General features: G+C 48.0%; 48 protein-coding genes and 1 pseudogene (1 of these 49 running past the window's edge). 31 read left to right on the plus strand and 18 right to left on the minus strand.

All coding sequences use genetic code 11. From position 1 onward, the window contains the following. Nucleotides 1-63: 63 nt before the first annotated feature. The 5 genes from NC796_RS17985 to NC796_RS18005 all read right to left on the minus strand — a co-directional run bounded on the left by NC796_RS17985 (nucleotide 64) and on the right by NC796_RS18005 (nucleotide 4,264). A complete protein-coding gene (locus NC796_RS17985; protein WP_310686413.1) occupies nucleotides 64-1,500 on the minus strand; it encodes a sigma-54 dependent transcriptional regulator in 1,437 nt (478 codons plus the stop codon). Between the two features lie 247 nt (nucleotides 1,501-1,747). Further along, nucleotides 1,748-2,101 (minus strand): hypothetical protein, encoded by a 354-nt coding sequence (locus tag NC796_RS17990; protein ID WP_310686415.1) that lies wholly within the window; start codon nucleotides 2,099-2,101, stop codon nucleotides 1,748-1,750. 21 nt (nucleotides 2,102-2,122) lie between these two features. Next, nucleotides 2,123-2,500, minus strand: coding sequence for a hypothetical protein (locus tag NC796_RS17995; protein WP_310686417.1), 378 nt, complete (start codon nucleotides 2,498-2,500; stop codon nucleotides 2,123-2,125). A 3-nt stretch (nucleotides 2,501-2,503) separates the two neighbouring features. Then, entirely contained in the window at nucleotides 2,504-3,907 is a 1,404-nt protein-coding gene (fliD, locus tag NC796_RS18000; protein WP_310686420.1) for a flagellar filament capping protein FliD, read from the minus strand. A gap of 27 nt (nucleotides 3,908-3,934) precedes the next feature. Continuing rightward, nucleotides 3,935-4,264 (minus strand): flagellar export chaperone FliS, encoded by a 330-nt coding sequence (locus NC796_RS18005; protein WP_310686422.1) that lies wholly within the window; start codon nucleotides 4,262-4,264, stop codon nucleotides 3,935-3,937. Nucleotides 4,265-4,521: 257 nt separating this feature from the next. On the opposite strand from NC796_RS18005, the gene NC796_RS18010 reads away from it, so the two are divergent. From NC796_RS18010 to NC796_RS18090, 17 genes and pseudogenes are all read left to right on the plus strand, one after another. Beyond that, entirely contained in the window at nucleotides 4,522-4,668 is a 147-nt protein-coding gene (locus tag NC796_RS18010) for a hypothetical protein (protein ID WP_310686424.1), read from the plus strand. 145 nt (nucleotides 4,669-4,813) lie between these two features. After that, nucleotides 4,814-9,775 carry an FkbM family methyltransferase gene (locus NC796_RS18015; protein ID WP_310686426.1) on the plus strand — a complete coding sequence of 1,654 codons (4,962 nt, stop codon included), beginning with the start codon at nucleotides 4,814-4,816 and terminating at the stop codon, nucleotides 9,773-9,775. A gap of 2 nt (nucleotides 9,776-9,777) precedes the next feature. Beyond that, the gene (gene rfbA / locus NC796_RS18020) at nucleotides 9,778-10,662 is read left to right on the plus strand and encodes a glucose-1-phosphate thymidylyltransferase RfbA (protein WP_310686428.1); all 885 of its coding nucleotides are present in this window, start codon (nucleotides 9,778-9,780) and stop codon (nucleotides 10,660-10,662) included. Continuing rightward, nucleotides 10,655-11,060: pseudogene (locus NC796_RS18025) on the plus strand (sugar 3,4-ketoisomerase). Before rfbA ends, NC796_RS18025 begins: the two are co-directional and overlap by 8 nt. After that, nucleotides 11,050-11,499, plus strand: a complete 450-nt coding sequence (locus NC796_RS18030; protein WP_310686429.1) for an FdtA/QdtA family cupin domain-containing protein — start codon at nucleotides 11,050-11,052, stop codon at nucleotides 11,497-11,499. Before NC796_RS18025 ends, NC796_RS18030 begins: the two are co-directional and overlap by 11 nt. Continuing rightward, nucleotides 11,468-12,016 carry an acyltransferase gene (locus tag NC796_RS18035; protein WP_310686431.1) on the plus strand — a complete coding sequence of 183 codons (549 nt, stop codon included), beginning with the start codon at nucleotides 11,468-11,470 and terminating at the stop codon, nucleotides 12,014-12,016. Before NC796_RS18030 ends, NC796_RS18035 begins: the two co-directional genes overlap by 32 nt. Beyond that, nucleotides 12,013-13,134, plus strand: a complete 1,122-nt coding sequence (locus tag NC796_RS18040; protein ID WP_310686433.1) for a DegT/DnrJ/EryC1/StrS family aminotransferase — start codon at nucleotides 12,013-12,015, stop codon at nucleotides 13,132-13,134. Before NC796_RS18035 ends, NC796_RS18040 begins: the two co-directional genes overlap by 4 nt. 17 nt (nucleotides 13,135-13,151) lie before the next feature. Next, a complete protein-coding gene (locus tag NC796_RS18045; RefSeq protein ID WP_310686435.1) occupies nucleotides 13,152-14,426 on the plus strand; it encodes a CDP-glycerol glycerophosphotransferase family protein in 1,275 nt (424 codons plus the stop codon). Nucleotides 14,427-14,437: 11 nt separating this feature from the next. After that, nucleotides 14,438-14,740 (plus strand): hypothetical protein, encoded by a 303-nt coding sequence (locus tag NC796_RS18050; protein WP_310686437.1) that lies wholly within the window; start codon nucleotides 14,438-14,440, stop codon nucleotides 14,738-14,740. Further along, the gene (locus NC796_RS18055) at nucleotides 14,733-15,545 is read left to right on the plus strand and encodes a formyltransferase family protein (protein ID WP_310686439.1); all 813 of its coding nucleotides are present in this window, start codon (nucleotides 14,733-14,735) and stop codon (nucleotides 15,543-15,545) included. Before NC796_RS18050 ends, NC796_RS18055 begins: the two co-directional genes overlap by 8 nt. A 1-nt stretch (nucleotide 15,546) precedes the next feature. After that, entirely contained in the window at nucleotides 15,547-18,666 is a 3,120-nt protein-coding gene (locus NC796_RS18060) for a PEP-utilizing enzyme (protein ID WP_310686441.1), read from the plus strand. Then, entirely contained in the window at nucleotides 18,663-19,343 is a 681-nt protein-coding gene (locus NC796_RS18065; RefSeq protein WP_310686443.1) for a gamma-glutamyl-gamma-aminobutyrate hydrolase family protein, read from the plus strand. The genes NC796_RS18060 and NC796_RS18065 overlap by 4 nt, the downstream gene beginning before the upstream one ends. Continuing rightward, nucleotides 19,340-20,137 carry a phosphocholine cytidylyltransferase family protein gene (locus NC796_RS18070; protein ID WP_310686445.1) on the plus strand — a complete coding sequence of 266 codons (798 nt, stop codon included), beginning with the start codon at nucleotides 19,340-19,342 and terminating at the stop codon, nucleotides 20,135-20,137. Before NC796_RS18065 ends, NC796_RS18070 begins: the two co-directional genes overlap by 4 nt. 75 nt (nucleotides 20,138-20,212) lie before the next feature. Beyond that, complete coding sequence (locus NC796_RS18075) at nucleotides 20,213-21,211, plus strand: hypothetical protein (protein WP_310686447.1); 999 nt, start codon at nucleotides 20,213-20,215, stop codon at nucleotides 21,209-21,211. Between the two features lie 326 nt (nucleotides 21,212-21,537). Then, nucleotides 21,538-22,512, plus strand: a complete 975-nt coding sequence (locus tag NC796_RS18080) for a flagellin (RefSeq protein WP_310686449.1) — start codon at nucleotides 21,538-21,540, stop codon at nucleotides 22,510-22,512. Between the two features lie 44 nt (nucleotides 22,513-22,556). Then, nucleotides 22,557-23,507, plus strand: a complete 951-nt coding sequence (locus NC796_RS18085) for a flagellin (RefSeq protein WP_310686451.1) — start codon at nucleotides 22,557-22,559, stop codon at nucleotides 23,505-23,507. A 729-nt stretch (nucleotides 23,508-24,236) separates the two neighbouring features. After that, nucleotides 24,237-24,446, plus strand: coding sequence for a hypothetical protein (locus NC796_RS18090; protein ID WP_310686453.1), 210 nt, complete (start codon nucleotides 24,237-24,239; stop codon nucleotides 24,444-24,446). Between the two features lie 65 nt (nucleotides 24,447-24,511). Here NC796_RS18090 and NC796_RS18095 read toward each other — a convergent pair whose 3' ends face one another. From NC796_RS18095 to NC796_RS18120, 6 genes are all read right to left on the minus strand, one after another. Beyond that, entirely contained in the window at nucleotides 24,512-24,943 is a 432-nt protein-coding gene (locus tag NC796_RS18095) for a DoxX family protein (RefSeq protein ID WP_310686454.1), read from the minus strand. Between the two features lie 20 nt (nucleotides 24,944-24,963). Then, the gene (locus tag NC796_RS18100) at nucleotides 24,964-26,103 is read right to left on the minus strand and encodes a PQQ-dependent sugar dehydrogenase (RefSeq protein ID WP_310686455.1); all 1,140 of its coding nucleotides are present in this window, start codon (nucleotides 26,101-26,103) and stop codon (nucleotides 24,964-24,966) included. Nucleotides 26,104-26,258: 155 nt separating this feature from the next. Further along, nucleotides 26,259-26,717, minus strand: a complete 459-nt coding sequence (locus NC796_RS18105; protein WP_310686457.1) for an NUDIX domain-containing protein — start codon at nucleotides 26,715-26,717, stop codon at nucleotides 26,259-26,261. Nucleotides 26,718-26,870: 153 nt separating this feature from the next. Further along, nucleotides 26,871-27,590, minus strand: a complete 720-nt coding sequence (locus NC796_RS18110) for an SDR family NAD(P)-dependent oxidoreductase (protein WP_310686459.1) — start codon at nucleotides 27,588-27,590, stop codon at nucleotides 26,871-26,873. Beyond that, nucleotides 27,587-28,504: a cobalamin-binding protein gene (locus tag NC796_RS18115; protein ID WP_310686460.1), complete on the minus strand. Its 918-nt coding sequence runs from the start codon at nucleotides 28,502-28,504 to the stop codon at nucleotides 27,587-27,589. The genes NC796_RS18110 and NC796_RS18115 overlap by 4 nt, the downstream gene beginning before the upstream one ends. 147 nt (nucleotides 28,505-28,651) lie before the next feature. Then, complete coding sequence (locus NC796_RS18120; protein ID WP_310686462.1) at nucleotides 28,652-29,281, minus strand: YceI family protein; 630 nt, start codon at nucleotides 29,279-29,281, stop codon at nucleotides 28,652-28,654. Between the two features lie 288 nt (nucleotides 29,282-29,569). Between NC796_RS18120 and NC796_RS18125 the strand changes: the two genes are divergently transcribed. Further along, nucleotides 29,570-29,971 carry a DUF4168 domain-containing protein gene (locus NC796_RS18125; protein WP_310686464.1) on the plus strand — a complete coding sequence of 134 codons (402 nt, stop codon included), beginning with the start codon at nucleotides 29,570-29,572 and terminating at the stop codon, nucleotides 29,969-29,971. A 71-nt stretch (nucleotides 29,972-30,042) separates the two neighbouring features. On the opposite strand, the gene NC796_RS18130 is transcribed toward NC796_RS18125, so the two are convergent. Further along, entirely contained in the window at nucleotides 30,043-30,645 is a 603-nt protein-coding gene (locus tag NC796_RS18130; protein WP_310686465.1) for a DNA-3-methyladenine glycosylase, read from the minus strand. Between the two features lie 3 nt (nucleotides 30,646-30,648). Beyond that, a complete protein-coding gene (locus NC796_RS18135; protein WP_310686467.1) occupies nucleotides 30,649-31,566 on the minus strand; it encodes a YihY/virulence factor BrkB family protein in 918 nt (305 codons plus the stop codon). A gap of 178 nt (nucleotides 31,567-31,744) precedes the next feature. Between NC796_RS18135 and mutS the strand changes: the two genes are divergently transcribed. Together mutS and NC796_RS18145 are read left to right on the plus strand one after the other, a co-directional pair. Further along, complete coding sequence (gene mutS / locus NC796_RS18140) at nucleotides 31,745-34,426, plus strand: DNA mismatch repair protein MutS (RefSeq protein WP_310686468.1); 2,682 nt, start codon at nucleotides 31,745-31,747, stop codon at nucleotides 34,424-34,426. A gap of 77 nt (nucleotides 34,427-34,503) precedes the next feature. Beyond that, nucleotides 34,504-35,397, plus strand: coding sequence for a GntR family transcriptional regulator (locus NC796_RS18145; protein ID WP_310686470.1), 894 nt, complete (start codon nucleotides 34,504-34,506; stop codon nucleotides 35,395-35,397). Nucleotides 35,398-35,675: 278 nt separating this feature from the next. Here the strand turns inward: NC796_RS18145 and mnmD are convergent, their stop codons facing one another. After that, nucleotides 35,676-36,458 (minus strand): tRNA (5-methylaminomethyl-2-thiouridine)(34)-methyltransferase MnmD, encoded by a 783-nt coding sequence (gene mnmD, locus NC796_RS18150; protein WP_310686471.1) that lies wholly within the window; start codon nucleotides 36,456-36,458, stop codon nucleotides 35,676-35,678. Beyond that, nucleotides 36,451-37,761 carry a DUF4097 family beta strand repeat-containing protein gene (locus tag NC796_RS18155; protein ID WP_310686472.1) on the minus strand — a complete coding sequence of 437 codons (1,311 nt, stop codon included), beginning with the start codon at nucleotides 37,759-37,761 and terminating at the stop codon, nucleotides 36,451-36,453. Before NC796_RS18155 ends, mnmD begins: the two co-directional genes overlap by 8 nt. Before the next feature lie 158 nt (nucleotides 37,762-37,919). On the opposite strand from NC796_RS18155, the gene NC796_RS18160 reads away from it, so the two are divergent. Both NC796_RS18160 and NC796_RS18165 read left to right on the plus strand, forming a co-directional pair. Further along, nucleotides 37,920-39,122 (plus strand): amidohydrolase, encoded by a 1,203-nt coding sequence (locus tag NC796_RS18160; RefSeq protein WP_310686473.1) that lies wholly within the window; start codon nucleotides 37,920-37,922, stop codon nucleotides 39,120-39,122. Nucleotides 39,123-39,309: 187 nt separating this feature from the next. Beyond that, nucleotides 39,310-40,413 (plus strand): FAD-dependent oxidoreductase, encoded by a 1,104-nt coding sequence (locus NC796_RS18165; RefSeq protein ID WP_310686475.1) that lies wholly within the window; start codon nucleotides 39,310-39,312, stop codon nucleotides 40,411-40,413. Between the two features lie 39 nt (nucleotides 40,414-40,452). Here NC796_RS18165 and NC796_RS18170 read toward each other — a convergent pair whose 3' ends face one another. Further along, nucleotides 40,453-41,103 carry a CoA pyrophosphatase gene (locus NC796_RS18170; protein WP_310686476.1) on the minus strand — a complete coding sequence of 217 codons (651 nt, stop codon included), beginning with the start codon at nucleotides 41,101-41,103 and terminating at the stop codon, nucleotides 40,453-40,455. 287 nt (nucleotides 41,104-41,390) lie between these two features. Here NC796_RS18170 and NC796_RS18175 point away from each other — a divergent pair, with 287 nt between their 5' ends. From NC796_RS18175 to rdgB, 3 genes are all read left to right on the plus strand, one after another. After that, nucleotides 41,391-42,575: a S8 family peptidase gene (locus NC796_RS18175; protein ID WP_310686478.1), complete on the plus strand. Its 1,185-nt coding sequence runs from the start codon at nucleotides 41,391-41,393 to the stop codon at nucleotides 42,573-42,575. 147 nt (nucleotides 42,576-42,722) lie between these two features. After that, nucleotides 42,723-43,718 (plus strand): adenosine kinase, encoded by a 996-nt coding sequence (locus NC796_RS18180; RefSeq protein WP_310686480.1) that lies wholly within the window; start codon nucleotides 42,723-42,725, stop codon nucleotides 43,716-43,718. 186 nt (nucleotides 43,719-43,904) lie between these two features. Beyond that, on the plus strand, nucleotides 43,905-44,507 hold the full coding sequence (gene rdgB, locus NC796_RS18185) for an RdgB/HAM1 family non-canonical purine NTP pyrophosphatase (RefSeq protein WP_310686482.1): 603 nt from the start codon (nucleotides 43,905-43,907) through the stop codon (nucleotides 44,505-44,507). 44 nt (nucleotides 44,508-44,551) lie between these two features. Here rdgB and nagB read toward each other — a convergent pair whose 3' ends face one another. Next, on the minus strand, nucleotides 44,552-46,468 hold the full coding sequence (nagB, locus tag NC796_RS18190) for a glucosamine-6-phosphate deaminase (protein ID WP_310686484.1): 1,917 nt from the start codon (nucleotides 46,466-46,468) through the stop codon (nucleotides 44,552-44,554). Nucleotides 46,469-46,635: 167 nt separating this feature from the next. Between nagB and NC796_RS18195 the strand changes: the two genes are divergently transcribed. The 3 genes from NC796_RS18195 to NC796_RS18205 all read left to right on the plus strand — a co-directional run bounded on the left by NC796_RS18195 (nucleotide 46,636) and on the right by NC796_RS18205 (nucleotide 49,962). After that, nucleotides 46,636-47,769 (plus strand): hypothetical protein, encoded by a 1,134-nt coding sequence (locus NC796_RS18195; protein WP_310686486.1) that lies wholly within the window; start codon nucleotides 46,636-46,638, stop codon nucleotides 47,767-47,769. Between the two features lie 75 nt (nucleotides 47,770-47,844). Then, nucleotides 47,845-49,383, plus strand: a complete 1,539-nt coding sequence (locus NC796_RS18200; RefSeq protein WP_310686488.1) for a sodium:solute symporter — start codon at nucleotides 47,845-47,847, stop codon at nucleotides 49,381-49,383. A gap of 156 nt (nucleotides 49,384-49,539) precedes the next feature. Beyond that, nucleotides 49,540-49,962: a VOC family protein gene (locus NC796_RS18205; RefSeq protein WP_310686489.1), complete on the plus strand. Its 423-nt coding sequence runs from the start codon at nucleotides 49,540-49,542 to the stop codon at nucleotides 49,960-49,962. Nucleotides 49,963-49,964: 2 nt separating this feature from the next. On the opposite strand, the gene NC796_RS18210 is transcribed toward NC796_RS18205, so the two are convergent. Further along, entirely contained in the window at nucleotides 49,965-50,696 is a 732-nt protein-coding gene (locus NC796_RS18210; protein ID WP_310686490.1) for an NrtR DNA-binding winged helix domain-containing protein, read from the minus strand. Nucleotides 50,697-50,838: 142 nt separating this feature from the next. Between NC796_RS18210 and NC796_RS18215 the strand changes: the two genes are divergently transcribed. The 3 genes from NC796_RS18215 to NC796_RS18225 all read left to right on the plus strand — a co-directional run. Further along, nucleotides 50,839-52,458, plus strand: coding sequence for a carboxylesterase family protein (locus NC796_RS18215; RefSeq protein ID WP_310686491.1), 1,620 nt, complete (start codon nucleotides 50,839-50,841; stop codon nucleotides 52,456-52,458). An 882-nt stretch (nucleotides 52,459-53,340) separates the two neighbouring features. Further along, nucleotides 53,341-56,613 carry a TonB-dependent receptor gene (locus NC796_RS18220; RefSeq protein ID WP_310686493.1) on the plus strand — a complete coding sequence of 1,091 codons (3,273 nt, stop codon included), beginning with the start codon at nucleotides 53,341-53,343 and terminating at the stop codon, nucleotides 56,611-56,613. Nucleotides 56,614-56,632: 19 nt separating this feature from the next. Beyond that, on the plus strand, nucleotides 56,633-57,671 hold the 5' portion of the coding sequence (locus NC796_RS18225) for a RagB/SusD family nutrient uptake outer membrane protein (RefSeq protein ID WP_310686494.1). The gene runs 689 nt beyond the window's last position; the window shows 1,039 of its 1,728 coding nt (coding positions 1-1,039); it begins with the start codon at nucleotides 56,633-56,635; its stop codon lies beyond the right edge, outside the window.

The raw sequence follows: 57,671 nt of genomic DNA on the forward strand, positions 1-57,671 counted from the left end.
AGGCCGATATTTCGGCCTAAAACGAAAAATGCAAGGTGCATTTATGGATTATTTTGCCGGTTTTTACCTATTTGTACCCGCAAAATTAAACACGACCCAAATCGGCAGGTAATTCAAAGGCCTCTTTCGAATGGTTCGGTCAGAAATTCCGAGTATTTTGGCAGCCTCTTTTTGGTTTCCCTGAGTGTGTTCGAGTGCCTTTTTTATCAGCTGCAGTTCCATATCCTCAATCGACATCAGGGGCAGGTCGGAAAGTACTTCCCCGCTTACTTCAATGTCTACTTTGGCGAATAGGTTTTTCACCACGTGGTTCATGGTGATGACCGAACTGTCCTGGGAAAGGATCACGCCCCGGTGAATTTTATTCTCCAGCTCGCGTACATTTCCGTGCCAGTCTTTCCCCATCAGGTGGTCCATCAGTTCATCCGACACTTCTTTGTCTTCCAGATCGTACTTGTCTGTATAGTGGTTCACAAAATGCTGAACCAGCAGCGGGATATCGCCCTTTCGATTTCTCAGAGCCGGGATAGAGATCGGGAAAACATTGAGCCGGTAGTAAAGATCCTCCCTGAACTGGTCGTCTGCAATAGCCTGGGCAATATTACGGTTCGAGGTAGCAATGATTCTGACGTCACATTGAACCGGTTTTTGGCTACCCACCCGGTAAAATTCTTTTTCCTGCAGTACGCGCAGGAGTTTGGCCTGTACTGTTATATCAATCTCTGTTATTTCGTCCAGCAAAAGCGTGCCGCCATCAGCCTCGTGGAAAGCCCCTTCGCGGTCGGATATCGCTCCGGTAAAGGCACCCTTCACGTGACCAAAAAGCGTACTTTCAACTAATTCTTTCGGGAGATTTGCACAGTTTATTTTTATATACGGCTTGTCAGAACGGGCACTTTTGTCATGGATGAGGTGGGCGAATACTTCTTTCCCGGTCCCGCTTTCCCCCTGGATCATCACCGGGGCGTCGTTCTGTGCAATACTGGGCAGGATATTCAACAATTTTTTTATTTGAGGGTCATCCCCGATAAACTTGATTTTGCCGGATGACGAAGAGGTTTCTGAATTGGCTTCGTCCTTCCCTTTTTTAGGAGTGGTGCGGTCAATCCTGTTGTTTTGAAATACGTTCAATTCAAAATCAGAATCAAAATAACGATCTACCCGAAACAGGATCTCCTTGGCCTTAAACGGCTTGGTGATGTAGTCGAACGCCCCCTTTTGAAGTGCACGGACGGCATGTGCTACATTCCCAAAGCCGGTCATCATTATAACACCAGTACCCGGGTGGTTCTTCTGGACGTGCGAGAGGACATCATCACCCGTCATTTCATTCATTTTTACATCAGTGACTACTAAATCTACCGGATTCTCTTCCATGTGTGATGTTGCCTGCACCGGTGAATCAAATGCCGCAACATCATAATCATTCATAGAAAGGTTTTCCTGGAGGAAATCCAGCAGTAATTCGTCATCGTCTACTACAAGAACTTTACCCTTCATCTACTACACTTCTCCGTTTAAATGAGCTCCAAGAATTGAGTTGTTCTACCCCGGGCAGATATTAAATAATTTTAATAGTAATTAAAAATATAAACTTATTTCGGGGGAATATTATAGGAAGGAGTAAAAACGATTTAATTATGGATTCAATTTATTCTTCAGTACTTAGTTGGTTGTTAATACGTAGCAATTTTCCCGTTAACGAGAGGTTGGAGTGCGGGATAGGTAACAGCCATTTGAGAGGCCTTTACGATCCGAGAATATCGTCGGCAATTTTCCCCCACACATCGGGATCGTTGAGCTTTTGGCCGATCTCGGTTTGTTGAGCAGCTTCGGCTGATACTTTTTTAGCCTCTTTGTACTCGTTTATCTTAGCTTTCATATCCTTCAGTCGCTCAGAAGAACCATGGTTCAGTTTCTCCAGCTCGAGCTTGGCAAAGAGCTTCTCGTTGTTAGAGTTGTAATTTTCAATTGACACCTTGTCGACAACCTTGCCGTCAGACTTGCCTTGAGCTGAATCAGAAGCTTCCTGCCCGCCTTTGGCAGCGTTTGTCTCGTTGATCTCGCCGTTTATGTGACTTGATAGTTTATTGATATTCATATCTATGTCCTGTTATTCTCCTTAAAAGTACGAAATGTCGGGTTTGTTTAAAATTTGGTATCCGTCTTCTGCTTTCCGCCGTTTCGTTGCGTCTGCTACTTTGTCTCGATATTGGTCGAGCGTCTCCTCGAGACCTTCCCGGATACGTTCGCTTAAATGATCAAATTCGTCAAACAGTAATTGCAGTTTCTTCTTTTCGCCGGCTGATAATGAACTTTCATCGCCATCTATCAATTTTTCCATCTTGTTAATATGATGTTGCCGCAGGTTAAACGTGTTGTTCAGGATTTCAGTCGAAGGTTTATCTTTTTCAAGTTCTGTTATAATTTTTTTACTGAGCCTGATCATCTGCTGTAGCTGCTGCTCCAGAAGGCTCATCCGGCTTGGAGATTGGTCCATATCCTACAGTCCCAGTTGTGTTTGAATCCGGGTGACCTGGTTATACTGAAACTGTCCCTTTTGCTGAATCTGTTCCAGCTCTGCAAATATGGTCCGCTGCCGTTCCTCGTATTTTTGGAGATATTCATTCTCCGATTCAATGCGGTTTTCCAAAAATTCAATGTTCTGATCGATCCCATCCTCAAGCGTGGAAATGATGCCGTTGGATTTGGTATACGCTTCGGCCTGCGTTTTCATGCTCGATACAACCGAAGTATCGTCCGTAAATAGCTTGCTGACTTCATCCGGCCGCTCCGTCAACATCTCCTCCAAAAGATCGGAATCTTCAATGACCATCTCACCGTCATTTTCAAAGCTAATGCCGATTTCAGTTAGGTTTTGCAATTCCCCATCTGCAGCCCCGCTCATATCTTTCAAAGCCGTCTGTCGCAGATCAGTAGAGAGGCCGCGAACGGATCGCATCTCCCGGAGTATGCCCCGGTTTCCACTTTCATCGATAAACGTTTTGCTGCGTATCTTGCTGTTTAATTTGTTAAAGGCATTCATAAATCCTTCCACATTTTCTTTGGCTTTTTCCAGGTCCTTTTCAATCGTAATCTGTTCCTGGTTGCCGGTGTCATCAAGAAGGGTGAAGGTCATGCCTGATATCGCATCATCCACCGTGTTTTGACCGCGCGTAAAGGTGACCCCGTCAATCTTAAACTTGGCATCAAGGTCTGCGACGGCCGTGTCGTGCGTCATATTACCGGTCACTTCTGCCAATGCGCCGCTGGCATTGCTAAACTGGATTCGTTCATCATAGCCTGTTTCCTGGCTTTTTATTGAAAACTGTACATTCCCGTCATTATCAGTCTGGAATACACTGGCTTCAGCTTCCTCACCCAGCAGATCGTTAATCTTGTCACTGAATGACTGTAGGATCTCTTCATTCGTCTTGTCCACTGTATTTCCACCACTGTCGGTTTTTGTGGAACTGACTGTGATTGTCTCTGTTTTATCGCCAATCGTTATATCCACCGATCCATCTCCAAATCCAGCAATATCACTGGCTGTCCCGTCGATCACCCCGGTCAGCATCGTATCGTTGTCGGCCAGCCGTTGCACGGTAATATCATAACTGGAGGGGTTGTCTAGCCCTGATGTAGAATCCACTTGTACAACCGAGTCGTCCGAGGTACTGGCCTTTAGCGGGGTTAATGCATTATTGCCGGGATCCTGGATCTCCTCAATTTTGCTCTCAAACTCGGAAATTACAGAGCTTATCTCTCCCAGTGCAGACTGCTGGTCATTTTTGCTTCTTTTTTGGCTTTGGAGCTCATACTTTTGCTGGCTCTCCAGCTGTACGAGCTGTTGGATATATCCTTCATACTTGCCAGACTGCATTATGAGATTACTAATAGAGTTCATGGTTCGCTCGGTTTATCTGGGTTTTATTTATGCCTTGTCAATGGTGAGTCCATCCCTGTTCTCTCCGTTTGCGACCTCTTCCCATGCATCACGCAGGGGTTCCAGGATCTCCCTGATTTCTTCATACTCCTCCTTGCGAGAAAGGTCCTGGCAGTACTTGTATAGCTCAAACAGCTGGTCAGACGGTTCATACTCGAAGTTCAGACTCTCTATCAGCGTGGAGAGGACATCTCTCAGCTTTTCTCCGTTTTTCCTGTAAGAAGCCTGAATTGCCAAATCGTACAGCTTAACCACTATCTGTAAAGGAGACGCATTCAGGACTGCTTGCCTTTGATAAACTTGTTGTGGATTCTGCATAATTTTGTCTATTGATGTCGGTTTTTGGCTGTAGTTATAAGCCTTATCGGCAACTTTTGTAGAAAGTTAAGTGCCATGAGAGAACTCTAATCTTTTATAGGATTCTCTAAAATTCCGGGTGTTGGCACAGTGTTCCCACCGGTGAATAATGCAATTAGCATGCCACCAATGTCGCCTCAATCCTTTGGCCCGATCGGTGCTCTCCCGACTCATGCTACAGTATCAGGAAATATAGCTGAGCGCTACCGAAGTCCTTTATGAATAGAATAGCTCGTATTCACAGTGATATCCGTGATTTGTTAACAGTTTCAGTATTAAAAGCGGAAAACTTTGGTGTCGCAAAGGAAATATTTGGAGTTGCAGGCTCTTCTTTTTTCGCGGAAAAGGTAAAAATCCAGGGCTGATATAAAGATTTATAGGAGTTAGGGGCTGACAGGTGATTTTTGAGAGGATGCAGAGGACGCATGGCATTTTTTTTGCAGAATCTATAGCTGTGGTTGCACAAAGCTGTGGCCGCATCAAACGGAAAAATAACCAGACCGGCACATTTTGAAATCAAAAATCACACACGCACAGCAGCTTTTAGACCGACAGGCATCCGACAAGGCGATCCAGCTGCTCAGGCCTCTTATGGCAAAGAAGGGAGCGCCCTGGGCTATTTTTCACCTGATGGGTATCGCCCTGTTGCAAAAAGGGGAGCACGAGGCATCCGTGAAATGTCTACAAAAGGCCCTGGACAGGGGCGGTGACGAGTCGGAGACCTATCACCTGTTGTCAGTTAATTATTACAATCTGGGCCGTTTTGAGGAGGCAGAGGAATTTGCTAAGGAGGCCCTGGATCGCCGAGATGATTTCTTGAAAGCGTGGGTGAATTTGGGGTCGCTTTATCGGGCCCAGGCGCGGTTGGAGGAGGCGCTGAAATGCTATCAGAAAGCCAATCAGCTTGATCCCCAAAATGCAGGCATCGCCTTCCGTATCGGCGCGATATACCGAGACCAGGGCGGGCTGGACAAAGCGCTCGAGCTGTTTGACATCACCCTCCGGATCGAGCCGGACTACCTGGGGGCACTGCTGGAAAAAGCGGATATTCACAAAAAAAGACAGGATTACGAAGATGCGGAAGCTTGCCTCGATACCGCACTTGAGCGGCACGGCGACTGCCTGGCCATCAGATTTAACCGTGCAGAAGTACTAAAAGACCAGGGCAAGTATGAAGAAGCGGTCGAGATCTTTGAAGAATTGCTCGAAAAGTACCCAGAACAGGGGGGCGTTCGTATAAATTACGCCCTTTGCCTGCAGGAGTTGGGACAGTTTGAGGAGGCAGAAGAAAACTACCTGGAAGTGGTGGAGCAGGGCGGGGATGCCGCCAACGCTTTTTCCAATTACCTGATGGGGATACATTACAATCCCAATCGGACCAAGGAGGAGATTTTTGAAGCACACCTGGAATGGAACGACAAATTCTTGCGGGATGTGGAGGCGGTCCGGCCACGGCCCGAAAACAAGAGTAAAGATAAGCGCCTGAGAATCGGTTTTGTCTCCGGCGGTTTTCGGAAGCACCCGGTAGGCTGGATGATTACCAAGGCACTCGAAAATCTCCCGGACGAGGAGTGCGAAATATATTGTTACACTACGAATACCAGACATGACCCCATCACCAAGCGAATCCACGATGCAAGTGACAGCTGGGCTTCGGTTGTAGGTTACAGTAACGAGGTCATTGCCGGTATGATCCGTGAGGACGAGATAGATATACTGGTCGACCTTTCGGGGCACGCTGCCGACGGTTGCCTTGGTACCATTAACCGGGAGCCGGCGCCGATCATTGTAAAATGGGTGGGCGGCCTGTTTAATACCACAGGTCTGGATGCGGTGGACTTTCTCATAAGTGACTGGTATGAGACGCCGGAGGGAGAGGAAGAGTTTTATACCGAGAAGCTGGTGAGACTTCCGGATGATTACATCTGTTTTTTACCGCCGGATTATGCGCCGGATCGGCAGCCGTTGCCCGCCAAAGATAACGGGTATATCACCTTTGGTTGTTTCAATAATCCCTGCAAGGTCAACGACCAGCTTTTGGAGCGATGGGCGGCCATCATGCAACAGGTGTCGAAAAGCAGGCTTCTTCTGAAGAGTAAACAGTATGAAACACGTTCATTTACCAACCGGATTGTTGCTACGATGGAATCGTTCGGGATTGAGCGGGAGCGAATAATATTCAAAGGTCATTCTATCCACCAAGATCACCTGGATTGTTATAATGATATTGACATCGCCCTTGATCCCTGGCCGTATTCTGGTGGACTCACTACCTGCGAAGCGCTTTGGATGGGTGTCCCGGTTGTGACGCTGCCCGGACCAACCTTTGCCGGAAAACACTCGGTTACGCACCTGAATAATGCCGGGCTGCCGGGGTTCGTGGCAGATAACTGGGAAGAATATATCGAAATGGCGGTCACCCTTGCTTCTGACGTCGAGAAGCTTACAGAAATAAGAAGCAGCCTGCGGGAGCAGGTGGCGCAATCCCCTATCTGCGACGGCCGACGTTTTGCCGCCCACCTTTCCGTGGCCTTTCGGAAAATGTGGGAACAGCGGGTCGATGGATATGAAAAGAAGTTGGAGAATTGGCAGGATCACATTGAAGTGGATCCGCTTTCGGATCAGGAGGTCGATGCGATCGTGGGATCTGTCTCCAAGCCGGAGACGCAGGAGGAAAATGAGATTGGTGAAAAAATATTGATGAATGGTGCGTGCCAAAAGCAAACGGTGAAATCTGCAAAGGAAAAGTCCAAACCATATAAAATAGAGACTAAAGAAGGAGTTACCGTTGTCGCCCCGTCAGATTTGGAGCAGTTGACAACATTTGTATTGCTGGAGCAGGAGCAGTGGTTTGAAGAGGAACTTGCGTTTGCTACGGCCTACCTAAAGTCGGGGATGAAAGCTGTTGATATTGGGGCGGGAGTTGGCTCGTATGCACTACCGATGGCTAAAAAGGTAGGTCATGAAGGACAGGTTTTTGCTTTTGAGCCCACCTCCGATACGAGAAAATTTCTTGAGTGGGGGAAGCTTGAGAATGGATTTGATCAGCTGGAAGTGATGAGCCAGGCACTTTCGGATGAAATTGCCCCGGCAACCTTTGCTGCGGGAGAGCCACCAGAGCAGAATAAGCTCGACGCGGATGGAAGTGAAGAAGTGAGTAAAACAACGCTGGATGCCTGGTGGCAGTTTACCGGACAACCCAAAATTGATTTTATCAAGCTGGATGTCGCTGGGGATGAAGCAAAAGTAATTCTCGGCGGCAACAAGTTTTTGCAGGAAAACTCCCCGGTGATCCTGTTTGCAATTGCAAACCAAGGTGAACAGGACCGGGAAATTAAGGAGCTGCTCAAAGAACTTGGTTACCGGCTGTTCGAATATATCCCAGGTCCACAGCTGCTAACTGAGCACAATTCCGACCAGCCACTAGATTCGTATGCGATGAGTCTGGTGGCGTGTAAAGAGGAGACTCAGCAGGCGTTGCAAAAGTCCGGCTGGATTTATGACGAGACTCTTGAACCGGGTGAGCCGGGGCAGGATTGCTGGCAAGAAACGCTCAATGCCCTGCCATGGACGAATTCTTTGATGGAGCAGTGGAATGAGCAGATGCATGCGCCGGAAAACAGGGAGTACCGAGAGGCATTAAATTGCATTTGTGCTGCGGAAAGGGCCGATTCGTTAAGTCGCCTGAAAAAAGGTGCCCTACTGGTAAAGGGCGTTCAGATTTTGATTCAGCTGTATAATGATGGAAACACGGGCTTGCCCGTGGCGCTAACGCTTGTCCGTGGGTTGAAAGCGCTGGGTAAGCGGGAACAGGCGGTAGAAATTTTGAAAACGGTGCTGGAGATGAGCGGTATCGGTAAGCAGAAGATAAATGTAGATCGCCCGTTTCTTTTACCACTAAAGTCTCAGGATAATTCCCCGATCCAAACAGATATTCAAAAATGGCTGATGGTCCGCGTGGTGGAAGCGTGGATTATACTCAAGGACCTGTCCACTTATTTCAGCGGTAGCCAAGAGCTGAACTTCCTGGAGATGTTGGATGGCAATCCAGAAGTGGGGAAAGAAATTATAAAACGAAATGCGCTTGTCCGAAAGGCCAATGGGGAGGAGGCTGAACCGATTCCAAATATCGATTATAACGAGTGGTTTTGGGCAGAAGGGAAAAGTTCGACAAAAGATATCATGGTTAATGGAAAGCAACCGGCTGCGGGAAGTAAAAATGCTACAGCGCTCAGGCATCTTCACTTGGCCGTACCCGGGAAGAAAGGCGGAGCCCACGGCATTCATGAAATTCGGGCACAAAAGCTGGCCAAGGAGCTTGAACGACAGGGCGTGAGTACCAGCATTGTATCATCTTCGAGCCCGGATTTTTTTAACAAGGTTGTGGAAGCAGCCGAAGAGCAGGGTCATGCATTCTATACCGGCGTCTTTGGGTACGACCTGCAGCTGCACTCTCACCACGGCATCAGCGGCAATTTGTTTGACCTGCTGGATCTCCCGGTGTTTGCATTCCTGGGGGATCACCCCTACACCGAATTTATGTGGCACCGGATGGAGCAGTGTGCGGAGAATACCGTGTTTTTGACTCCGCTCGATTCTCTGGCGGCTGAAGTGAGAAATATTTATCCCGGCAAAGCGGTCAAACCCATGGGTAATCTTTTTTCTCTTTCGGCGGATAATATTAGAAATTATTCTACGGCGCCGTTGGCAGAGCGTTCCATCGATATCTTGGTTCCATTGGGATTGCACAAATTTTTTCTGGATCAGCAACCGCTCAAAGAACAGCTCAAGAAATTGGGTGCATCCCAGAAAAAAATCGGGTACCGGGTGTATCAAAAGGCTATAAATAATTACGAGCAATCCCTTTTTGAGACGTTCCGAGAGGTCACCGACATCAAGCTCGGAAGGGCGTATAAGTTTGGTAGCCCCAAATCCGATGAGGACCGGCGCTGGCTCAAAGTGCTCAGCCTGGTGGATTGGCAGATACGGAAAGATCGACGCCTGGAGATGATGAAGCACCTCTCAGAGATTCCAGATAAATACAAAGTCACCATTCCAGCTCATCCCGAGGTTGCAAAGTTTATTCCTGAACTGCAGGGGAAACAGAATATAAATTGGATCGACCAGGTTAGCAGAACCAAGCTGGACGACCTCTACCAGGATGCTAAAATAGTGCTAAACTGCAACCCCACATTTCCCGATAAAGTCCATGCCCGCGTGCAAAATGGAATGCTTAACGGCTGTTTTGTGGTGTCTGACTATAACCCGGAACTGGACCGGATTTTTGGCGAGGAAGGCACAATCGGGTTAACCGGTGAACAGGGCAAAAAGGTGGAGGAGTACCTGTCGGCTGGCTGGGACTGTTTGGAGGAAAAAGCTGTTAAGGGGCGACAAATCATAGAATCTGAATTCACCCTTGAGAAGCACGCCGAACGCCTAATTGAAATTATAACTGAACAAATCAGCCAGTAGTTATGAAGGGAATTATTCTAGCGGGGGGGAGCGGTACGCGCCTCTATCCGCTGACTCAGGCCGTATCGAAACAACTGATGCCGGTGTATGACAAGCCGATGATCTATTATCCGCTTTCTGTGCTAATGCTGGCAGGCATCCGTGAAATTTTGGTGATTACAACTCCACAGGATCGGCAAAGTTTTAAGAACCTGCTGGGTGATGGAGTGGACTGGGGCCTTGACCTGCAATACGCAGTGCAGCCAGAACCGAAAGGATTGGCCCAGGCCTTCACTATTGGTGAGGATTTTGTCGGAGATGACGATGTCTGCCTGATTTTGGGAGATAACATTTTTTATGGACAGGGATTCCAGCCAAAGCTGCAGAAAACGGTGCAGAATCTAAATGGTGCCACGGTTTTTGGATACTGGGTAGGCGATCCCGAACGGTTTGGTGTTGTGGAATTTGATGAATACCACAAGGTCAAATCTATCGAGGAGAAGCCGGACCAGCCCAAAAGCAATTATGCCGTTACCGGGCTCTATTTCTATGACAACCGCGTGATGGATGTGGCAAAGACACTGGAGCCGTCGGATCGCGGGGAGTTGGAAATCACCGATATCAACAAGCAGTACCTGCAGTGGGGCGACCTGGATGTGGAGTTGCTGGGGCGCGGTTTTGCCTGGCTCGACACCGGTACCCACAAAGCGATGAGCGAGGCCTCGCAATTTGTGGAGACAATCGAACGCCGGCAGGGATTGAAAATCGCATGTCCCGAAGAGATCGCCTGGCGAAAAGGCTGGATTGGCACGGAAGACCTCCTGCGAGTGGCGATGAAGCTGAACAAAAGCGGTTACGGCCGGTACTTGGAACGCCTGGTGCAAAAGGAGGAGAAAGCCCATGTCTGAAGTAGAGTTGATCGATCTGCCCAAGCTGGAAGATCCGCGGGGCAACCTTACATTTTTTTGAGGATGAGAGCCAGATCCCGTTCGAAATCGAGCGGGTATTCTGGACCTATGACGTTCCCGGCGGACAGCTTCGCGGGGGACATGCCTATTACGAGCAGCAGGAATTTATCGTGGCACTCAGCGGCAGTTTTGATGTAGTGGTCACCAAGCCCGATGGCCGGGAAGTGACTCACAGCCTGAACCGATCGTATTACGGGCTGTACCTGCCGCCCAAAAAGTGGCGTCGCCTCGACAATTTTTCGACAAATGCTCTCTCGCTGCACGCTTCTAACATGACGTTTACGGAAGAGGATTACATCAGGGATTTCGAGGAGTACAGGAGGTTGCATGAGGGCTAGCACGGTCTATGACAGTTCACTTATTCAACTGCCCAAAACCTATAATCAGAAGGGCAATATCACGGCCATAAATAACCTGGAGGGGATCATCCCTTTCACCATCGACCGGGTGTATTACCTGTATGACATTCCCGGTGGTGAAGGTCGCGGTGGACACGCCCATAAGTCACTGAAACAGCTCATCATTGCCGCCAGTGGCAGTTTTGCTCTTACGCTGGCCGACGGAACGACAAAGCAGACGTTTAACCTGTCGAAACCCTATTTCGGGCTCTACATGCCGGCCGGTTTGTGGCGGGAACTGCACAATTTTTCTTCCAGTGCCATCTGTCTGGTACTGGCCTCCGAGAAGTATGATGAAGATGATTACATCCGTAGCGAACAAGAATTTAATCGATACAAGCAAAACCATGATTCATCCGCAATCAGACGTTCAGGCTGAAGATATTGGTCAGAATACCAAGGTCTGGCAGTTCACGGTTATCCTGGAAGGAGCCCGTATAGGAAAAGACTGCAATATCAATTGCCATGTCTTTATCGAAAACGATGTAAGGCTCGGCAACCGTGTAACTGTGAAAAGCGGCGTACAGCTTTGGGATGGACTCCGCATTGCAGACGATGTTTTTATCGGCCCCAATGTGACGTTTACCAACGACAAGCACCCGCGGTCCAGGCAGTACCCGGACCGTTTCCAGGAAACGAGGATTCAACAGAACGCTTCAATCGGGGCGGGAGCTGTGGTACTTGGTGGAGTTAAGGTCGGGGCGTATGCACTGGTTGGAGCGGGGGCACTTGTTACGAAAGATGTGCCGGATCGAGCTTTGGTGACCGGTCACCCTGCCGAGGTAAAGGGCTGGGTCAATGAGGATGGCTCTCCAATGCAGCAAAGTGACGGGACCTGGATCGACAATAAAAATAGGAAATGGATTGTAAAAGAAAACGAGCTGGTGCAGTTATGAGCGTTCCGTTCCTGGATTTGAAAAAGAGTAACAGCCGGTATGAGGATGAGATCCGTGCCTCCATCGGTCGGGTAATCGATTCGGGCTGGTACCTGTTGGGTGATGAGGTAGAGCGCTTCGAATGGGAGTTTTCAGAATATATCGGCATCGATTACACCATCGGTGTGGCCAGCGGACTGGACGCACTGACAATCATTTTGAAAGCCTACCGGACACTCGGACAGTTGCAGGAGGGTGATGAAGTGATCGTCCCTGCCAACACATTTATCGCTTCCATCCTGGCGATTACCAATAATGACCTGAGGCCGGTGCTGGTGGAGCCCGATGAAGATACGTTCAATATCGATCCCGACCTGATCGAGGAAAAAATTACGAATCGAACCCGTGCAATCATGCTGGTTCACCTCTACGGGCAAAATGCATATAATGAAAAAATTGGCAAGTTGTGTCAGCAGTATGACCTGAAATTGATTGAGGATGCGGCGCAGGCGCACGGGGCCTGTTACAAGGATCAGCGTATCGGTTCTATTGGCGACGCTGCGGGATTCAGTTTCTATCCTGGGAAAAATTTGGGAGCCATGGGCGATGCCGGGGCGATCTGCACAAACGACCAGGAGCTGGCCGAATGTTGTCGCTCGCTGGGCAACTACGGTGGCACATCCAAATATCGTTACAAGTACAAAGGGTTCAACAGCCGGATGGATGAGATCCAGGCGGCGGTGCTGCGCGTAAAGCTCAAAGGTCTGGATACAGCGAACCAGCGCCGCCGGGAAGTAGCCGATTTCTATATCCGGAATATTTCAAATCCAAAAGTGAAGTTGCCGGTCCTCAAAGCAGATAACTCGATCCGCAATGACAGTTCACATGTGTGGCACTTGTTCGTAGTGCGCGTTCAGAACCGGGATCGATTTATTGACTACCTGGAGGAAAACGAGATTGCCGCTTCCACCCATTATCCTGTAGCCCCCAACCAACAGGAAGGATACCCCGAGCTCAGTGATCTGAATCTACCCGTGACTGAAAAGCTCCATCGCCAGGTTGTGAGTTTGCCGATGAGTCCTGTGCTGGAAGAAAAGAGTATGCAGAAAGTCCATAAAGTGATCGCCAATTACGCCTAACCCAACAATTTGTTTCTATGACACCATCAATGACCATACAAAAAAAAGAGGATGTCGACCTGTTCCAGCTGAAAATCCAGCGGCAACAAGAGCGGTATGCGGCCACGGCAGCACGGTTAAAGAACAAGGCAACCATAAACGTGGCCTTCCTGGTGATACACAGTTCCATCTGGAAGTACCACCGAGTGTATAAGCTGATGGAGGCCGATCCGCGTTTCCACCCCACCGTTGTGGTTTGTCCCTATCTGAAAGATGGAAAAGCACATATGTCTGAGGAGATGGACAAAACGCTCCGGTTTATGCAGCATAGCGGGTACAATGTCCTTAAAACATATGATGAGGAGAACGACAGCTGGATCGATATTAAATCGGAACTGCAGCCTGATATCGTCTTCTTTTCAGTGCCGTACGATTATACCCGGGATGAGTACAGGCTGGCCAATTTCAGGTACGCGCTAACCTGCTATGTCCCCTATTTTTTTACGACTAACGGAAAGAAAGGCAGCAACTACGACGGGCCGTTCCACAACCTGGTTTGGCGTTCTTTTTACGAGACGGAGATCCATAAAAAATATGCCGAAGAATATGCGCGTAACCGGGGTGAAAATGTGGTTGTCAGCGGCTACCCGCGGTTGGATGATTTCCTGTTTGCAGATCAACAGATGGTTTCTGATCCCTGGAATAGCTCCAGTGATGAGCTGAAACGAATCATCTGGGCCCCGCACCATACTATCGATGGGCAGGGACAGGGATTGAACTATTCGACCTTCAAGACCTATCACGAGCTTTTTAAGGAAATTGCCACCGCGTACAGCGATAAAATCCAGATCGCCTTTAAACCGCACCCGTTGCTCAAACAGAAGCTGTACAAGGATGAAGACTGGGGCAAAAAAAGGACGGACCAGTACTACAGGTTTTGGGATAACCTGCAGAACGGTTTGTTGGCAGAGGCGGATTATACCGACCTGTTCCTGACCTCAGATGTGTTGATCCATGACTGCTCCTCGTTTATGGCCGAATATTTAGCGACCGGGAAGCCCTCTCTTTACCTGCTGCACGATCTGGGCGTTCGTGAGCGATTGCATCAATTTGGGAAAATGGCCCTGCACAGGCATTACCAGGCCCAGCGGGGAGATGAAATCCTGAAATTTATTGAACACCAGGCGCTGCAGCAGAAAGACCCCATGCAGGAAGTGAGGACTAGGTTCGTGAACTCCCGTTTGATGCCACCCAACGAAAAAACAGCAGCAGAGAACATAGTGAATTACGTTAAAAATGAAATTAGCCATTAAACCGAAAAAGTATGCGCAAGGTAGAAGATATAATTGACATGGCTTCCTCTGGTGATTCAGGATATGAGCAGTTCAATCGCCTGATGCGAAAGTATGAGCTGGACAAGAAAGTTTATGTAGCCTATGACCACATCATAAAGATGCCGATTACGCGACATGAGCTCCAAAAGGATGGATACGCCCAGTTGGCAATTTGCCTGTGCCTGCAGGCAGTAAAACACAACGACGTTCGATTTTACAATACAGCACTGAAAATTGGCGATACCATCGATATGGGGATGCCTGAAATCAACTTTGCAAAGCGGTATGAATAAGCAACTGCAAGATGTTTTGCTGCTGGCGACATCCCATAATGTGACCAAGGCGTATGTGGCAAAGCTCCACCAGGCAGGGCTGCGTCCCGCAAACATCCTCCTGCTCAGCTGGGAGCAGGATACGCGTCGGGAAGAAGTACGCTTTGATACAGAACCCTTGTTCGAGTTATGGGACGATATTAGGCTTTCATTATTAGAGGCTGAAGTGTATTCAACCGATTTAACCCGCCCTGCCCGGGAAGTTTTGAACGAGATTGGCTGGAGTTACAAAGAAAAGACGATTACAGATATAAACGACCCGTCATTAGTGAATTATTTGTGCAAAGATCTGTCAGAAAAGCATATCATTTTTTGCGGTGGGGGAATCCTGAGAAAGCCGATGCTGAACTGCGGTAAGCAGTTTATCCACATTCACCCTGGAGTAATACCGGATATGCGCGGCGCTGACTGCCTGCTGTGGAGTGCACTGGTTAAAAATGAGATCGGGATGAGTGCATTTTTTATGAATGAAGGTATCGATACAGGGAATATAATAACGACTCGTACCTTCGATATACCCGGTTTTGACAGTGATATCACCTCCTTTCCTCCTTCCGTGATCAAGGAAGTCCTGGTCAACCATGTGGATCCTCATTACAGGGCGGAAATGTTGGCACCACTTTTCAAAAATGCGCAGGATCCAAGTAACTGGGGGACGGTGCCTCAGCAGAACGATGAGGGCAAGACCTACTATTTTATGCACGATGCCCTGCTGCCGCAGGCACTTGAAAAGTTTTTTAAACCGCAAAAGCGAAAGGTGGGCTGAAATGCAGGTTTTTATCTTTGGGGCGGCGCGAACTAATAGCAAGTTGGCTACAGGGGGACAGCAGCTGGTGCTGGAAAAGCTGATCAGGGGGCAGCGGGTGCTGGACTGGACGATCAACGCCATCAACCAGGCAGGCATTACCAGCGAGCAGATCTCATTTATCGGTGGCTACAAGATTGACAAAATTATTAGCAAATATCCCGGTCTTCACTACATCGTGAATCCGCGTTGGGCTGAAACGCATGTCGTGGGATCGCTCCGCTGTGCCCTGGATTCGTGGAAAGGGGGCGACCTGCTGCTAACCTACGCCGACACTGTTTTTCGTCATACTGTATTCGATACGTTATTACAGTATAACAGCCCTGTAACGATCGGCATCGACCGGGCGTGGAGAGAGCGACTGGAACAGGAATATCTGCAGGCTGAAGCGGAGAAGGTATTGCTTGAGAATGGAAGAGTAAAAGCATTGGGGCGCCACGAAATTCCACCCGTCCAGGCCGATGCACAATTTTCCGGTCTGGTACTGCTGAAAAAAAACGTGGTCCGAAAGATCTGTGACTTGTTGGTGGATAAAAGAGATGCGGAATCACCTGTCTCAGATCAGGGAAGTTTGACCGAACTCCTTCAAATCATACGCAGGGATTGGGAAATCCCGATCATTACCCATGACCATAGCGGGAGTTGGGCAGAACTCGACACGCAAGCTGACCTGGCGCAATTTGTCTTCGGTACCAAAGCGGAAACCTTGGATCGGATTCAGCCCCTGGTCACAAAAGCTGAAATCTGCGAGCAGGTTCACTTCCCACTGAAGCATTGGGAGCAAGATCATTCGTCGGTGTTAAATCGGATTCAAGCTCATTTTCCCAAAGAGGAGCTTATCATCCGTAGTAGCTCGCTTGAGGAGGATTCCTGGGAGTCCTCGCAGGCGGGGGCATTCCTGAGCGTGGCGGGTATTGAGTCGGAAGATAACATTGCACTGGAAGAGGGGATCGATCAAGTGATAACGGGGTTCAGGCAAAATGGTTCGGGCTGCTATGATCCCAATAACCAAGTGTTGGTTCAGCCGTTTATCAGTGACGTAGCGATGAGTGGAGTCGCCTTTTCAAAACACCTGGAAAACGGTACCCCGTATTACCTGGTAAATTATGATGATGTTTCCCGGCGGACCGATACGGTAACCTCCGGGACTTCCCCGAATTCGAAATCGGTTACAATCTACAAGAAAGCGGAATCTCCGCCAGAAGATCAACGCATCGCACGGGTGATCGAAGCTGTCAAAGAGTTGGAGACTATCACCGGTTACCAGTCGCTGGATATTGAATTTGTACTTACCGAAACCGGTGAGCTGTACATCGTGCAGGTGCGGCCGATAACAACCCACAACGGAATTCCGGGTTACCCTGATTTCCATCAGCGAATAGAACGGGCGAAGCAGAAGGTGGCGTCACGGCTTAAACCGATTCCGCACATTTTTGGAGACCGCACAGTACTGGCCGACATGCCTGACTGGAATCCTGCTGAGATGATCGGGGTGCGGCCGAAACCACTGACTGTTTCCCTTTATCAATACCTGATTACGGACTCCACGTGGCGAATTGCCCGCAGCAGGATGGGATACAACAACCCGTCCCCGGAAAAATTGATGTACTGCATCGGGGGGCACCCGTATATCGATGTGCGAAACAGTTTTAATAACTTGATTCCCGGGGGCCTGGGTAATTCGCTGTCAGAAAAGTTGGTAAATCATTACATCGAGCGCCTGAAGGAGCAGCCGCAGCTTCATGACAAAATTGAGTTTGAGATTGCCATCACCTGCTATTCGCCTGATATCGACGAGCATCTCAAGCGTCTGCCGGGCGATCAGTTTGATTCGGAGGAGATCGTGCAGCTGAAGGATATATTGAGGAAACTTACCGAAGATGCGATCACCGGCAACAGCTTGTCGGTTGAGGAGCTGGTGGGCCGGACGGAATCGTTGAATCCGAGGCGCGAGGCGCTGCTGGATACCGATTACGAGATATCAGAAATTCCGAGCCTGGTCAATACTTTGCTGGATGACTGCATTGAGCGGGGGACGATCCCGTTCTCCATCCTGGCGCGTTACGGATTTATCGCCTCGTCGATGTTGCGTGGACTTGTAAGGTGTGGAGCTATTAGCAACAAACAGCATCACAAGTTCTTGAACTCTATAGAAACCGTGGCGGGGAACCTTGTGGAGACGATGGACCAGGTACTTGCGGGGCGATATCCCAAAGAAAAGTTTCTGCAGGAATTCGGCCACCTGCGACCGGGGACCTACGACATCACCTCCTATAGCTACGCCGAAAAGCCCGGACAGTATTTCCCGGATTGTGATGTAAGGGACAGGGCTGACTTTGAAGATCAGAGTGCAGAGACAGGAGATTCCGAACCATTTCGTTTTGGTGATGAAATGCTGAACGCAATCCAGGATGAAATTAAACAGATGGGAATGGATTTCAGTGCACGAGAGCTGCTCAATTTTATTGAAAAAGCAACAGCAACACGTGAATATGCAAAATTCCAGTTTACAAAGAATCTGAGCAAAGCCCTCAATCTGCTGGCGGAATGGGGAGAAGCGCAGGGTTTTAGCCGGGAAGACCTCTCCTATATGTTTATTAAGGATATTTTACGGTTGGATACATTCAGTATTGGTCAGTCAGCAACATTGTATATGAAGCAAAAAATACAGGAGGGAAAACGCTGGCACAAAGAATCCAATAAAATAGAGACGCCTCAAATTATAGCATCACCCCGGGACCTTGATATTATTGAACACAATGTGGCTGAACCTAACTATGTCACAAATAAGTCGATGACTGCGCCGATCTGCAGGCTTTCCAAAATTGCTGATAAGCAAGAGCTGGAAGGCAAAATTGTACTGACAGAAGGAGCTGATCCGGGATACGACTGGATTTTCCTTCACCCGATTAAGGGATTAATAACGAAATACGGTGGGGCGGCCTCGCATATGACGATTCGTTGCGCAGAATTTGGGTTGCCGGCGGCCATCGGGTGTGGGGAGCACTGGTTTGAACGCCTAAACGAGGCTTCGAATGTAGAGCTCAACTGCTCCAACAAACAGATAAAGGTGCTTGGATGAGTGAACTGAAAAGAATCGGTATTACCCAGCGGGTAGTGTACATGGAACAGATCGATGAACGGCGGGATGCGCTCGACCAGCGCTGGCATGATTTTGCCGGCGTTGTGGGGCTGCAGCTGGTCCCGATCCCCAATAACATCCCGGACAGTGCCCGCTATGCCGAATCGATGGAGCTCGAGGGGCTGATTTTTTCCGGTGGCAATAACATCGGTATCAACGGGGGAACATACTTGAAAGACAAAAATTTGCAAGAACATGACGTGGCGCTTGCGCGTGATCGAACAGAAAGCAACTTATTGAAATGGGCTATGAGCAGGAATAAGCCGCTTATCGGGGTGTGCCGGGGACTCCAGTTTATAAACGCATTTTTCGGTGGCAATCAATCCAGGATTGACGCCGATACTCATGTGGCGAAAGAGCATATGGTTCAGTCTCGAAGTGCAGAATGGGAAGCAATTTATGGTGAGTCGTTCCAGGTCAACTCTTATCACAGGTGGGGAATACCGGTGGATATGGTTGGGCGGAGTTTAACAATAACAGCGGTTTTTGATAACCATGTGGAAGCCGTTCAGCATGCAGGCTATGCCCTCTATGGCATGATGTGGCACCCCGAGCGTTACCAGAAATTCAGAAACAGTGATATCAATTTTTATAAAGAAAAACTAGGGGTACTATGAGCAATGATTACACTGCAATTATTTTGGCAGCAGGAAAAGGAACGCGGTTGCGCCCGTTGACCAATCGTATCCCCAAATGTATGATTCCGGTGGACGGGAAGCCGATGCTGGAATGGCAATTGGAGGTGTTGGTCGAATCTGGTATTGAGAATATTATTGTGGTAACCGGCTATCTTGAGGATAAAATTGATGACCTCAGGATTACCAAGGTTCATAATTCTGTTTACGATTCCACAAATATGGTGCATAGCCTGTTTTGTGCGGAAAAGTACCTTGAGGGGAAAGTTATCGTTTCATACGGGGATATCATTTACTCGAAACGGGTTCTGCAGAAACTGATGGATAATGAGCAGGATATGGTGGTTGCATCGGATATGCAGTGGCTTCCCTACTGGCAAAAAAGATGCAGTGATCCACTTTCAGATGCAGAAACTTTTGAGACTGGTCCCTGGCAGACCGTATTGTCCCTGGGAGGGGAGCCCAACGCAACCGAAGAGATCGACGGCCAATATATTGGTTTGACGAAGCTTTCAGACAGAGGATGCCGGTTGGTGAAAGAAGCTTATCACAACTGCCGGGATCACTCAAAAAGGGCAGATGATGCCTGGGGGAGTGGGCGCGATCTAAGAAACGCCTATATGACCGACCTGTTAAATCATTTTGCCCGCACACGAGAGCTGTTTTATACGCCGATCCAGCGCGGATGGTTTGAGGTGGACACTCCAATGGACCTCGACATTGCCTACCGGCAGATACGAGACAGCAAAAAAAGAGTGGATATGAGCTATTCTTAAACTCCGGTGTCGATCAAAGGGATCTATCCAGGCGTACTGAATATTTGAAGAACATTATCCTGAAATACCAGAAATATGAAAAAATTACATTTGCACATCGGTTCCGGGAAGACCGGTACCACCTCTATACAGGAAATATTTTTTGCCAATAATAAAAAACTAAATGCGCAGGGGTTTAACTATCCCGGCCAGAGCTCTGAACAGCATATGCTCTATTTTGCCTCAAAAGCACCGCAGGAGCACTGGGCCCGAACGTATAAAGGGATCGAAAGGGATAAGCTGCAGCAGGCGGTCAACCGCTTTTTTGAAATAATGACCCGTGATTTTCAAACCGATCATCAGCATATCATTTCCACGGAGTATCTATTTATTAATGAGAAAGAGTATGTAGGGAATATTGTTGAATTCCTAAATGAGTATTTTACCGACGTTAAAGTCTACCTGTTTGTGCGAGAGCCGGTAGGCTTCTACCGGTCGCATCAGCAGCAGATATTAAAAGCGCGATCATTTATTGCTTCTCCCTATACATACAAATATGATTTTCGTGGGGTGATTGAGGCCTGGAGTGATTTTTTTGATGTAGAGGTCATCAAGTATAGTAAGCAGAAAAATTCCTGCGAGGAGCTGTGCCGAAGGATCGGGATTGATTTTGCTCCATTGAGCCAAGGTACCAAAAGAACAAAGGCATCGGTTTCTATTGAGCAGATGGCACTGCTGGAAAAGATACAACAGAACTTCTACACGCACATTGATGACCAGCTGAATGGGAAGCTTCATCTTAAAATTATTCCCCGGATCCAGGCCGGATTTACTTCCAAGCCAAAACTTAAAGAATGGGTTCGATCGGTGGTATATGAAAATCACCGCAAAGATCTCGAATGGCTCAAAGAGGAGTACGGTATCGAATTCCCGGTAAATAGTGTTCAAGAGAGCACTGAGTCGGCTCCAGCTTTTCAAAACGGCAAGGCCACGGTGCGCGATATCTACCAGGTTCAAAATGAAGAGACGGTTCAGCGGTATGAGGCAATGGTCGTTGATTCCCTTCTGAAAAAACTGCTTGAGAAAACGTCGTAGGTTTTAAAGGTCCAAAAGTCGAAGGTCGGAAGGTCTAAAGTAGAAAGGTTAGAAGTTGAAGGTTTGGGGTTCGGGGGGGCAATAATTATAGCAGGAGAAGCTCTACACAAAGAAAGCTTTGCGGTCCTCTGTGCCTTCTTTGCGAACCTCTGCGGTTAACCCCTGAATCAAATATTACTCTAAATCGCGTTCTACCTGTATTCCGGGTCGAAAAGATGCAAGGAATTAATTTGAGAAAAAAATTTAAGATCGGGTCTGAGCCTACGATAATAGCCGTGTCAAGCAGGTAGAACACGATATATTTTTAAGTAAAACGGAGAAATATTATGCCAAGTTTTGGAGATTTAAACAGAGTAAATACAAACATTCAGTCGCTGGATTCCCAGTTTTCACTGAATCGCATTAACAGTGATATTGCCGAGAACCAGCTGAAGATGTCAACCGGTAAGCGGATCAACCGCGCGGAGGATGACTCGGCCGGCTACTCAATTGCCACGAAACTGCGCAGCCGTGTCGGAGGGCTGAACCAGGCGATGCAAAACGTCGGGGATGCCAAGTCGGTGCTCGATATTGCCGAGGCCAGCTACAGCACGGTCATGGACAGCCTCGTCGAGATGAAGAGTCTGGCCACGCAGGCAGCCAACGACAGTTTGGGCGACACCGAGCGCGATTTCATTGGCGACCAGATTGAAGCACTTGGAAAAGATATTAATGAAGTATCCAACCAGACCGTATACCAGGATTATGAGCTGTTGAACGGTTCACAAAACTCAAACGGTACGGGTACAAATTCAGGATCGCTTAGCCTCGAGTTCCAGGTAGGGGAACGCAAGTCTGACACCATCAGCACCGATGTGAACGCAGTGAACGTTGGAGAGCTGTTTGCAAGCGGCGGCGATCAGGATCTCGGCGCCACAACAACCAATGGTGGTGCGCAGGCCGGTGGAACTGCTATCCAGGCTTCCCAGGCAACAGCCGGTTCTCAGGGTGCCCTTACTTTTGATGATGGTGCTTCCTCATCTGACTACCGTGAGTTTATCAGCGCGGTTGACTCTGCGATCAATACCATGTCAGAGAATGTGAACAGTATCGGTATTACGCAGTCGTCACTGTCGGTGCGAGAAGAAACACTCTCACAGTCAATAAGTGCTAACGAGTCTGCAAAGAGTCGAATCATGGATACCGACTTTGCCAAGGCACAAAGTGAATCGGTGCGTCTGCAAATCTTGCAGCAGACGGCAACTTCTGCGTTAGCCCAAGCCAATAACGGTCCACAGTCCGTCCTTGGATTCATCGGATAGTTCCGGGCTAGTCCTTAAAGAATAACATCTAACGGAGTAATATTATGCCAAGTTTTGGAGATTTAAACAGAGTAAATACAAACATTCAGTCGCTGGATTCCCAGTATTCACTGAATCGTATTAACAGTGATATTGCCGAGAACCAGCTGAAGATGTCAACCGGTAAGCGGATCAACCGCGCGGAGGATGATTCGGCCGGCTACTCGATTGCCACGAAGCTGCGCAGCCGTGTCGGCGGGCTGAACCAGGCGATGCAAAACGTCGGGGATGCCAAGTCGGTGCTCGATATTGCCGAGGCCAGCTACAGCACGGTCATGGACAGCCTTGTCGAGATGAAGAGCCTGGCCACGCAGGCAGCCAACGACAGTTTGGGCGACACCGAGCGTGGGTTCATCGGCGACCAAATTGAAGCCCTCGGTGATGATATCAACGAGGTAGCCAACCAGACCGTATATCAAGACTATGAACTGTTGAACGGTGAGGAAACCGGAATGACAGGTTCACTCAGTCTTGAGTTCCAGGTGGGTGAACGAAAGTCTGATACTATTACAACCAGTATCAATGCTGTCAATGTTGGTGAACTGTTTAACCAGGGCGGCGGCGCTACGGCAAACCTGGGAGCCACAGGCTCAACTACTGCCATCCAGGCTGATTCAGCTTCTACAAGCGGTTCTGGTCAGGGTGGACTTACCTTCGCTTCTACAGCCACTTCCGCCGACTACCGTGAGTTTATTAGCGCGGTCGACTCAGCAATTAATACGATGTCCGAAAATGTCAATGACATTGGTATTACGCAGTCATCACTGTCGGTGCGTGAAGAAACGCTTTCGCAGTCGATCAGTGCCAATGAGGCGGCAAAAAGTCGAATTATGGATACCGACTTTGCGAAGGCACAGAGTGAATCGGTGCGTCTGCAAATCTTGCAGCAGACGGCAACATCATCGTTGGCCCAGGCCAATAATGGTCCACAATCCGTACTCGGATTCATTGGGTAGCTTCGGTTCCAACGAACAATCTAAAATCCATGCTGCCTTCATCGGCAGTATGGATTTTTTGTTTTAACCTTACTTGGAGCACATCCTGTCTCGCGAGATGTTTCAATTTTGCATGTTGATTATTAGTTCTCAGGGAATCTGGCACTAGCGGAATTTACATACCAACACAGGTTCAATGATGAGTGGTTAGTAGAAGACAGTCAGTGTATCGATCGGTTGATACCAATTCAATCGATCGGTTGACTTATCATCAATCGACTGGTTGCTCTTCCATCAATCGTTCGATTGACACACCATCAGTCGTACGGTTGATACACCATAAACCGATCGGTTTATTTACCATCAATCGTACGGTTGACGCAGCACCAACCGAGCGATTGACTCTTTGTCAGTCGTACGGTTAACTCTGTACCAGTCGATCGGCTGACTTAACATCAATCGACCGATAGGCATTTGGTTTCTAATTGTATATCGAGTCTTAATTGTAAGGGCACGGTGCACCGTGCCCCAACAGCTGGCTTATTTTTAGCTTGAGTTGGACACAACAAATTGTTCAAATAGTAGCTGCCATTGACAGGACACATTTTGAGATACCTTGTAGCTCACGTTGAGGTAGGTTTGGGAATTTCTTTACGAGGGTTTTTTCAGCCTCCGGCGGATGGTTACCATTTTGCAATTTGCTCCCTATTGCCGGATAAACTAACGCATTGAGCGGTTCTATTGTGAATTATGGATTCATACCTGAACCACTACCCTTCCAGCAGCCCAAACCCGGTCGATGACCGGCATTTATCAGCATTCCGGGAACCTGACGACTACTCCCCCATTGCTCGCTTCCGTTCGCTCTGCGGCGGAAGTCCCTCTGACGCTCCGCGTCTCTGTCGCACCATAGGTAATACTGTCCCAACAGGTCCCAACGCAGAGCATAGAGTCGGTTAGTAATAAGAAATCTTATATCGAGCTGACGTTATTTTAGCCCTCTTAGATTATTAGAAGGGAAGAGGTTAAAACAGCCGCCGTCTTCTTTCACCCCGGAGCCTGAGACTATACTTGCCCGGTCCGATAAAGATCATACAAAAGAATACGAGCGCCATTTCCATGGGGTGGGCAATTTCAGGGTAGCCTGCGCCCTCCCCAATTTTAGATGCCGTGGCAACCAACATTGTAATGGTAAGCAGGATTAAAACCGGGCGATAAAATATGCCAAGTGCCATAAAAATGCCGCCGAATAACTCAGTGATACCTGCAATAAACCCGAAAAACATGGGGGCTTCGTCAATCCCGATAAATTGCATGGCCGCCCCATAAGTGGCCCACGCTTCAGGTCCGCCAATGACTTTTGGAATTCCATGCATTATAAAGGCAACGCCTAGCCCAATACGTAGCATAAGGATGCCGATATTGCGATATTTTCCAGACCGTCGGGATCTCATCATAGGTGTGACTAATAAAAGTGTCAGTTACTGTTGTATGTTAAGCGATAAATAGTGCCGCTTTGATCATCTGAAATCAGCATGGAGCCATCGCTAAGTTGCAGCAGTGCCACCGGCCGTCCCCAAACCGATTCATCTTCACGCAGCCAGCCTTCAATGAATGGTTCGTATGACACCGGGTTCCCGTTCTCCAGGCGTACGAGGGTAATTCTATAGCCTATTTTTTTGCTTCGGTTCCAACTGCCGTGTTCCGCTATAAAAATCTGGTTGTGATATTCTTCCGGAAACATGCTGCCGGTATAAAACCTGACGCCAAGGGGAGCTACATGCGGTCCCAAAAGCTGGGCCGGTGTCTTGAAATCCCGGTCCATTGAACGACCCTTTTCGCCAAATTCAGGATCCCAGATGTCATTTCCATGCAGGTAGGGATACCCAAAATGTTGTCCAAGTTGCGTAAGATGATTAAGCTCGCCGGGTGGTTGATCATCGCCCATCCAGTCGCGGTTGTTGTCGGTAAACCAGAGATCGTTTGTCTCCGGGTGCCAGGTAAAGCCCACCGTATTTCGCACGCCGTGGGCTACAATTTCGCGCCCGGAGCCATCCGGGTTAATTCGGGTGATGCTGGCAAAGATCTCATTCTCCGACTCGCAGATATTACACGGCGCACCCACCGGCACGTATAGCTTGCCACCGGGACCAAAATCGATATACTTCCACCCGTGATGGCCTTCCGTGGGATAGCTGTCATTAACGACAACAGGCTCGGGCGGATTTTCCAGGTTCCGTTCGATATTGTCGTAACGCAGGATGCGGCTTACTTCTGCGACATAAAGCGCCCCATCCCGGAAAGCAACTCCATTGGGCATCGCCAATCCCTCGGCAATGGTTATTACACGATCAGCTTTGAAATCATTATTCTCATCGGTGACGGCATAAACATTTCCCGCCTGTCGGGTCCCCACAAAAAGAACCCCACTTGGGCTCATGGTCATAGACCGGGCGTTGGGTACATCCGCGGCATAAATCGAGATGTTGAACCCCTCCGGCATGGTAAGTTCATCAAGCGATTGGCTTACATCTGTTGAAGATGAACCACAGGAGATGAAAACCAGCGAAAAAAAGTATAGCAATAATAACCGGAAATAACCGGGTAAGTTAGTCAACTGTCGTGTCATGAAGTTTAATTAAAAAACTAATCCTTAATCTAAATGTAGTAGTTGCAAGTATGTATATAAAACGGTGTGCATTTTTTAACAAAAAATAAAGGAGTGTAGTATCGCTGTCATCAGGTGGCGGTACATGGGTTATCTATGCCGGGCTAGTTCAGTTTTTCCCGGAGGCGTTCAATAAAAGCTTTTTGGGCTGAATTAATTTTTTTTAGGGCTTGGTCGACCTCGAAAAACTCAGCCCGGTCTACTTCGGGGAATTGTTGCCTGTTGCCGGTGTTCGGCGGCCATTCTATCTCGAAGCTATTACTCTGAATTTGATAATCATCCGGGAGAGCCGATTCAACTGCCCAGGCATACACCACCTTACCTCCCTTTTGTTTAATGGAACCGAGTTCAATAAAGTCACCTTCAGGTATAAAGGCGATCTCCTCTTCAAACTCACGTAGTGCTGCAGGTAGTTTCTCTTCCTCTTCTTCAATGACACCTTTGGGAATCGACCAGGCACCTTCATCTTTGTTTTTCCAGTAGGGTCCTCCTGGGTGTACCAGGTAAAACTTTAAGTCGGGGTCAAACTTAAACAGCAGTATTCCGGCACTGATCTGTGGCATAACTGGCCTGAAAATTGGTTGAATTACTATATGTTTTTAAGTAGGGAGATAGATCTTTATTGTCTCCTGAAGAGTCAAAAGCTATAGCTGGAATATTTAGCGAACAGCCATTTAAATAATGGACTTTAGACATTTAGATCTTTGACTCTAATCCTACAAGCGATCTAAAATCCAGTTGGGTGTCAGTTTCATTAACCAGGCAACAAGCCGCCAGCGCCGGGTGATGTACGCGTGGTTTTTCTTCTTTTCAATAGCATTTGCTAACTGGCGAGCGGCTTTTTGGGGGGCGGCCACCCAGAACAGGCCGCTCAAACCGTGAGTCATATCGGATTTCACAAATCCAGGTTTAATATCAGTTACAATGATATTGGCCTTTGCATGGTTGGCTTTCTGCCGATACCCCTGCAGGTAGGTGGAGACAAACGATTTTGAGGCATTATATACCGCGGAGAGTCCATGTCCGAAAAGGCTGGCGATAGATGAGATGCCGACGATATGTCCTCTCCCACGCTTTTTGAAATAAGAAAAGCTATAATTCGCGAGCGAGCAAAATCCCGCTACATTGACCTCAATAACATATTTTTCGGTTTCCCAACCACTTTTCCCCTGGTAATTGGAAACGCCCGCATTCAGCACAATGATGTCCATCCCCTCCATCTGTTCGATCAGGGATTGAAGTTTTTGCCGGCTTTCCTCCAGCTTGGCGATATCCATCTGCTGAATATGTATGCGGTGGTGGAGTTCATCCTCCAGCTCCAGCAACTTCTCCATTCGCCGCCCGGTAGCTCCCACAATATATCCTCGTTTGTGAAGTTCTACAGCCAGTGCCCGCCCGATCCCGGACGTGGCTCCTATGATGACTACTTTTTTCATATCGAAGAATGGTTAACCCAACCTGTATTGCGATGTTTAGGCTCGAAGATACCGGGATGAAAAATCTCCGCCAGAATTTCTGCTGACTCTACCAATCGCGGGCCGGGCCGGTGAAAATAGTGATGCCCCTCCATCAGAAATACCCGCCCGTTTTTAACTGCTTGTAGCTCATTCCACTCATCTTTTGAGGTTAACTCCTGCATCTCGTTTTCTGTCTGGCTTATTGAATATCCACAGGGTGAAACGAGCAGGATATCGGGATCTTCGGCCAGAACCTGCTCCCACCCGATCCAGGGAGAAGGATCCCCGGGTGTGCCAAGTTTGAAATTTCCTCCCGCAATATTTACCAACTCGGGAAACCAGTTGCCCGCCGACATCAACGGATCGATCCACTCTATGCAGGCCACCTCGGGTGAGGGGAGGTTTGCAGCTTTGCCCTGGATATTATTCCATTTCATAATCATCCCTTTTATGAGCTGGGTACCTTCTTCTTCACGATCGACAGCTTCTGCAATTTTCTGAATAGAAAGCAGCACTTCATCAAGATTGCTGGGGGAAACGGAGAGGATATCAATATCCTGATCCAGCGTTTCCTGCACTGCACGTTTTACATCGGTGTAAGAAGCAGCACATACTTCACAGTGATCCTGTGTCAGAATAAGGTCCGGCTCCAGGGATACCAGTAGTTCCGCATCCACGCGATACACCGAAAGGCCTTCTTGCACCAGCGATTTCACTTGCTGATCGATCTCGTAGCTGGTTCCGTCGCCCTTATATTTTGGAGCTGTACAGGCTGGTAGTTCCTGCACAGAGGACGGGAAATCGCACTCATGGGAGCGGCCCACGAGATGAGATTCCATTTCGAGCGCGCAAATGATTTCAGTAATACTTGGCAACAACGATACGATGCGCATGAGCAGGATTTAGGTTTGTTTTTCCTAAGATTGGAATCCTGGTTCAATAAATCTAGCCTTTTTGTGAGAAGGGAGAAGGCTGCGCTACATAAAAAAGGTGGCCCGTTTTGTGACGAACCACCCTGAATTTGAGAAGTGAAATAGTAATTATTTGGATGAGCCGCTGACGGTGTTCAGCTCAAAAGTGCCGGTGATGCCGACTTCTCCGCCTACAACCGCTGTCGCCACCCAGTCGCCGGTCCCAACGTTATAGTCGTTTCGGTTGATGGTTTTCGTAAACTTAATGCCGGCTAGTCGTGTATTTTCCCGCATGGGATGGTCGCGCACACCGAGGAGTGTAAACGGCAGTTCAATTTCTTTGCTCACATCCTTGATTGTGAGAGTACCGACGGCAGCAAATTTATTTTCGCCGTCTTTTTTCACTATTTCATCGCTACTAAAGGTAATAGTAGGATATTCTTTCGCATTAAAGAAGTCGGGAGACTGTAGGTGCCCATCCCGTTTTTCGTTGTCAGTGTCGATACTGCTAACCTGGATTTCAACATCCACGCTGCTTTCTCCCAGGTTATTGGGATCAAAGTAAATTTCCGAGTTGTAATCAGTGAACTGCCCGGTTACCGGTGTAAAAAAGTGCGTGACTTCGAAAGAGAGCTTGCTATGGGCTTTATCGATTTTCCATTCTGTGGCAGCCATGTTGGATATCGGGGTGAAAGCACCACTGACCAAGAAGAATGCAATAGCTAAAAAACTACTGGTTACAGATTTGAATGATTTCATAGAGTAATTTGAAGGTTTGATTAGGGATTTAGTTTTTAACCTGCCTAAGTAAATGCTCAAAGATGAGAAATAGTTTCCTTTAATGTTAAATTAATTTTAAGATATTTCTCGATTGCCAATGGAACTTGTGCTGTTTTAGATCGGTAGAAATAATCTTTACCTTAACATCATATTTTTCAATCACTAATCAGCGGAATCAATACCAATATGAATTTTATCAGAAAAAGTTTTTCCCTTTGTTTAATGTTATTCATTACGGCTTCTGTAGCTTATGCGCAAGGAGGCCAAATGATGCAACCCCCAAAACCGGCAACGCCAGACAGCGTTTCTGACCAAGAGCTTCAAAAGTTTGCAAATGTAACTGACTCTGCTCAATCCATACAAAAAGAGGTGCAATCACAAGTGCAAACCCTCGTAGAAGAGGAAGGCATGGAGTTCGCGAGATTTCAAAAACTAATGCAGAGCCAACGGAACCCGCAGTCCAGTGTGCAGCCTTCAGCTGAAGAGCAGAAAAAAATTAAGGCAATTCAGCCACAGCTAATGAAAATCAACAGGAGTGCACAGCAGCAGTTTGTGCAGCTGATCCAGGATGAGGGCTTGACACCACAGCGGTTTCAGCAAATCATGCAGGGCGTTCGTCAACACCAGGAGTTACAGCAGCGTCTGCAGTCTGTACAGAGCGACAGCTGATAACTGCGTTACCTTTTTAGTATTAAAGCCCGTCCGTTGTGGACGGGCTTTTTCTTTTGCAGACAATAAAATTACTTGCTCACCCATAGGTGATCTTTTATTGAAAAGCGCCAGGGCCGCCTGGCATGCTCCCCCGCATAGTCAACCCCGATGCGAAGAGTGGCTTCAATTTTGCCATTATTTTCTGAACCGCGATCTTCAATCCAAATCTGGTCACCGGTCAGGTTTGTACCGTAGTTGTCCGTGGAAATCCCCAGGGCCTGGGTCAACCGACCCGGTCCAGCAGCTACAGCCGGGGTAAGCTCTTCAGCATTTCTTCTCTGGAGTATCGTTGTGATGCCATCAAGGGGTTTGATAGCCCGGATCAGAACAGCATCAGCCTGACCCTCCACGTTGCTCACAACATTAAACAGGTGGTGAATGCCGTAACAGAGATATACATACGCGATTCCGCCGCGGTGGTACATCACTTCTGTGCGCTCGGTGCGGGTGCCGTTGTTGGCGTGGCAGGCTTTATCGTTTCGGCCTGAATAGGCCTCCGTCTCTACAATGAGGCCGGACGTGAGTGGATGTCCATGTAGACGTGTACACAGCACTTTCCCGACCAGGTTGCGGGCTACTTCCTTCACATCGGGATTTAGATAAAATGATTCAGGTAGTTTTGCCGAATGCATGGGCTATGAGATAGAAGTGTACGGGTTTTCTTCCAGGTGATGCTTGTGTAAAAATACTTCCTGATACGCACGGGCTACAATGGTTGCGACTACAAGGAGTGCAGCCGAATAAAATGCCCAGATCCCAATGACAATACCAATTGCATAGCCCTGGTAAAAATAGCGGTAGGCGCGAAAAGCGTAATCGAGGTACACACCTACACCGTATTTAGCGATCTCAAAAAGTACGGTATAGACCAAGGCTCCTACTAATGCCACCCTGGGCTGCATACGTTTCTCACTGATATACCGGAAAATGATGTAAAACAGGAGAAGGGTAAAGGCCACCGGAATGACAATATTCAGGAATTCAAACACCCAGCTGAGTTGAATAATCCGGTTGGTGAACGGAACGGTTATTTGGTCAAACGAGATAAAGGAAACTACGTAAATGACCAGGCTGAAAAAAATGAACACGCCGCCGACGACTCCGAACGTAAAAAAGTTGTATACCATCTCGAACACCGGGTGCTTGCGGTCTTCAATATCGAATACTTCGAAAACCACATGTTTTACGGTGTGAAATAATCCCTGTGCAAAAAATACTAAAATGACGACACCGACAAGCCCAAAGACGCGCCGCACGCCGATCAGCGGTTTTAAAAGTGTCTCCAGCGTGATGGCCCCGCGATACACATCTCCGCTCTGTGATTCATAGGTAAAGCTTGGGAAAAGCTCCTGACCGTAGCGAATAATTTCCTGGAACGCATCTTCATATGAGAGCACATAACCGATGATGGAGATCAGCAGCAACGTGAAGGGAATGGCACAAATAAAAAGGTTAAACGTAATGGCGGACGCGTTGAAGAATACATCTTTCTTCTGTACCAGTTTTACGATGAGCCGCCAGAATTCCTTATACTTATCCTTGTTCAAGAGCACAACGGATGATTGAGTTAAGATGTACCAAAATAGTTACTAAATAATAACTTGTATCAGCCAAAAACTAATCTTTTCAGATTGACGAACTAGTTTATATTACACAAATTGCCGATCAAAAATTCGTGAGGCAAGTATAAACCCGTTACTCCTGTAAAGTCAAATTTAAGCAATTAGGTAGATGAGCACAGCCACCAAATCGATGACCCCCTTGATGCGCCAATATCACAAAATCAAGGATGAGTATGAGGGTACCATTTTGCTGTTTCGGGTGGGCGATTTTTATGAAACGTTTGATGATGATGCCAAGACCGTCAGTGAAGAGCTGGGAATCACGCTAACCAAACGCAATAACGGAAGCGATCAGACGCCACTGGCCGGATTCCCGTATCATGCACTGGATACATACCTCCCCAAGCTCGTAAAGCGCGGTCACCGCGTAGCGATCTGCGAGCAGGTGGAAGACCCCTCGGAAGCCAAGAGTGCGGGACGAAAAGTGGTAGACCGGGAAGTTACTGAAATTACAACACCCGGCGTTACGATGTCGGAGAAGCTGCTGGAACACAAACGTAATAACTATGCCGCCGCGATCTTTTGGTCGGGCGATATGGCTGGCCTGTCGTTTGTGGATGTTTCCACCGGGGAGTTCCAGCTGAGCCAGGTGCACAAAGATCACCTGCTGGACCTGGTTCGCTCTATTACGCCCTCCGAGCTCATCCTGCAGAAGAAGCATAAAAACAAGGTTCCCCGAGAGCTGCAGGACTACAACATCACGTTTATTGAGGATTGGGTTTACGAAGGCGATTACGGATACGATCTGCTCACCGACCATTTTGAAACGCATTCGCTCAAAGGATTTGGTGTGGAAGACCAGGAGGTAGCCCAGGTGGCGGCCGGTGCGCTGCTGCATTACGTGCAGGAAACACAGAAAGCGTCGCTGGGACACATCAAGCGGCTGCAGGCATTTGAGAACAACGAGTATATGGCGCTCGACAGCTCGACAAAACGCAACCTGGAGCTAATCACCAGCATCCAGGAGGGCGGCACCGAGGGCACGCTGATCTCCATTATGGATAAAACAAGCACCGCAATGGGCGGTCGGCTGTTGCGCAAGTGGATCATGCGTCCCCTGAAGCGGATGGAGCCGATAAAAGCGCGACTGAACGCGGTGGAAGCTCTGAATGTGAATCATGAAGCTCGCGAAAACCTGCGCGAAGAGCTGGAACAGGTGGGAGACCTGGAGCGATTAATTTCCAGAATCTGTGTAGGCCGAACCAACGCCCGTGATTTGCGGCAGCTCAAGGAGTCTCTGGCCCAGGTTCCGCGCATCAAAATGCAGTTCAACAAGCTACAGGAGCCATTGCTGGATGACATCCGTGACCGCCTGATATTGCTGATAGAGCTGCAGGAAAAGATTGAGAATGCGATCCAGGAGGAGCCGCCGGCCAGTGTGCGCGACGGAGACATCTTTAAAGACGGATATAATGAGGAGCTGGATGAGCTGCGCGATGTGGCGCGAAATGGCAAGAATTATATCGCCAAGCTGAAAGACGAACTTTCGCAGGAGACCGGCATTCCCTCGCTCAAGATCGGCTATAACAAGGTGTTTGGCTATTACATTGAAGTGACCAACACGCACACCGATAAGGTGCCCGAACATTTCAATCGTAAGCAGACGCTGGTGAACTCCGAGCGGTATATTACACCGGAGTTGAAGGAGGTGGAAGAGAAGATTCTATCCTCGGAGGAGCGAAGCAAAACACTGGAGTATGAGCTGTTTGAAGAGCTGCGCCAGCATGTGGCCCAGTATGCCGAGGATGTGCAGCAGGTGGCCCAGGCAATCGCCGAGCTCGACTGCCTGCAGAGTTTTGCCGAAGTAGCCTACCATAACAACTACTGCAAGCCAAACATTGCCGACGACCAGGTCATCGATCTTACGAAAGGTCGGCACCCGGTGGTGGAAAAGACCCTGCCACCTGGAGAACCGTTCATCCCCAACGACCTGCACCTGGAAAATGAGGACGAGCAGATCCTGATTATTACCGGTCCGAATATGGCGGGTAAGAGCATTATTCTGCGCCAGACGGGGTTGATCGTACTGATGGCGCAAACGGGAAGTTTTGTTCCGGCCGAAAAGGCCCATATTGGGTTGGTGGACAAGATTTTTACACGGGTAGGGGCCTCCGATAACCTGGCAGCGGGCGAAAGTACGTTTTTGGTAGAGATGAACGAGGCGGCCAATATCCTCAATAATGCCACACGCAATTCCCTGATTCTGCTGGATGAGGTAGGCCGTGGCACGAGTACCTTTGACGGACTCAGCATTGCGTGGGCGCTGGCGGAGTACCTGCACAACCAGCCAAGCGTAGCCGCCAAAACGCTGTTTGCGACCCACTACCATGAGCTGAATGAGCTGGAAAATATGTACGACCATGTCGCCAACTATAACGTGAAGGTTCAGGAACACGATGGTGAGATCGTCTTCCTTCACAAGCTGGTGCGGGGCGGTGCCGACCACAGCTACGGCATCCAGGTGGCCGATATGGCGGGTTTGCCCTCCATTGTTATTGAGCGTGCCAAGGAGATCCTGAAAAACCTGGAGAGCCACAGTATCGATATCACCGACAGTAATGGTACGCTGGAGAAAGGTGCTCAAAAGAAGAAAGAAGCGATCAAAAAGGCCACCAAGGAGATCGACAAACAGCAGCAGATCGACCAGATGTCGCTGTTCCAGACCCAGCTCGACCCCAACATTGAGACGCTCATCGACAAGCTTGATGCCTGCGATCCCAACCGCATGACGCCAATTGAATCGCTGATGCTCGTATCTGAACTAAAAAAGCTGGTTGACAAAAATAATTAGCCACAGATCGTCACAGATTCAGAGGAATTCATGAGCCTATCAAGATCTGTGAGAATCTGTAGAGGAAAGTCCATTTTTTGAAAAACTCCGCCAAATATATTGCCGACCGCATCAGACTGATGATTGCCACCAAGCAGTTCCAGGTGGGGGAAGTGCTGCCATCCACGCGCGAGCTCGGGCAACAACTGGAAACAAGCTTTCACACAGTGCGCAAGGCCTACCACATACTGGCTGATGAAGGACTGGTAACGAGTGAACAGGGACGGGGTTTTATCGTTGAGAGGCAAACCACGAGTCTGGACAAGTCGGACCGCCTGGAGGTGGGGGCCGAAAAGATGCGGAAACTGCTGGAGGAGTTAATTGGGTATGGACTTGATGAGTCGGAGATTGATGAGCTTTTCCAGGAACAACTCAATTTTATGGAGTGGCCCGACCGCATTGAGACCTGTGCCACGGTCGGAGAAACCGAAGAGCTGGGCCGAATGCTGTCCGAGTCTATCAAGAAAAAGGTCGGGGTCAAAAGCCGGATCCTTACCTCAGATCAGTATAACGAAACCGTCAAATATGACGCCCTGTTCGTGCCTGTGCACCTGTTGAATTTGTTTCGTGACTTCGCCGAGATCGGGAGACTTCTCCCGATTGTTTACGGTTTTGACCCTGATGTCATTCTATCCATTGTTGATCGGGCAGCTATTGAGACGATCGGATTGGTAGCGGCCGAGGATGATACTATCCCCAATGTTATCAACCAGTTGAAGCTGAATATTAAATTCAAGGGTTCATTTGTGGCGGGGGCAACTTATGGCAAATCGCTTCCCCTTTTTGTGCGCGATACCGATCTTATTTTATACACCCCCGACAGTGCCAATCTCGTAGAGCAGAAGATCCCAGAACGAAGACGCATCAAGCTGGAATACCAGATCTCGGAGCAAAGTGCTCAGACGATCAGGGCTGAGTTGTGGGATCAGTAAAATTAAGAATTAGGGTTTAAAACTAAGTTGGAACTGGAAGTTGAGAGGCAGTTGCACGGCCTAATGAAGCTTTATTCCTGACGAGTAATGCGTGAAGCGTAATGAGTAAACAATATTCCCACTTTGTGCCTGATCTGAGATTAGCCGCCTGTAACGCGAAGCGCTGCTTCGCGCCAGCTTTGAAATACGTAAAATCGGAGACAGGATACCGCCAAATTTTTTAAACATCTAAATTTGGTTTGACAGCAGAAAGTTGAAGTATAGATTTCCGTCTCCCGTCAAAAATCATTGATTTCGTATCGATGTGCCAAGCGGTTTTCATTGACTCTTTTCAAATGGCTCAATTTGTCTGGGTTTAGAGAAGCCACGCTCATTTCACGTTTTCCGAGGGCACCCCGCTCTCGGCCAATTTTCCATCCCGCGGCAGCCATCGCCCCGCGCGCTTTGGAGGCCGCAGAGTAGGTAGTCAATATCACATCCGGGCTACTCCAGCTTGCCAGTTTTTTAAAGGTACCTTTTGTCCATAACGCCTCATTGACATCCGGGGAGAAGGGATCATGGAATATATAATCGGCTTGCAGTTCATCGGGCTGGAATGCCTCAAACATCCCGATAAAAAGATGTAATGTAACATTGGGGAGTAGTTCAAACTGGTTCATACCACGCTGTAGATTCCCAAAAATGGACGGCAGCTTTTCAACAAGTTCGGGATGCTCTAGAAATTCGGCATAGTTAAAATTTCGGGCTGTCTTGGCGTGAACGGGAAATCCTTCAACACTGTAGAAATCAATTTTACACTTTGATTCACTTTTCAGGTACTCATCTAACAATAATAGCAGGTTGAGTCCGGTTCCGAATCCAATCTCTAAAATGGTTATAGATTTCGCTTCAGGAAGGGAGGCCTGGAGCCCGTTTTTTTCAAAGAAATTATGCCGGCTTTCTGCCACGGCCCCATTGGGATTATGGTAGTGTTGGTCGAACTGGACAGAGTAGAGGGTGTGCGAGCCGTCGTCCGTTGTCTGAAGTTTGGGTGGTTGAGACCTGTGTTTGTTGTCAGTCATTTGGTTTTATGGAAACATTGCCATAACCACAGTGAGCTTTAATAGGTATGCCACCGCCGTTAATGGCTCCTTCAATTTTGCCTTCGGTTTGGGTACCGCTAAAATCAAACGTGCTCCCGATTGTAGCCTGTGTACCCCTTGCTCTAATATCGGCATTTACAGACCGAGGAAGCAAAAGAGAAATATTTCCAGCCGAGGTTGTAAAATCAAGGGGGCCATTAAGGGACGCAATTTCCGCACTGATGTTACCACCGGATGTTTTGGCCTCCCCCTCACCCGAGAGTTGCTCAATGTTGATATGGCCACCGCCCGTACTCAGTTTTATCCTGCCGTTGGCCTTGTTAATCCTGATATGACCACCGGATGTTGCCAGTGCCGCTTCACCTTCAATAAAGTCGCTGGTGATGTGACCTCCACTCGTTTTGGCAAAAGTTTCCCCCCTCAGTTCATCCAGTGAAATATGCCCGCCGGAGGTGACAAAACGTTGCTTCCCGCTGATATGGGTAACCGAAATATGGCCACCCGAGGTGTTAATATCACAGTTGGTTTGTTCAGGGATCCTGACTGTAGCCTCCAGGTTTACGCGGTCGGAAAATTGTGAGTGTCCTGCTGATGATAGGGAAAAGGAAGCGTCGCCATTATGTTTTTCGATCCTCATATTCAGGTTGTCACCCAACGTTTTCGGGTCTTCTACATCTCCTGTAGCCTGGATTACAATTTCTCCGCCCGATGAATCCGTTCCGACAATATTTACGTTCCCAAAACCAAGATTCAACTTCATATTGTGATTTTCCGGCATGGCAAATGCTTTTCGATATACAAAGACGCCGGGCGATACCTCGGACCAAGAGGCCTCTTCTACCTCAAAGCGACGATTTATAAACACTTTTTTGTCATGCAATTTGATATTGAAGTCGCCGTTTTCCAGCTGCTGCAGTTCCTGTTCAAGCTTTTGTAATGCTTGGTTTACAGACAATTCGGTCGACTCCTCAAAAGCCGCCGTTTGATCTCTGTGTTCTATAATTTTGTCAAGGTTTTTCAATTCAAATTCCAGCTCCTCCAGGTTTTCGAAGTTCTTCAGATTTTTAAGGTTTCGGAGGTTTTTCAGGCTTTCAAGATTTTGAAGATCGATAACGATGGAGGGGGGAAGGGGAGGATGAGGTACTGACATGGAATCAGCAGCGTGGTGCGGAGGGTGTGGAGCGTGAGGACCGCCATTACTTCTTGAGATCAGGTATATGGCCAACCCTACAAAGGCAAAGCCGGCCAGGATGATTTCCCACGATATATTTCTCTTGTTCATAATGCGATAATATCACTAAAGATTAAGCAGACTGATACAACGTAAAGAACGTACGTCAGGAGAAGCTAAAAGTTGCAAATCAGAATAAAAGAGTTGGTCAAATTTAATTATTTTGGGAAAAAATCTTGGATGATTTAAAAGATTCAATCAACAAAGGTATGCACACGAAAAAAATACAGTCGCTTGCAGAACGATATTTTGATGAAATGGTGCAGGTGAGGAGACATCTGCATCGCCATCCCGAGGTGAGTTATCAAGAGTTTGAAACCACGGAATACATCATTGAAAGACTCAGGGAGCTCGACATTGAGATTGATCGGCCACTGGAGACGGGTTGCGTAGGTGTCCTGAAAGGTGATCAGGCCTCCGACCGAGTCATTGCTCTGCGCGCTGATATCGATGCACTTGCGATCCAGGAAGTGGGGGAACACAAGCAGGAATTTATTTCACAGAATGAAGGGGTTGCCCATTGCTGTGGGCACGATAGTCACACCGCCAATCTGCTGGGTACGGCCCATATCTTAAACGAACTGAAGGGGGAAATTGATGGGACCGTCCTACTAATTTTTCAACCTGCAGAGGAGAAGCTGCCGGGCGGAGGACGCCTGCTCTGCGAGACAGGGTATCTCCAGGAAAAGGGCGTGGATGTAATTTATGGACTCCACTCCAGCCCGTTCCTGAAGCCGGGCCAGATCGGTATAAAGAAAGGACCGCTGATGGCGCGTCCCGATGAGTTCAATATTGAGATAATCGGGAAAGGTGGTCATGCGGCCTCTCCCCATGAGACGGTGGACCCGGTGGTGCTGGCGGCACAGGCTGTTACATCCATCCAAACCATTGCCAGCCGAAATATCGATCCAAGTGAGCCGGTAGTCATCACAATTGGAAAAATATCCGGGGGAACTGCGCACAATATCATACCCGAAAAAGTGGAGATGATCGGTACAATTCGCACCTTTTCACAGAAGACTGCCCAGTTTATCAGCCAGCGTATTGAAAAAATTGTAAAGGGAATTACCGAATCAGCCGATGCCAATTACACCTTTAAGTTTGACCCGGGTTACCCGGCCGTGGACAACACGGACTGGGCTACGGATATTGTCATTGAATCTGCCAGTGAAATAATCGGAAAAGACCAAGTGAAGATATTGGAAAAACCGATAATGGCAGGTGAGGACTTCGCATTTTACCAGCAGGAATTTCCCGGCGTGTTTTTCTTCTTGGGAAGCGGCGGAGATTCGGTGGGAGCTGTTCATCCCTGGCATCATCCTCGCTACAATGTGGATGAAGAGTGCTTCAAAACCGGTGCGGCCCTGATGGCATCGCTTGTGTTTCAGCCTCTGCCTTCCAACGGTGAATAGTGGCCTCAGTGTGTTGAACGTTGGAGGTACATCGGAAAGAGTTGTAGCCGGGAGTAGAAAAATCTGGGAAATCAGCTTGATCTGTGGAAGATATTCCAAAATAGTGCAGATTTCACAGATCAATAGATCTTAACTCAGGTAAATACCTATAACCGAAATATCTAATTTTTGAACACTGGCAAAATTAATGTCAACGCTCTCCTTTTGGGAAAAGGAATCCTTTAAACAAAATTACGATCTGGTCATCATTGGGGCCGGCATCACAGGCTTGTCCACCGCTCTGTTCTACAAACAAGCTCATCCAAGGCACACGGTAATGGTACTGGAAAAGGGGCGCATTCCACAGGGAGCCAGCACACGTAACGCTGGTTTTGCCTGTCTTGGTTCAATTTCTGAGCACTTGGCCGACCTTGAGTATGCGACAGAAGAGGAGCTTAAAACTAGGATACAGCGACGCTATGAGGGATTGAAACTATTGAAGTCAACCCTGGGAGAAGAGGAAATTGGATATGAGGCCTGCGGGGGATGCGAGCTGTTTACCTCGAAGCATCCTTTTGAAAAAGCGGAAGAACAACTCCCTCAATTTAACGAATTATTTTCAGAGATAACCGGAGAATCCGAGGTCTATTCTTCCTGTGAAATTAATGGATATCCCGTTATAAAAAACCGGCTGGATGGGGCAATTCATCCCGGAAAAATGATGCAGGCACTCATTAGAAAAGTAAAAGATTTGGGCGTAGAGATACGTTGGAACGCTGCAGTTGAGAATGTGCAGCCCACAGGGTTTTTACTACTGGATGACGACACGGAGGTTGCGGCTGAACGCATGTTAGTGGCGGCAAATGGATTTGCTCGGAATCTCCTGCCCGACCTTGATGTGCAACCCGCCCGCGGTTTTGTGTTTGTAACCAATCCTGTTCCCGGGCTGATATGGCGGGGCACCTTCCACCACGACCGCGGCTACGTCTATTTCCGAAATATTGGGGAGCGATTATTGTTGGGAGGTGGCCGGAACATCGCCAAGGCTGAGGAGACGACATATGAATTTGGAACAAACCCGATGATTAAAAACTACCTCAATGCGTTTGCAAACCAAGTATTGAAGCTGCCGGAAGGCTGGCAGATTGAGCATGAGTGGTCGGGGATCATGGGTTTCACAAAAACAAAAACGCCGATCATTGCCCGGGTTGACGGGCGTCTTTTTGTGGCGGTGGGATTAAGTGGTATGGGTATCGCCATCGGGATGGAGGTGGGAAAAGAGGCGGCAGCTATTTTGGATTCGCAAGGTTAACATTACGTTCGAGTACAACTCCCTGGGAACGATTTGCTGTTACCCGGAGCTTTCTTTTTGGGATTTAAACTCGCGATAAAGTTCCAAGAGCTCGTTCAACATCATCGCCGTAGCTCCCCAGAGCGGCACGCGATGTACATCCCAGTATGGGACCTTGAACGTTAAATTACGCAGATTCCAGTCCTCAACGGTTAGGTTTTTTTTGCCAAGCAGGCTATCCAGTTCAACCGAAAATGCCTCCTCCACCTCCCGTGTATCGAGTGAAAGAGCGGGCTGTTTCTCCAAATATCCGACAACAGGGGTTACGTCGTTATTGGAATGCTGAACATACAGTTTTGTCAACTGCCCGACAATCTCCACCTGTTCGGTGTTGATGCCAACTTCTTCACGGGCTTCGCGCAAGGCCGTTTCAACAGCTGTTTCACCCTCCTCGGAACGACCTCCAGGAAAGCTAATCTGTCCACCGTGGTCAATGTCACTACTCCGCAGAGTAAGCAGAATCTCTAGTTCCATATCTTCATTGGGATAGATGAGCACCAATACGCTGCTCTGCCGGGCATGTTTGCTGGGATCCATTTGCCGGGTAGGACCGTCGTTGCCAACCGGTTCCGGAGCCATCTTCAGTTGTACATCCCGTCCCGGGAGTGGTTGTTGAAGTCGTTTTTTTAGGTAGTTGACAAATGAATGCATCGGTCCTAAAATAGAAGATTTTTTTGAATTACTGAATATCTTCTTCCTTTGATAACCTTTTTAATCAGCAATGTTTTCTAAGAAAAATTAGAAGAATAGGCGGTCGATAAATTCTGTAACATAGGTGCCATATCTACTCTTGTCTATGTTGTACAAAGGATCAGTTCTATTAATGAATCTAGCCTTGGTCCCATTTATATATGTTGATTTAATTGCAATAAATCAGGAAGGGAAGTCATCTCATGCGAAAACTAAATAGAGTATGTAGTGTATTTTTAGTTAGTATAATGATGCTAATGTGGGGTTGCGACCAGCCTACAAAAGTCGAGTCCAATGAATCCAAATTAGATGATACTGCCATTGAAGCATGGCAAACCGGGCTCATTGATGGACAATATATAATTTCGCTAAAATCAGTGGGATCGACAGAAACATTAGCTGCCAGAGCTGAAAAGACCGACGCCCAGATCGATGCTGTAGCGCAGTCAACTAGTATTGAGGCTTCAAATATTTTGAAGCGGTATACCTACTCACTCCGCGGTTTTGCTGCCAAACTCACTGATGAACAGGTAAACAGTTTGCGAAAGGATGACCGTGTGGAATATGTAGAACAGGATCAAGTTATCTCACTTGCTCCACCATGTGGTACTCCTGTAAATCCCTGTGATGGTGGAGGCGGTGGTGATGATTCGGGGCAAGCTACTCCCTGGGGAATTACTCGCGTCGGCGGTCCGGTTGCAAGTAATGGGGTCGCCTGGGTTATAGACACCGGGGTCGACTTGGATCATCCCGATCTTAATGTAGATACGGAACGCAGCGTGACGGTAATATCCAGAGGTAGCGGTTCCAAGTCGGCTGACGATGGCAATGGTCATGGCACCCATGTGGCAGGTACTATTGCGGCAATTGATAATGATATTGACGTGGTGGGAGTCGCCTCTGGAGCTACCATTGTGGGAGTAAAAGTACTTGATAAACGGGGTAGCGGTTTAAATTCCGATGTGATAGCCGGTGTTGATTATGTAGCTGCAAATGCTGCCCCTGGCGATGTCGCTAACTTGAGCCTGGGTGGCAGTCCGTCACAGGCGCTGGATGACGCCGTTCGATATGCGGCTGATCAAGGAGTGGTATTTGCTATTGCTGCAGGTAACAGTGGGGATGATGCCAATAATTATTCTCCCGCACGTGTGGAATACAACAATGTGTGGACCGTCTCTGCTACTGATGAGGCTGATATTTTTGCCGATTTTTCGAACTACTCCGGACCGACGGAGCCTCCTATCGAATTTACTGGTCCAGGAGTTGATATCTTATCACTCTATGCAGATGGGGGAACGGCCACATTAAGTGGTACTTCAATGGCTTCTCCTCACGTGGCAGGGGTGCTTCTTCTTACCGGAGGAAATCCCACCTCTGACGGAACGGCTAGCGGAGATCCAGACGGAGATTCTGATCCCATTATTCACAACTAGACCGAATATTACCTAAACCGGTTGAGGTACCTGCTAATGGGCAGGTGCCTTTTTTTATATCAGTTACTTTCATAGCCGAGGCAGAGTCCGTACTTTATCCGAGTTTAGATTTAACCTGTAATATTATTTTATACGCTCTCTACTTGTATGAAGAAAAAGTATAATGTTTACGGTATTGGAAACGCGCTGGTCGATATTGAATTTGAGGTGTCCGAGGAGTTCCTTGACAAGCATGGTGTAAAAAAAGGAGTGATGACACTCGTTGATGAAGAGACCCAGTTCCAGATGATCGAGGATATCAACCATGCCGAGACTGTTCAGAAGCCGGGGGGATCGGCTGCTAATACCGTATTTGCCGTGAGTCAATTTGGAGGAAAGGCGTTTTACTCCTGCAAAGTGGCACGCGACAAATTTGGTGACGATTATCTCCAGGACATGAAGGACGCAGGCATTGACACTAACTTTGATCGCCAGCATAGACAAGATGGTATTACGGGCAAGTGCCTGGTGATGATTACCGATGATGCCGATCGCACACTAAACACCTTTCTCGGTATCACCTCTACGCTTTCTACTGACGAGATCGATGAACACGCCATCAGTGATTCCGAATATGTGTACTTGGAGGGTTACCTGGTAACGTCTGATACCGGGCTGGAGGCGATGAAGAGGGCGAAAAAAGTGGCGGAGGATCACGAGGTGAAGACCGCACTGACACTCTCCGATCCATCAGTTGTAGAAGCCTTTAAAGGCCGCTTCGAGGATGTTATTGGTGCTTCGGTAGATCTGTTGTTCTGCAATGAAGATGAAGCCAGGAAGTATACTGGTAAGTCTGATCTCATGGAGGCGCGGGAAGCTCTTAAAAAAGAGGCCAAACGTTTTGTGATTACGCAGGGAAGCAATGGTGCCATGATTTTTGATGGCGACACGTTTATCGATATCGAGCCGTATGAGGTAAAGGCGATCGATACCAACGGGGCTGGTGACATGTTTGCCGGTGCATTTCTTTACGGAATATCCGACGGTTTGGGCTATGCTGCCTCGGGCAAGCTTGCAAGCCTGGCCTGTTCTAAAGTGGTCTCGCAGTATGGTCCCCGCCTCAAATGGCATGAAGTGCAGGATGTCCGCAAAAAATTGGTGTAACAAATTTGTGGACTAGCTTAAGGTCTGCGGTATCTGCTTAATACAGTTGGTATAATATTCCCGCTGAGTTCGCAGATTATCTGAGCGATATACGGGTATATGTTTCTTTAGGGATCTCTGATTATTACTGTTGGTAAACGGTTGGCGTAATTAATTTGTATTACAAAATATTCGGAACCGAGAATTATGAAAAAACTCATATTGGCAAGTCGCAACGAACACAAAATCCAGGAGCTTCGGGAAACCTTGGCAGATCTCGATATTGAGCTCAAATCAGCGCTCGATTTCAAGGAGCTGCAGGAAGTGGAAGAGGATAAGCTGACTCTTGAGGGTAATGCGTTAAAAAAAGCTCGCTATGTTTTTGAGAAAACGGGTCTCCCCACTTTGGCAGATGACACCGGGCTGGAGGTTGATGCACTTGATGGGCGCCCGGGCGTGTTTTCTGCACGCTATGCTGGTGAAGATGCCTCCTACCAGGATAACACCGACAAGCTGTTGGCAGAGCTGGCAAAAGTCGATAATAAAGATCGATTAGCCCAGTTCCGAACGGTGGTGGCTTTTATTGACGAAAATGGAGAGAAGCATTTTTTTGAAGGCATCTGCCGCGGGAAGATCCTGAAGGAAGAGCGGGGAGATAAAGGCTTTGGATATGATCCTGTTTTCCAGCCTGAGGGCTATGAAGAGACATTTGCGCAGCTTGATTCCGAAGAAAAGAATAACATCAGCCACCGCGGTCGGGCTATCCAGAAATTTTATGACTGGCTGCAAAACGCAATGCGTGACGAGTGATGCGTAACAGTTTTCATCACGTATCACGTATTACTCATCACGCATTACTTGAACTTATGCCGCACAAAAGCCTCTATCGCTTCATACTCAGCAAAGCCGAGCTTGTCATAGAGTTGTGCCGTCCCGCGGTTTCGCTCCTCGGAACGCTGCCAGAATTCGCGTTCATCCGGACCTGGAAACAGCGGCCGGTCTTTCTGTGACTGGTGCTTGAAAATGGCACGTCGCTTTTTGGCCAGCTCCTGTGGACTAATGGGCACTGCCATTTCAATCTCGTTAATATCCCACTCCTGCCAGGCACCACGGTAGAGCCAAACAAAGCAATCTTCTGCCCAGTCGTCATCCTTGCACTCCTCCAGTGCGTTGAAGATTGCTTTCAGGCAGACGCGGTGCGTGCCGTGTGGATCAGAAAGATCGCCGGCGGCATATACCTGGTGAGGCTTCACTTCACGCAATAACTCTTTGACGATATCGACATCGGCCTGGGAAAGAGGTTTCTTTTTGACGCGACCCGTTTCATAGAACGGCATATCCAGAAAATGAAGATTCTCTTCAGGGATGCCGCAGTACCGCCCGGCTGCCTTTGCCTCACTACGCCGGATCAGGCCCTTTATATGTTTGATTTCATCCGAATCGATCTGCCCGGGCTGCTTTTCCTCGATGAATTTTTTGATGTTTGAGAGCCGCGTTTCGGTGTCTTTCTGGTTGATTTCAAAGATCTCATTATAGTCAGAAACAAAATCAACAAACCGGATCACATCATCATCAAAAACGGCAATATTTCCCGATGTTTGATACGCCACATGGACTTCATGGCCGTGTTCAACCAGCCTGATGAGCGTGCCGCCCATCGAGATTACATCGTCATCCGGGTGGGGACTAAAGACGATGGCACGCTTCGGGAACGGCTCTTTTCGCTCCGGCCGGTTGGTGTCGTCAGCATTGGGCTTGCCCCCGGGCCAGCCGGTGATGGTATGTTGTAGCTCATTGAATACCTTGAGGTTTATGTTATATGCCGGACCGTGTTGCGTAAGCAGATCCCCCATGCCGTGCTCGTTGTAGTCCTCATCCGTGAGTTTAAGCACAGGTTTATCTACCTTCTGGCAGAGCCAGACCACACCTTTTCGGATCAGCTTGTCATCCCAGTCGCATGATGTGAGTATCCAGGGCGTTTTACGTCGAGTAAGTTCAGCTGCCGAGGCTTCATCTAAAATAACGGTCGCGTTGGGGTGCTCCTGTAGGTAGGTGGCCGGCACTCTTTCATGTATCGGACCTTCCACCGCCTCACGGATGATCGGAGCCTTCCCTTCGCCCCAGGCCATCATGAAAATGCGGTCGGCATCCAGGATGGTACCGATTCCCATTGTAATCGCCCGGCGCGGGACGTGCTCTTCTCCAAAAAAGTCACTCGCCGCGTCCTTGCGCGTAATACGGTCCAGCGTAATCAGGCGGGTCCGGGAGTCCGGTCTTGATCCCGGCTCATTAAATCCGATATGCCCGGTTCGGCCGATGCCCAGGATCTGGATATCGAGTCCACCGGCATCTTTAATTTTTTGCTCATACTCCTCGCAATAGGTCGAAATCTCATCTTCCTCAAGCGTCCCATCGGGGATGTGAACCTGGTCCTCCGGGATGTCGATATCATCAAACAGGTGCTCCTTCATAAATCGTACATAGCTCTGCAGGGAGTTCGGCTTCATCGGGTAGTACTCATCCAGGTTAAAGGTGATCACATTTTTAAAACTCAATCCCTCCTTTTTGTGCATCCGCACCAGTTCATCATACAACTTGGTGGGGGTGGAGCCGGTGGCCAATCCCAAGACTGTAGGCTCATTGTCCTCATTATTTTTCCTGATTAAGTCGGCGATCTCTTGAGCAATGGCCTTTGTTGCTGTTACTGAGTCGGAATAAATTTCAGTAGGAATATTTTCGTAGTACTTTGTTTTTTTTTCGGAGTTGAGCATATAGTCTGATTTTTGATTCTAGAAAAATAATCCTATTTACGATCTAACGTGATGAAACTGCGGTGGGTATGGCATCTATCCCCGGTAACCTTATAATAGTAATTTTGCACCACCCTTGCTTCAACAGATTATTGGCCTATATAGTAAAATGAAAGAACAAATGTAAAATGGTAAAACGAAAAGAGCGGTTAATCTCTTTGGATGTCTTTCGGGGTATAACAATTGCCGGAATGATCCTGGTCAATAACCCGGGAACATGGTCGCATATTTATGATCCGTTGGAACATGCCCAGTGGCATGGCTGGACGCCTACCGACCTGATTTTTCCATTCTTTTTGTTCATTGTTGGCGTAGCCATGGTCTACTCGTTTAACAGCCTGGAGAGCAAAGGGGTATCCAAAAAAGAGATCTATAAAAAAGTAGTGATACGATCCTCCCTGTTGTTTGCCATAGGGGTAGGCATGGCGATTTTTCCTGTGTTCAGGCTGGAGCCGTTCCGACTGTTTGATCTATCTACCATCCGTATAATGGGAGTGTTGCAGCGGATTGGTCTCTGCTACCTGTTCGCTTCTATTATTTACCTGGAATTCAGAAAACCTCTCAATCTTGCGTGGTGGGCGGCAGGGTTGCTTGGGTTTTACTGGACCATTATGATGCTGGTGCCGGTACCGGGCCACGGGGCAGGACAGCTCACTATGGAAGGGAACCTGGCCACCTATATTGACAATGCAATTCTCGGCGCCCGCACCTGGCAGCCGGGTTGGGAACCGGAGGGATTCCTGAGTACGATTCCCGCAATCGGTACCGTACTGTTGGGCCTGCTAACCGGTCAATTACTTAATTCAGATAGAAGCAAGGAAGACAAAGCGCTCTATATGTATGTCTTTGGCAGCCTGGGACTGCTGGCCGGAGTAATTGTTAATCAATGGTTCCCGATCAACAAAGGGCTCTGGACCAGTTCATATGTGCTGTTGACCGGTGGTATCGCACTCCTTTTCCTGGCTTTCTGCTACTGGCTGATCGACATTAAAGAAGTGAAATGGTGGACGAAGCCGTTTGTGATATTCGGCATGAATGCCCTGGCTGTCTATGTGATGGCGGAACTGTGTTCGAAGTTGATTTCGATGATCCCTGCACCTACCGGTTCTGCGGGTTCCATCAAAGGGATGATCTACCACGACCTTCTGCTTCCGCTGACAGATCCCATCAATGCCTCATTGATGTTTGCGGTAGGTTACGTAGTGTTTTGGTTGTGGGTGATGTCGATATTTTACCGCAAAAAAATCTTTATCAAAATATAGTAAAGAGGTGTTGGGAGGGAGTTGCACTCCCGACTCATGAGCTATAAACCTGCTACTAAATAAAGGGATTATATTTTGGAATTCAGTGTCATAGATTACATCGTTATCGTACTTTACCTGGTCGGGGTGGCGGTTATCGGCATCCGAATTGCCGGTAAGCAGACGTCAACCTCTGACTACTTTTTGGGAGGACATGGCATTCCCTGGTGGGCGGTTTTATTCTCCGTTGTGGCAACCGAAACCAGCACGTTGACATTCATAAGTATACCGGCAGTGGCGTATGGGGGAGACCTTACGTTTCTTCAAATTACACTGGGCTACATCGTGGGGCGCATACTGGTGAGCCTGTTTTTTCTTCCCAAATATTATGAAGGTAACCTGACGACTGCCTACCAGTTCCTTGCCAACCGCTTCGGTCCCTCCATGCGCAATGCCGCAAGCACCACGTTTATGATAACACGCTTGCTGGCCGACGGGGTGCGCCTCTTCGCCACTGCCATTCCACTGGCCATTATTTTGCGACTGGGCGGTGCATTTTCCGGGTGGGGTGACCTGGAAGTATACCTGCTCTCCATAACGGCCATTTCTGCGATAACTCTCATTTATACGCTGATCGGTGGTATCAAGGCTGTGGTTTGGATGGATGTGATGCAGATGGCTGTATATATCGGTGGAGCGCTGCTGGCGATGGGTATCATGATCAATGGATTGCCTAACGGCGCATGGGGGGCTGTTTCTACGGCTCTTGAGGCAGGAAAGTTAAATCTTGTTGATTTCGGTTTTGACATGAACTTTTCTGATTTTATCGCTGCCCCTTACACCTTTTTTACGGCCTTGATAGGTGGGGCTATTTTTTCGGTCGCCTCCCACGGAACCGATCAGCTGATCGTGCAGCGGCTGCTGACGACTCAGAATCTTAAAAACAGCCAAAGGGCTCTGGTCTGGAGTGGATTTGTTGTAGCGCTGCAATTCGCCCTGTTCCTGGTGATCGGCCTCCTGCTGTACGCCTTTTATAATGCCCAGCCCGCCGAAGCACTGGGTTTAGCCACCACCGACGAAATTTTTGCCAAATTTATTGTTGAGCAGCTTCCCGTCGGGCTTTCGGGCTTGATTGTGGCCGCCCTTTTTGCGGCTGCCATGAGCAGCCTGAGCTCCTCCCTTAACTCGCTGGCTTCTTCCACAACACTGGATCTTTACAAACCCTACTTTGGCAAAGAAAATACCGAGGCTGAAGACCTGCGCATTTCACGCATCATCACTATTGGTTGGGCGATTATCCTTACAGGATCAGCCTTTTTCTTTGCAATTCTTCAGCTGCAGGAGGGAGAGCGACCCGCGGTGGTGGAGCTCGGTTTGGGAATCGCTTCCTATACATATGGTGGGCTGCTCGGGGCTTTCGTGCTCGGCCGCTGGTTTGATTCACCTGATCTGACTGATGCGTTGATCGGCTTTTTTGCGGGATTGATCTCGTTGCTTTTTATGGTAGAGGGACCGATCCAGAACTTGTTGCCCGGTGAAGCCCTGGCTATTGCATGGCCGCTCTATACCGTAGTGGGAAGCCTCATAGTGGTAGTCGTGGGTAATCTTTCCTGGTGGACAAGAAGAGCGAGCTAAGTTATTACACAAAGTGTCACAAAGAATTCACAGAGTTACACAAGGGACTCAGTGAAAAGAATTCTATGTGACGCTCTGTGATACTTTTTTCTAAATTCAGCTTAGAAGATGCTAAAACCTTCAACCTTCAACATGTAACCCTCAAACGTTAAACCTATGAAACGAGTAACCGGCATTGGCGGAGTTTTTTTTAAAAGCAAAGACTCGAAAAAAACAAGGGCTTGGTATAAGAAGCACCTGGGTATCGACAGTGGGGAATACGGCGGTACCTTTGAGTGGCGACATTCCGATGATAAAGATAAAAAGGGTTTTACTGCATGGGGACCTTTTAAAGATGACACCGAATATTTTGATCCCAGTGAGCGGGAATTTATGATCAATTACCGGGTGGATGATCTCGAAGCGTTGATTGAAGTGTTAAAAGAGGAAGGCGTCGAAATTGTGGGCGAAATTGAGGAGTATGAGTATGGCAAATTCGGCTGGATCATTGATCCCGACGGTACGAAAATCGAGCTTTGGGAACCCAATGACGAGGTGTATGCGAATATTGCAGGAGAGGGACTCAACAAAAGCAGTTAAGTCTAGTTGTCCTTAACAAATCGATAGAGATAGGGCGCGCGGTGGGCACCGCCCGTTTTCTTTTTGCCGATCCGTTTGAGATTTCCAGAATTGACCATTTTACGGTGAAAGCTGGTCCGATTGATTTTTTTCTCAAGGATCGTCTCATGCAGGCTTCGTAGCTCTCCCATGGTAAAGGTCTCTGACATAAGGTTATAACTGATCGGCATATGCTCAATATTCTCTTTTAGTGTGTCAAGAGCATATTGAATGATAAGACGGTGATCTTGAATCAACTCGGGAAGTTCGTCAAGATCACACCAGAAACAGCTGTCAGATAATTTATCAGGTGTGGGATGTGCCTTGGAAAAATCGACAAGAGCGTAATATCCAACCGAAATAAAACGCTGCATCAGAAAATGGTCCTCTGTAGCAGCTACCCCGTTCGCTTTCAACACGCCCCGCATGTATTCGGTATCATATCTTTCCATGTTCCCAAACGTGTGAAATTGATCCAGGTAGATATTGTCTAAAGAAGTTCGCTCCCTCAGCGTACGTTCGGCGGCTTCGTCAAGATCTTCATCTTTGTAGACGAATCCACCCGGCAAGGCAAGATAGCCGGTATTTTTAAACTCCAGAATCAAGATTTTTAACTCCCGGTCATGATAACCAAAGATTACACAGTCAATTGAAATACCGGGGAGAAACCGGGACCAATCTGTGTCTTTTATGCCTTCAATTTGTGGCTTTTCCATATTTCAATTAGTTAGTCAACTGGATCAAATGATGATTTAAAGATAAAAAAATTTGTCTAATTACGTTAATACTATTACTATTGTTGCTCTATGCAACAATAAGATTAATGTACTGGGGAAATAAGAATTATCACATTAAAATATGGGAAAGATGGTTCGGTCTTTATTCACAAAAATAATTACCATTGTATTAGTAATAGGAGTTCTATTGGGATCCGAGGTAAAAGCACAATCTACCGACATATCTAATCCACAGGTCACTACTGAAAACGGGACTCTGGAAGGCATCAATGATTCCGGAGTTTATATATACAAAGGCATACCGTTTGCTCAGCCGCCGGTTGGAGAGCTTCGTTGGAAAGCCCCACAACCGGTTAAAGGCTGGGGCGGGGTGAAACAAGCAAAGCAGTTTGGTCCACGCTGTATGCAGCGTCCTGTTTTTGGAGATATGGTGTTTCGCTCTGACGGGATGAGCGAAGATTGCCTCTACCTGAATGTGTGGTCGTCTACCGGAGATTCTGATGCCAGCCTACCGGTACTGGTGTATTTTTATGGCGGTGGACTGATGGCAGGTGACGGTTCTGAGCCTCGGTATGACGGGGAAAGCATGGCCCGAAACAAAGGGATTGTCACCGTTACAGTCAATTACAGGCTCTCAGTATTTGGCTTTATGTCACATCCGGCGCTAACAGCAGAATCGCCCCACTCAGCTTCCGGAAACTATGGGTTGTTGGATCAGGCACTGGCCCTGCAGTGGGTAAAAGATAACATCGAGACTTTTGGTGGAGATCCGGGTAACATCACCATTGCCGGCGAATCGGCCGGGTCGATATCGGTTAGTGCACAGATGGCTTCCCCGCTGTCCAGGGATCTGATTTCCGGTGCTGTGGGCGAAAGTGGATCTCTTTTAGGGGCACTGTCGGCCGCTCCTCTCAAGGAAGGCGAAAAGGCTGGTCAAAAGTTTCAGGAGGTCTTGGGTGCTGGTTCGCTCAGTGAAATGCGAAAAATGCCTGCAGAGAAAGTGCTGGAAGCGACAGCGAAAGAAGGTGTGCAACGATTTTCGTTAACCGTGGATGGCCACTTCTTTCCCAGGGATCCTCTTGAAATCTACCGCTCAGGTGAGCAGGCTGATGTGCCCCTGCTGGTGGGGTGGAACTCACAGGAGATGGCTCATCAATTCCTCTTCCAAGGGAAACAACCGACTCCTGAAAATTATGAAAAGCTTGTTGGGGATCTGTATGGGGAAAATGCAGATAAAATATTGGAGCTCTACCCGGGGTCTACTAAGGAAGAGGTCCTAAAATCGGCCACTGATCTGGCGGGTGACCGATTTATCGCTTATAGCACATGGAAATGGAGTGATGTGCACAGCCAGACAAGCAGCAGCCCGGTCTACCGTTACTACTACTCCCGACCCCGTCCGGCCATGGCTTCTGCCCCAAAGAATTCGAATACCCCACCTCCGGCCAGCGGTGCGGTTCACGCGGCTGAAATTGAGTACGTGATGGGCAACTTGCCCCGGAATAACGTATATGCCTGGACCGAAGAGGACTACCAGGTCTCGAATATTTTCCAGGGATTCATTGCTAATTTCGTGAAAAGAGGCAATCCAAATGGTCTTGGATTGCCACAGTGGACATCGCTGCAGGAAGGTCAGGTTCGAAAAGTGATGCAGATTGATGTCAACAGCCGCCTGCGTCCGGTCGAACACCAAGATCGATATGAGTTTCTTGACCGACTGTCGTATCCTGGATCTGAGTAAGTAAAATGAATGTAGGTTGATGATCTCTGTCATTCAACCTATATGATCCCTATGGGTCCCGGTTGCGTGATAGTAACCGGGATTTTATCCTTTTAGTTAGCTTCAGTTCCTCTCTTTATGCAGTAACTAAGTAAGGATCTCAAACGGATGGTTCGAATCCTGTTGCTGCTCAACTGACACTATCTACAGAAGCGGACTACAGCGTCTTCCATTATTTGGAGTTAAGGGAGGGGCTAAAAAAACTGAGGTCTCGCACATATTTGCAGGAAACTTGTGATGAAGAACAGGAGATAAATTTTACGATTTTTGACCATTTCTCTCTGGTTTGGATTTTTCATGCAATTTTTTGCATAAATGAATTTTGAGTCCCATTCAAAACCATATATATCCTTTTTGTCCCATCTTAAAAGTCATTAATCCATTGATATGCATGTCATTACAGATTTTAATAAAAAATTTGAATTTGTGAATACAATAGCTTAAATACTCTTTGTTGCATTATGCAACATTGTAGATTTGGAAAAAATGTTGCACTCATTGGTCAAAGTTATTTAAAAGTTGTAAATCACAAAGCTGCTATAAAAGCTGTGATGAACACTAGGAATGTAGTTTAATAGTGAATAAATCCTGGTGAGAAATCGCTGGATGGTGAATCTGTTATAAAAAGTTAGGGAAATATATAGGCTGTAATAGGTACGGATAGGTGGCGCCATATATTAGGGATATTATCGTGTGTTCTGTTCCCTCTCTACTAATTTCATGACTTCAAGTCCGTTCAAATCTTTGCCTCACGGGATACTATGAGAAAGGAGGCCGTATGTGACAAAAAATTAAGCTTAGGGAAATCGCAATATCAATAAATAACACAACTAGGGTTAGATCATGGAAAAATATACATATCGTAACTTAATAAGGATGATAGGGAAAATGATCCCTATATGGATTATGGCAGGCTTGTTGGTCCAGCCAGCCATGTCCCAGGATCAGGCTACGGTGTTAGGTGTGGTGACAGATGCCAGTTCGGGAGAAACGATGCCCGGAGTCAATGTCTTGGTAAAAGGGACATCCATCGGATCCGCAACGAATGTAGATGGAGAATATGAATTTGATGTTCCCAGTCTCCAGGATACGCTGGTAGTTTCTTTTGTTGGATATCAAATGCAAGAGGTCCCCATTAACGGTAGAACAACGGTTAACGTGGTGCTGCAACCACAGGCAATTGCGGGTGATGAATTGATTGTAACAGGATATTCAACGCAGCGCCAGGCGGATGTGACCGGTGCTGTTTCGTCAATTAGCTCAGAGGACTTCAACCGGGAGACATCGGCAAGCGTACTTAACAAAATGAAGGGAAAGGTTTCTGGTGTGAATATCGCCTCAACGGGATCGCCCGGTGGTCGCAGTACGGTTCGGATTCGCGGGATAAGCTCCTTCCAGAATAACGATCCTCTGTACATTATTGACGGGGTGCCGATGCAAGATGCCTATCAAAACTGGTTGAATCCCAATGATATTGAATCCATCCAAGTGTTAAAATCGGCTTCTGCCGCATCTATTTATGGTTCTCGTGCCAGCAACGGGGTTATTATCATTGAAACCAAGAGCGGTGTAGCAGGAAAGCCTCAGATTTCGTTGAGTGTCAATGCCGGTATTGCAACCCCGGTTGGAGGCTATGACGATTTCTTGATTCAGGATCCTCTGGATTACCATGAGATCGTAAAACGCAGCCACGAAAATGCCGGACTCTCCGTACCTACCAATATTTATGGCGATCCCAATAATCCAAGCATTCCCAACTATATCTATCCCAATGACGGGGATAATCCCACAAACGATCTGCAGGCCTTCGGAATTACCGAAGATGATTATCAATATTGTAATTGTGATAACCTGATTATGCCGGCCAGCCAGGGAACCAACTGGTGGGATGCTCTTTTTGATCCGGCCGTTACCCAGGATTACAACCTGAGTGTTTCCGGTGGAGGCGACAACGCCACGTACAACATTTCGTTCAACTACTTCAACCTGGAAGGTACCATGAAATATAACTGGTACAAGAGGGGTTCTGTACGAGTAAACACGGAGTTTAACAGCGGTATTTTTACGGTTGGTGAAAATGTTTCTGTTTCACTTGCGAATACAACGGGCGGAATGCCTGCTGCCGGTGGATTTATCGAAGGCGGTCCCGTCGGGAAAAACGTGCTGCTTCAACCTATTGTACCGGTATATGATATTGGGGGTAATTTTGCCAGTGGTAAAGCCAATACCCTGGGTAACCACACAAATCCGGTGAAATTAGCCTGGGATGACAGAAATGATATTTCACGCAACAACAGGGTAGTGGGTAGTGCCTTTGCTTCGGCAGATTTAACCGAAAATCTAATGGTAAAAACAACATTTGGCTTTGATTTGGGAGAAAACACCGGGCAAGACTTCACGTATCCGACCCTTGAAAATTCAGAGCCCAATTCAGTCACCTCATTTAGTGAAAATTCAAATCGTTTTACCAATTGGACATGGTCAAACACAATCCAGTACAATACTACGCTTGTTGAAAAGCATAACCTGAACGTATTGGCTGGGTTTGAAGCAAATCAAAGCAGTTACCGCGAAATGGATGGAACCATGGCGGGTTTTATCACGCAAAATCCGGATAAACACTATATCCAGGATGCCCTGGGTGATCCTAACACGAAGAATGTAAATAGCTCGGGATATAACAGTTCGCTGGCTTCCTTTTTTGGAAAGGTCGACTATAACTATGATAGCAAGTACCTTTTAAGCTTTACCATTCGCCGGGATGGATCTTCTCGTCTGGGGGCTTCCAGCCGGTGGGGTACTTTCCCTGCGGGTAGTATTGGCTGGCGTCTGTCGGAAGAGGCTTTCATGAGCGGTTCTGAAGCTATTACAGACCTGAAAATAAGGGCCGGTTTTGGAATTACCGGGAACCAGCAGATACCTACCGGTCGAACCCTTGATCAGTATGGCGGCGGCACTGGAAGTACTTTCTATGATATTAATAACACCGGCAACAACATTGTGCCCGGCTATACCAGGACCGTCATTGGGAACAATGACCTGAAATGGGAGGAAAACATCTCGTACAACGTGGGGCTTGATGCCGAGCTGTATGAGGGAAAAGTAACTTTTGTCCTGGATATGTATCAGCGGGAAGTGGATGACCTGCTTTTTAATCCCACTGTACCCGGTACGCAAGGGCAGGCCGCCGCTCCATTCAGGAATGTTGGTAAGATGCGGAACCGCGGAGTTGAAGTTCAAATAGGATACCGGGAAACCGTTAATACCGATTTTAGCTGGAGCGTAGATATCAATGGCAGCCATTACCAAAACGAGATTGTACGCATTGGTGGTGGAAACGACTTCTTTTACGGTCCTATCGGTGCCAGCGTACGGGGTGGAAACGTAGTTAGAAATGAAATCGGCCACCCGATCGGTTCATTCTATGGCTATGAAGCCGACGGACTATTTGCTAACCAAGCCGAGGTGGATGCACACGCACAGCAAGATGGTGCAGCTCCCGGTCGCATCCGGTTTAAAGATACCAACGGGGACGGGCAAATTACCGCCGAAGACCGGACGATTATCGGTTCCTACCATCCCGACTTTACCGGCGGGCTGAACCTTGGATTCCAGTGGAAGAACTTCGATTTCAGTTCTTTCCTGTTCGCATCCATCGGCAACGAGATATTCAATGTACAGAAGGAGTTTACCGTCTTTCGCTTGTTTAATTCCAACGTCAGAAAAGAGCTTTTGGATAAATCTGCCATCGTAGAAAACGGGCAGGTTGTCAACATGGATGAGGCTGAGTATCCACGGTTGGACCAGAATGATAACTTTAGCAGCCAGTACAGTAGTTTCTTCGTGGAGGATGGGTCCTACCTGAGACTCCAGAGCCTGCAGATAGGCTATACCGTACCACGGGAGGTGTTGCCCGGCTTTAGAAATTTGAGATTGTTCCTGCAGGGAGAGAACCTGTTCACTATTACGGGGTACAGCAATATCGATCCATCACTGCCCAACGGTGCTGAAACTGGAACAGCAGGAGCGGACATTAGTGACCAGGCCGGTGGGGTAGACAGGGGCGTCTACCCGTCAAACCGCATTATCTCTATTGGTTTGCAAGCAGACTTTTAATTCAAAAAAATATTGAGTCATGAATTCAATTAAGAAAATATTTCGATTGTTAGTGATCGCCTTCGTGGCGTTAGGTACAATCTATGCCTGTGAAGATTTCCTTTCGCAGTCGCCACAGGGAACACTCGGTGCAAGTGAACTTGCCAATAAAGATGGCGTGGAAGGAAATCTTATTGCTACCTACTCGATGCTTGACGGGGACGGTAATTTCGGTGATTTGACGGGCGTGGCCGCCAGTAATTGGGTCTGGGGCAGTGTAGCTTCTGATAATGCCTATAAAGGTTCAGAACCGGGGGATGCCGGGCAGGTATCAGAAGTGGAGCTGTACCAGTGGAGTACGGGTGGAGTTGATATCATTTTGAATGACAAATTTAATTCCCTGTACGATGCGATTAACCGGGCCAATGCCACCATCAGCCTATTAAATTCTGTGGAAGGTATTTCAGAGTCTGAACGGCAGCGTATTGAAGGGGAAGCGCGTTTCTTACGAGCCCACTACCACTTTGAGGCCTGGAAGATGTGGGGCAATATTCCCTATTATACCCAGGAAGCGGAAAACTACCGGAAGCCAAACACAGGGGTAGATCCGATCGCCCGGATACTAGAAGACCTGGATGCCGCTATTGAACTGTTGCCTACTACCCAGGATGAACCCGGCAGAGTTACCGAGTGGACCGCAAAAGCCTACAAAGGTAGAGTCCAGGTATACACTGGAAATTACAGTGATGCATTGTCTACACTGCGGGAGGTTGAACAAGATGGCCCCTATTACCTTGAGGATAATTTTCACCAGGTATTCTCCGCCAATCATGCCAGTCAGGGGGAAACCATCCTGGCGTACCAGGCGTCAGTCAATGATGGCGATCCAACGGGGCGAAATGGTAACTGGGGAGACCGCTTGAACTTTCCCCATGCCGGTAGCCCGTTTGGGTGTTGTGGTTTCCATCAACCGTCACAGAACCTGGTAAACGCATTCCAGGTGGATGGAGATGGACTGCCACTGCCTCTTTCACAGCCGGATTCCTGGAACGATTCCAACACGAGTCCGGATGCATCTT

The sequence above is a fragment of the Aliifodinibius sp. S!AR15-10 genome (genome assembly GCF_031569985.1).
Classification (GTDB): Bacteria; Bacteroidota; Rhodothermia; order Balneolales; family Balneolaceae; genus JAMQKA01.

Excerpts from the sequence above, each read along its gene's own strand:
- NC796_RS18050 (WP_310686437.1), top strand. The coding sequence starts at position 14,438 with ATGCGCAAGGTAGAAGATATAATTGACATGGCTTCCTCTGGTGATTCA.
- NC796_RS18035 (WP_310686431.1), top strand. The coding sequence starts at position 11,468 with ATGATTCATCCGCAATCAGACGTTCAGGCTGAAGATATTGGTCAGAAT.
- NC796_RS18075 (WP_310686447.1), top strand. The coding sequence starts at position 20,213 with ATGAAAAAATTACATTTGCACATCGGTTCCGGGAAGACCGGTACCACC.
- NC796_RS18045 (WP_310686435.1), top strand. The coding sequence starts at position 13,152 with ATGACACCATCAATGACCATACAAAAAAAAGAGGATGTCGACCTGTTC.
- NC796_RS18155 (WP_310686472.1), bottom strand. The coding sequence starts at position 37,761 with ATGAACAAGAGAAATATATCGTGGGAAATCATCCTGGCCGGCTTTGCC.
- NC796_RS18055 (WP_310686439.1), top strand. The coding sequence starts at position 14,733 with ATGAATAAGCAACTGCAAGATGTTTTGCTGCTGGCGACATCCCATAAT.
- mutS (WP_310686468.1), top strand. The coding sequence starts at position 31,745 with ATGAGCACAGCCACCAAATCGATGACCCCCTTGATGCGCCAATATCAC.
- NC796_RS18125 (WP_310686464.1), top strand. The coding sequence starts at position 29,570 with ATGATGCAACCCCCAAAACCGGCAACGCCAGACAGCGTTTCTGACCAA.
- mnmD (WP_310686471.1), bottom strand. The coding sequence starts at position 36,458 with ATGACTGACAACAAACACAGGTCTCAACCACCCAAACTTCAGACAACG.
- NC796_RS18175 (WP_310686478.1), top strand. The coding sequence starts at position 41,391 with ATGATGCTAATGTGGGGTTGCGACCAGCCTACAAAAGTCGAGTCCAAT.
- NC796_RS18210 (WP_310686490.1), bottom strand. The coding sequence starts at position 50,696 with ATGGAAAAGCCACAAATTGAAGGCATAAAAGACACAGATTGGTCCCGG.
- NC796_RS18120 (WP_310686462.1), bottom strand. The coding sequence starts at position 29,281 with ATGAAATCATTCAAATCTGTAACCAGTAGTTTTTTAGCTATTGCATTC.
- NC796_RS18070 (WP_310686445.1), top strand. The coding sequence starts at position 19,340 with ATGAGCAATGATTACACTGCAATTATTTTGGCAGCAGGAAAAGGAACG.
- NC796_RS18090 (WP_310686453.1), top strand. The coding sequence starts at position 24,237 with ATGGATTCATACCTGAACCACTACCCTTCCAGCAGCCCAAACCCGGTC.
- NC796_RS18205 (WP_310686489.1), top strand. The coding sequence starts at position 49,540 with ATGAAACGAGTAACCGGCATTGGCGGAGTTTTTTTTAAAAGCAAAGAC.
- NC796_RS18010 (WP_310686424.1), top strand. The coding sequence starts at position 4,522 with ATGAATAGAATAGCTCGTATTCACAGTGATATCCGTGATTTGTTAACA.
- NC796_RS18220 (WP_310686493.1), top strand. The coding sequence starts at position 53,341 with ATGGAAAAATATACATATCGTAACTTAATAAGGATGATAGGGAAAATG.
- NC796_RS18180 (WP_310686480.1), top strand. The coding sequence starts at position 42,723 with ATGAAGAAAAAGTATAATGTTTACGGTATTGGAAACGCGCTGGTCGAT.
- NC796_RS17995 (WP_310686417.1), bottom strand. The coding sequence starts at position 2,500 with ATGGACCAATCTCCAAGCCGGATGAGCCTTCTGGAGCAGCAGCTACAG.
- NC796_RS17990 (WP_310686415.1), bottom strand. The coding sequence starts at position 2,101 with ATGAATATCAATAAACTATCAAGTCACATAAACGGCGAGATCAACGAG.
- NC796_RS18115 (WP_310686460.1), bottom strand. The coding sequence starts at position 28,504 with ATGCGCATCGTATCGTTGTTGCCAAGTATTACTGAAATCATTTGCGCG.
- NC796_RS18085 (WP_310686451.1), top strand. The coding sequence starts at position 22,557 with ATGCCAAGTTTTGGAGATTTAAACAGAGTAAATACAAACATTCAGTCG.
- NC796_RS18030 (WP_310686429.1), top strand. The coding sequence starts at position 11,050 with ATGAGGGCTAGCACGGTCTATGACAGTTCACTTATTCAACTGCCCAAA.
- NC796_RS18060 (WP_310686441.1), top strand. The coding sequence starts at position 15,547 with ATGCAGGTTTTTATCTTTGGGGCGGCGCGAACTAATAGCAAGTTGGCT.
- NC796_RS18080 (WP_310686449.1), top strand. The coding sequence starts at position 21,538 with ATGCCAAGTTTTGGAGATTTAAACAGAGTAAATACAAACATTCAGTCG.
- NC796_RS18065 (WP_310686443.1), top strand. The coding sequence starts at position 18,663 with ATGAGTGAACTGAAAAGAATCGGTATTACCCAGCGGGTAGTGTACATG.
- NC796_RS18005 (WP_310686422.1), bottom strand. The coding sequence starts at position 4,264 with ATGCAGAATCCACAACAAGTTTATCAAAGGCAAGCAGTCCTGAATGCG.
- rfbA (WP_310686428.1), top strand. The coding sequence starts at position 9,778 with ATGAAGGGAATTATTCTAGCGGGGGGGAGCGGTACGCGCCTCTATCCG.
- fliD (WP_310686420.1), bottom strand. The coding sequence starts at position 3,907 with ATGAACTCTATTAGTAATCTCATAATGCAGTCTGGCAAGTATGAAGGA.
- NC796_RS18165 (WP_310686475.1), top strand. The coding sequence starts at position 39,310 with ATGTCAACGCTCTCCTTTTGGGAAAAGGAATCCTTTAAACAAAATTAC.
- nagB (WP_310686484.1), bottom strand. The coding sequence starts at position 46,468 with ATGCTCAACTCCGAAAAAAAAACAAAGTACTACGAAAATATTCCTACT.
- NC796_RS18040 (WP_310686433.1), top strand. The coding sequence starts at position 12,013 with ATGAGCGTTCCGTTCCTGGATTTGAAAAAGAGTAACAGCCGGTATGAG.
- NC796_RS17985 (WP_310686413.1), bottom strand. The coding sequence starts at position 1,500 with ATGAAGGGTAAAGTTCTTGTAGTAGACGATGACGAATTACTGCTGGAT.
- NC796_RS18130 (WP_310686465.1), bottom strand. The coding sequence starts at position 30,645 with ATGCATTCGGCAAAACTACCTGAATCATTTTATCTAAATCCCGATGTG.
- NC796_RS18170 (WP_310686476.1), bottom strand. The coding sequence starts at position 41,103 with ATGCATTCATTTGTCAACTACCTAAAAAAACGACTTCAACAACCACTC.
- rdgB (WP_310686482.1), top strand. The coding sequence starts at position 43,905 with ATGAAAAAACTCATATTGGCAAGTCGCAACGAACACAAAATCCAGGAG.
- NC796_RS18195 (WP_310686486.1), top strand. The coding sequence starts at position 46,636 with ATGGTAAAACGAAAAGAGCGGTTAATCTCTTTGGATGTCTTTCGGGGT.
- NC796_RS18105 (WP_310686457.1), bottom strand. The coding sequence starts at position 26,717 with ATGCCACAGATCAGTGCCGGAATACTGCTGTTTAAGTTTGACCCCGAC.
- NC796_RS18095 (WP_310686454.1), bottom strand. The coding sequence starts at position 24,943 with ATGATGAGATCCCGACGGTCTGGAAAATATCGCAATATCGGCATCCTT.
- NC796_RS18160 (WP_310686473.1), top strand. The coding sequence starts at position 37,920 with ATGCACACGAAAAAAATACAGTCGCTTGCAGAACGATATTTTGATGAA.
- NC796_RS18215 (WP_310686491.1), top strand. The coding sequence starts at position 50,839 with ATGGGAAAGATGGTTCGGTCTTTATTCACAAAAATAATTACCATTGTA.
- NC796_RS18110 (WP_310686459.1), bottom strand. The coding sequence starts at position 27,590 with ATGAAAAAAGTAGTCATCATAGGAGCCACGTCCGGGATCGGGCGGGCA.